At 58.1% G+C, this 55,678-nt stretch carries 55 protein-coding genes and 1 tRNA gene (2 of these 56 only partly in view); 33 read left to right on the plus strand and 23 right to left on the minus strand.

Features of this window, described 5'->3' with window-relative positions; translation table 11 throughout:
• On the minus strand, window positions 1-263 hold the 5' end (the start) of the coding sequence (locus ALP40_RS16170; protein WP_122209307.1) for a ZIP family metal transporter. 664 nt of this gene lie to the left of the window's left edge; 263 of the gene's 927 nt are visible here — the first part of the coding sequence; it begins with the start codon at window positions 261-263; the stop codon falls past the left edge of the window.
• 164 nt (window positions 264-427) lie between these two features.
• On the opposite strand from ALP40_RS16170, the gene ALP40_RS16175 reads away from it, so the two are divergent.
• From ALP40_RS16175 to ALP40_RS16210, 8 genes are all read left to right on the plus strand, one after another.
• Complete coding sequence (locus tag ALP40_RS16175) at window positions 428-619, plus strand: PLDc N-terminal domain-containing protein (protein WP_122209224.1); 192 nt, start codon at window positions 428-430, stop codon at window positions 617-619.
• Window positions 620-816: 197 nt separating this feature from the next.
• A complete protein-coding gene (gene speE / locus ALP40_RS16180; protein WP_122209225.1) occupies window positions 817-1,677 on the plus strand; it encodes a polyamine aminopropyltransferase in 861 nt (286 codons plus the stop codon).
• A 275-nt stretch (window positions 1,678-1,952) separates the two neighbouring features.
• Entirely contained in the window at window positions 1,953-4,046 is a 2,094-nt protein-coding gene (locus ALP40_RS16185; protein WP_122209226.1) for an LTA synthase family protein, read from the plus strand.
• 208 nt (window positions 4,047-4,254) lie between these two features.
• A complete protein-coding gene (locus ALP40_RS16190; protein WP_122209227.1) occupies window positions 4,255-4,491 on the plus strand; it encodes a hypothetical protein in 237 nt (78 codons plus the stop codon).
• A 238-nt stretch (window positions 4,492-4,729) separates the two neighbouring features.
• The gene (locus ALP40_RS16195; protein WP_122209228.1) at window positions 4,730-5,071 is read left to right on the plus strand and encodes a ribonuclease E inhibitor RraB; all 342 of its coding nucleotides are present in this window, start codon (window positions 4,730-4,732) and stop codon (window positions 5,069-5,071) included.
• A 506-nt stretch (window positions 5,072-5,577) separates the two neighbouring features.
• Entirely contained in the window at window positions 5,578-6,987 is a 1,410-nt protein-coding gene (locus ALP40_RS16200) for a circularly permuted type 2 ATP-grasp protein (RefSeq protein ID WP_122209229.1), read from the plus strand.
• 12 nt (window positions 6,988-6,999) lie between these two features.
• Window positions 7,000-7,959 (plus strand): alpha-E domain-containing protein, encoded by a 960-nt coding sequence (locus ALP40_RS16205; protein ID WP_122209230.1) that lies wholly within the window; start codon window positions 7,000-7,002, stop codon window positions 7,957-7,959.
• Window positions 7,956-8,786, plus strand: a complete 831-nt coding sequence (locus ALP40_RS16210; protein ID WP_122209231.1) for a transglutaminase family protein — start codon at window positions 7,956-7,958, stop codon at window positions 8,784-8,786. The genes ALP40_RS16205 and ALP40_RS16210 overlap by 4 nt, the downstream gene beginning before the upstream one ends.
• Window positions 8,787-8,870: 84 nt before the next feature.
• Here ALP40_RS16210 and ALP40_RS16215 read toward each other — a convergent pair whose 3' ends face one another.
• Window positions 8,871-9,245, minus strand: coding sequence for a rhodanese-like domain-containing protein (locus ALP40_RS16215; protein ID WP_122209232.1), 375 nt, complete (start codon window positions 9,243-9,245; stop codon window positions 8,871-8,873).
• Window positions 9,246-9,909: 664 nt separating this feature from the next.
• Between ALP40_RS16215 and ALP40_RS16220 the strand changes: the two genes are divergently transcribed.
• Complete coding sequence (locus tag ALP40_RS16220; protein ID WP_122209233.1) at window positions 9,910-10,638, plus strand: amidotransferase; 729 nt, start codon at window positions 9,910-9,912, stop codon at window positions 10,636-10,638.
• A 150-nt stretch (window positions 10,639-10,788) separates the two neighbouring features.
• Here ALP40_RS16220 and ALP40_RS16225 read toward each other — a convergent pair whose 3' ends face one another.
• The 3 genes from ALP40_RS16225 to ALP40_RS16235 all read right to left on the minus strand — a co-directional run bounded on the left by ALP40_RS16225 (window position 10,789) and on the right by ALP40_RS16235 (window position 12,969).
• Window positions 10,789-11,760, minus strand: a complete 972-nt coding sequence (locus ALP40_RS16225; RefSeq protein WP_122209234.1) for a magnesium and cobalt transport protein CorA — start codon at window positions 11,758-11,760, stop codon at window positions 10,789-10,791.
• Window positions 11,761-11,886: 126 nt separating this feature from the next.
• Window positions 11,887-12,576 carry a crotonase/enoyl-CoA hydratase family protein gene (locus ALP40_RS16230; RefSeq protein ID WP_122209235.1) on the minus strand — a complete coding sequence of 230 codons (690 nt, stop codon included), beginning with the start codon at window positions 12,574-12,576 and terminating at the stop codon, window positions 11,887-11,889.
• 99 nt (window positions 12,577-12,675) lie between these two features.
• The gene (locus tag ALP40_RS16235) at window positions 12,676-12,969 is read right to left on the minus strand and encodes a DUF6388 family protein (RefSeq protein ID WP_122209236.1); all 294 of its coding nucleotides are present in this window, start codon (window positions 12,967-12,969) and stop codon (window positions 12,676-12,678) included.
• A gap of 172 nt (window positions 12,970-13,141) precedes the next feature.
• Between ALP40_RS16235 and ALP40_RS16240 the strand changes: the two genes are divergently transcribed.
• Entirely contained in the window at window positions 13,142-13,456 is a 315-nt protein-coding gene (locus ALP40_RS16240; protein ID WP_122209237.1) for an EthD family reductase, read from the plus strand.
• Window positions 13,457-13,459: 3 nt separating this feature from the next.
• Here the strand turns inward: ALP40_RS16240 and ALP40_RS16245 are convergent, their stop codons facing one another.
• Window positions 13,460-13,867: a DUF4124 domain-containing protein gene (locus ALP40_RS16245; protein ID WP_122209238.1), complete on the minus strand. Its 408-nt coding sequence runs from the start codon at window positions 13,865-13,867 to the stop codon at window positions 13,460-13,462.
• A gap of 150 nt (window positions 13,868-14,017) precedes the next feature.
• Here ALP40_RS16245 and ALP40_RS25585 point away from each other — a divergent pair, with 150 nt between their 5' ends.
• Complete coding sequence (locus ALP40_RS25585; RefSeq protein WP_004880973.1) at window positions 14,018-14,182, plus strand: DUF6021 family protein; 165 nt, start codon at window positions 14,018-14,020, stop codon at window positions 14,180-14,182.
• Window positions 14,183-14,240: 58 nt separating this feature from the next.
• Here ALP40_RS25585 and ALP40_RS16250 read toward each other — a convergent pair whose 3' ends face one another.
• Window positions 14,241-14,609 (minus strand): c-type cytochrome, encoded by a 369-nt coding sequence (locus tag ALP40_RS16250; RefSeq protein ID WP_122209239.1) that lies wholly within the window; start codon window positions 14,607-14,609, stop codon window positions 14,241-14,243.
• 286 nt (window positions 14,610-14,895) lie between these two features.
• Here ALP40_RS16250 and ALP40_RS16255 point away from each other — a divergent pair, with 286 nt between their 5' ends.
• Window positions 14,896-15,237, plus strand: coding sequence for a helix-turn-helix domain-containing protein (locus ALP40_RS16255; RefSeq protein WP_122209240.1), 342 nt, complete (start codon window positions 14,896-14,898; stop codon window positions 15,235-15,237).
• Between the two features lie 68 nt (window positions 15,238-15,305).
• Here the strand turns inward: ALP40_RS16255 and ALP40_RS16260 are convergent, their stop codons facing one another.
• Window positions 15,306-15,749: a helix-turn-helix domain-containing protein gene (locus tag ALP40_RS16260; protein ID WP_122209241.1), complete on the minus strand. Its 444-nt coding sequence runs from the start codon at window positions 15,747-15,749 to the stop codon at window positions 15,306-15,308.
• Between the two features lie 46 nt (window positions 15,750-15,795).
• Here ALP40_RS16260 and ALP40_RS16265 point away from each other — a divergent pair, with 46 nt between their 5' ends.
• On the plus strand, window positions 15,796-16,737 hold the full coding sequence (locus ALP40_RS16265) for an aromatic alcohol reductase (RefSeq protein ID WP_122209242.1): 942 nt from the start codon (window positions 15,796-15,798) through the stop codon (window positions 16,735-16,737).
• 263 nt (window positions 16,738-17,000) lie between these two features.
• Here the strand turns inward: ALP40_RS16265 and ALP40_RS16270 are convergent.
• Window positions 17,001-17,090, minus strand: a tRNA-Ser gene (locus tag ALP40_RS16270).
• 199 nt (window positions 17,091-17,289) lie between these two features.
• A complete protein-coding gene (locus ALP40_RS16275) occupies window positions 17,290-18,039 on the minus strand; it encodes a 3-oxoacyl-ACP reductase family protein (RefSeq protein ID WP_122209243.1) in 750 nt (249 codons plus the stop codon).
• 165 nt (window positions 18,040-18,204) lie between these two features.
• On the opposite strand from ALP40_RS16275, the gene ALP40_RS16280 reads away from it, so the two are divergent.
• Window positions 18,205-18,762 carry a cysteine hydrolase family protein gene (locus ALP40_RS16280; protein WP_122209244.1) on the plus strand — a complete coding sequence of 186 codons (558 nt, stop codon included), beginning with the start codon at window positions 18,205-18,207 and terminating at the stop codon, window positions 18,760-18,762.
• Between the two features lie 54 nt (window positions 18,763-18,816).
• Here the strand turns inward: ALP40_RS16280 and ALP40_RS16285 are convergent, their stop codons facing one another.
• The 3 genes from ALP40_RS16285 to mfd all read right to left on the minus strand — a co-directional run bounded on the left by ALP40_RS16285 (window position 18,817) and on the right by mfd (window position 25,625).
• Window positions 18,817-21,561, minus strand: coding sequence for a DEAD/DEAH box helicase (locus tag ALP40_RS16285; RefSeq protein WP_122209245.1), 2,745 nt, complete (start codon window positions 21,559-21,561; stop codon window positions 18,817-18,819).
• 75 nt (window positions 21,562-21,636) lie between these two features.
• On the minus strand, window positions 21,637-22,161 hold the full coding sequence (locus ALP40_RS16290; RefSeq protein ID WP_122209246.1) for a CsiV family protein: 525 nt from the start codon (window positions 22,159-22,161) through the stop codon (window positions 21,637-21,639).
• 11 nt (window positions 22,162-22,172) lie between these two features.
• Entirely contained in the window at window positions 22,173-25,625 is a 3,453-nt protein-coding gene (gene mfd / locus ALP40_RS16295; protein ID WP_122209247.1) for a transcription-repair coupling factor, read from the minus strand.
• A 189-nt stretch (window positions 25,626-25,814) separates the two neighbouring features.
• Here mfd and ALP40_RS16300 point away from each other — a divergent pair, with 189 nt between their 5' ends.
• From ALP40_RS16300 to ALP40_RS16310, 3 genes are all read left to right on the plus strand, one after another.
• Entirely contained in the window at window positions 25,815-27,278 is a 1,464-nt protein-coding gene (locus ALP40_RS16300; RefSeq protein WP_122209248.1) for a glyceraldehyde-3-phosphate dehydrogenase, read from the plus strand.
• A 179-nt stretch (window positions 27,279-27,457) separates the two neighbouring features.
• Window positions 27,458-28,723 (plus strand): MFS transporter, encoded by a 1,266-nt coding sequence (locus tag ALP40_RS16305; RefSeq protein WP_122209249.1) that lies wholly within the window; start codon window positions 27,458-27,460, stop codon window positions 28,721-28,723.
• A gap of 129 nt (window positions 28,724-28,852) precedes the next feature.
• The gene (locus tag ALP40_RS16310; protein WP_122209250.1) at window positions 28,853-29,989 is read left to right on the plus strand and encodes a sensor histidine kinase; all 1,137 of its coding nucleotides are present in this window, start codon (window positions 28,853-28,855) and stop codon (window positions 29,987-29,989) included.
• 486 nt (window positions 29,990-30,475) lie between these two features.
• On the opposite strand, the gene ALP40_RS16315 is transcribed toward ALP40_RS16310, so the two are convergent.
• Complete coding sequence (locus tag ALP40_RS16315) at window positions 30,476-31,768, minus strand: MFS transporter (RefSeq protein ID WP_122209251.1); 1,293 nt, start codon at window positions 31,766-31,768, stop codon at window positions 30,476-30,478.
• Between the two features lie 488 nt (window positions 31,769-32,256).
• Between ALP40_RS16315 and ALP40_RS16320 the strand changes: the two genes are divergently transcribed.
• On the plus strand, window positions 32,257-33,279 hold the full coding sequence (locus ALP40_RS16320) for an FAD:protein FMN transferase (RefSeq protein ID WP_122209308.1): 1,023 nt from the start codon (window positions 32,257-32,259) through the stop codon (window positions 33,277-33,279).
• A gap of 154 nt (window positions 33,280-33,433) precedes the next feature.
• On the plus strand, window positions 33,434-34,828 hold the full coding sequence (gene sthA, locus ALP40_RS16325) for a Si-specific NAD(P)(+) transhydrogenase (protein ID WP_122209252.1): 1,395 nt from the start codon (window positions 33,434-33,436) through the stop codon (window positions 34,826-34,828).
• A gap of 42 nt (window positions 34,829-34,870) precedes the next feature.
• Here the strand turns inward: sthA and ALP40_RS16330 are convergent, their stop codons facing one another.
• Both ALP40_RS16330 and ALP40_RS16335 read right to left on the minus strand, forming a co-directional pair.
• Window positions 34,871-35,593 (minus strand): glycerophosphodiester phosphodiesterase, encoded by a 723-nt coding sequence (locus ALP40_RS16330; protein WP_122209253.1) that lies wholly within the window; start codon window positions 35,591-35,593, stop codon window positions 34,871-34,873.
• A 54-nt stretch (window positions 35,594-35,647) separates the two neighbouring features.
• The gene (locus tag ALP40_RS16335) at window positions 35,648-36,235 is read right to left on the minus strand and encodes a PilZ domain-containing protein (protein ID WP_122209254.1); all 588 of its coding nucleotides are present in this window, start codon (window positions 36,233-36,235) and stop codon (window positions 35,648-35,650) included.
• 102 nt (window positions 36,236-36,337) lie between these two features.
• On the opposite strand from ALP40_RS16335, the gene ALP40_RS16340 reads away from it, so the two are divergent.
• From ALP40_RS16340 to queF, 4 genes are all read left to right on the plus strand, one after another.
• Window positions 36,338-37,588 carry a lipoprotein-releasing ABC transporter permease subunit gene (locus tag ALP40_RS16340; protein ID WP_122209255.1) on the plus strand — a complete coding sequence of 417 codons (1,251 nt, stop codon included), beginning with the start codon at window positions 36,338-36,340 and terminating at the stop codon, window positions 37,586-37,588.
• 7 nt (window positions 37,589-37,595) lie between these two features.
• Window positions 37,596-38,279, plus strand: coding sequence for a lipoprotein-releasing ABC transporter ATP-binding protein LolD (lolD, locus tag ALP40_RS16345; protein WP_181116581.1), 684 nt, complete (start codon window positions 37,596-37,598; stop codon window positions 38,277-38,279).
• Between the two features lie 62 nt (window positions 38,280-38,341).
• Window positions 38,342-39,586 (plus strand): lipoprotein-releasing ABC transporter permease subunit, encoded by a 1,245-nt coding sequence (locus tag ALP40_RS16350; protein ID WP_122209257.1) that lies wholly within the window; start codon window positions 38,342-38,344, stop codon window positions 39,584-39,586.
• 168 nt (window positions 39,587-39,754) lie between these two features.
• Complete coding sequence (queF, locus tag ALP40_RS16355) at window positions 39,755-40,585, plus strand: NADPH-dependent 7-cyano-7-deazaguanine reductase QueF (protein ID WP_122209258.1); 831 nt, start codon at window positions 39,755-39,757, stop codon at window positions 40,583-40,585.
• Window positions 40,586-40,638: 53 nt separating this feature from the next.
• Here the strand turns inward: queF and ALP40_RS16360 are convergent, their stop codons facing one another.
• Both ALP40_RS16360 and ALP40_RS16365 read right to left on the minus strand, forming a co-directional pair.
• The gene (locus tag ALP40_RS16360; protein WP_122209259.1) at window positions 40,639-40,905 is read right to left on the minus strand and encodes a DUF4404 family protein; all 267 of its coding nucleotides are present in this window, start codon (window positions 40,903-40,905) and stop codon (window positions 40,639-40,641) included.
• A 102-nt stretch (window positions 40,906-41,007) separates the two neighbouring features.
• Window positions 41,008-41,619 carry an HAD family phosphatase gene (locus ALP40_RS16365; RefSeq protein WP_122209309.1) on the minus strand — a complete coding sequence of 204 codons (612 nt, stop codon included), beginning with the start codon at window positions 41,617-41,619 and terminating at the stop codon, window positions 41,008-41,010.
• A gap of 191 nt (window positions 41,620-41,810) precedes the next feature.
• On the opposite strand from ALP40_RS16365, the gene ALP40_RS16370 reads away from it, so the two are divergent.
• Entirely contained in the window at window positions 41,811-42,512 is a 702-nt protein-coding gene (locus ALP40_RS16370; protein WP_122209260.1) for a VacJ family lipoprotein, read from the plus strand.
• A 78-nt stretch (window positions 42,513-42,590) separates the two neighbouring features.
• On the opposite strand, the gene ALP40_RS16375 is transcribed toward ALP40_RS16370, so the two are convergent.
• Entirely contained in the window at window positions 42,591-42,890 is a 300-nt protein-coding gene (locus ALP40_RS16375) for a PilZ domain-containing protein (protein ID WP_004881036.1), read from the minus strand.
• Between the two features lie 266 nt (window positions 42,891-43,156).
• On the opposite strand from ALP40_RS16375, the gene rssB reads away from it, so the two are divergent.
• Together rssB and rssC are read left to right on the plus strand one after the other, a co-directional pair.
• Window positions 43,157-44,338, plus strand: a complete 1,182-nt coding sequence (gene rssB / locus ALP40_RS16380; protein ID WP_122209261.1) for a two-component system response regulator RssB — start codon at window positions 43,157-43,159, stop codon at window positions 44,336-44,338.
• Window positions 44,338-44,823, plus strand: a complete 486-nt coding sequence (rssC, locus tag ALP40_RS16385) for an anti-sigma factor antagonist RssC (RefSeq protein ID WP_024663048.1) — start codon at window positions 44,338-44,340, stop codon at window positions 44,821-44,823. Before rssB ends, rssC begins: the two co-directional genes overlap by 1 nt.
• A gap of 78 nt (window positions 44,824-44,901) precedes the next feature.
• Here the strand turns inward: rssC and tal are convergent, their stop codons facing one another.
• Complete coding sequence (tal, locus tag ALP40_RS16390) at window positions 44,902-45,837, minus strand: transaldolase (RefSeq protein ID WP_122209262.1); 936 nt, start codon at window positions 45,835-45,837, stop codon at window positions 44,902-44,904.
• Window positions 45,838-46,083: 246 nt separating this feature from the next.
• Between tal and ALP40_RS16395 the strand changes: the two genes are divergently transcribed.
• Window positions 46,084-46,563, plus strand: a complete 480-nt coding sequence (locus ALP40_RS16395) for an ATP-binding protein (protein ID WP_122209263.1) — start codon at window positions 46,084-46,086, stop codon at window positions 46,561-46,563.
• Window positions 46,564-46,640: 77 nt separating this feature from the next.
• Here the strand turns inward: ALP40_RS16395 and ALP40_RS16400 are convergent, their stop codons facing one another.
• On the minus strand, window positions 46,641-48,812 hold the full coding sequence (locus ALP40_RS16400; RefSeq protein ID WP_122209264.1) for a TonB-dependent siderophore receptor: 2,172 nt from the start codon (window positions 48,810-48,812) through the stop codon (window positions 46,641-46,643).
• Window positions 48,813-49,074: 262 nt separating this feature from the next.
• Between ALP40_RS16400 and ALP40_RS16405 the strand changes: the two genes are divergently transcribed.
• The 6 genes from ALP40_RS16405 to ALP40_RS16430 all read left to right on the plus strand — a co-directional run bounded on the left by ALP40_RS16405 (window position 49,075) and on the right by ALP40_RS16430 (window position 54,420).
• Window positions 49,075-50,316 carry a M20/M25/M40 family metallo-hydrolase gene (locus tag ALP40_RS16405; protein ID WP_122209265.1) on the plus strand — a complete coding sequence of 414 codons (1,242 nt, stop codon included), beginning with the start codon at window positions 49,075-49,077 and terminating at the stop codon, window positions 50,314-50,316.
• 97 nt (window positions 50,317-50,413) lie between these two features.
• Complete coding sequence (locus tag ALP40_RS16410; protein ID WP_122209266.1) at window positions 50,414-50,824, plus strand: LexA family transcriptional regulator; 411 nt, start codon at window positions 50,414-50,416, stop codon at window positions 50,822-50,824.
• A 285-nt stretch (window positions 50,825-51,109) separates the two neighbouring features.
• Entirely contained in the window at window positions 51,110-51,616 is a 507-nt protein-coding gene (locus ALP40_RS16415; protein WP_122209267.1) for a CesT family type III secretion system chaperone, read from the plus strand.
• Window positions 51,609-52,496 carry a hypothetical protein gene (locus tag ALP40_RS16420; protein ID WP_122209268.1) on the plus strand — a complete coding sequence of 296 codons (888 nt, stop codon included), beginning with the start codon at window positions 51,609-51,611 and terminating at the stop codon, window positions 52,494-52,496. Before ALP40_RS16415 ends, ALP40_RS16420 begins: the two co-directional genes overlap by 8 nt.
• Window positions 52,497-52,826: 330 nt before the next feature.
• Window positions 52,827-53,843: a tRNA dihydrouridine(20/20a) synthase DusA gene (dusA, locus tag ALP40_RS16425; protein WP_122209269.1), complete on the plus strand. Its 1,017-nt coding sequence runs from the start codon at window positions 52,827-52,829 to the stop codon at window positions 53,841-53,843.
• 145 nt (window positions 53,844-53,988) lie between these two features.
• On the plus strand, window positions 53,989-54,420 hold the full coding sequence (locus tag ALP40_RS16430) for a universal stress protein (protein WP_122209270.1): 432 nt from the start codon (window positions 53,989-53,991) through the stop codon (window positions 54,418-54,420).
• Between the two features lie 9 nt (window positions 54,421-54,429).
• On the opposite strand, the gene ALP40_RS16435 is transcribed toward ALP40_RS16430, so the two are convergent.
• The gene (locus tag ALP40_RS16435; protein ID WP_122209271.1) at window positions 54,430-54,894 is read right to left on the minus strand and encodes a response regulator; all 465 of its coding nucleotides are present in this window, start codon (window positions 54,892-54,894) and stop codon (window positions 54,430-54,432) included.
• Window positions 54,891-55,678: the 3' end of an ATP-binding protein gene (locus tag ALP40_RS16440; RefSeq protein WP_122209272.1), read on the minus strand. 1,540 nt of this gene lie beyond the right edge of the window; only the last 788 of its 2,328 coding nucleotides appear in the window; the start codon falls outside the window, past its right edge — the gene reads right to left on this strand; its stop codon occupies window positions 54,891-54,893. Before ALP40_RS16440 ends, ALP40_RS16435 begins: the two co-directional genes overlap by 4 nt.

Raw genomic sequence — 55,678 nt, forward strand, 5'->3', positions numbered from 1 at the left:
TCTTGGGTGCGCTGGGCGACATTACGGAACGCAACCGCCATCACCGCACCCAGCGCCGTGGCGGCAAAACCTGCTGTCCCGCCTAGCAAGGCGTGGTTGAAATTGACTTGGCTGGTGCCAAAAAAGGCGTTGTAAAGACTGAACGCGCCCAGAACCACGACGATCAGGGCGGCGACTATAAAGCCCAGGCTGACCAGCGGGCTGCTTTGAAGCTGGGCGAGCCATGTCGCCCGAAGGGTGCGCGGGTGTGCGGAGGGTTGCATGAAGGGCTTTACCTTTTCTGATGGGTCTTTCGCCAAAACAATGACCTGAATGCTTTCAAACAGCGTCACTCACGTTGGGAGCCCGAAAATAGGCGGTGGTTCAACGGAACCCCCGAACGGCACAACGCTCCTAGAAGTATCGGTATTCAATCAGGGGCAACAGCATGGGTTCTACATTCAACGGTCTGGTCGGCTTGATCATCCTGGCGCTCGATATCTGGGCCATCATCAACGTGCTCAAGAGCGGGACCGAGACCGGCAAGAAAATCCTCTGGGTATTGCTGATCGCACTGCTGCCTGTTCTGGGGCTGATTATCTGGGCGATTGCCGGTCCGCGCGGCAACGTGCGCATCTGACGCGACACACGCCACCTGAAAACGCTTGATTACGCAGGTAATCAGGCGTTTTTTGCTTCTGGGCCGGGCATTGGTGGTGTCTGGATACCGAGTCGCGTGGATAGAGGTTCGACCTGTCATGTTCCTCGACGTAGAATGCGCGCCTTTGTCGCGGGCGGTCGGCCGTCCTGTCATCCGTATTTTTCGGGAGCTTACCCATGAGTGACTATCAGGAAACGTTGTACGAAGGTTATGGCCAGCGCTTTCGTATCGAAAAAATGCTGCACGAAGTGCGCACAGACCATCAGCATCTGGTGATTTTCCAGAACCCGCGCATGGGGCGTGTCATGGCACTCGATGGCGTGATCCAGACCACCGAGGCGGACGAATTCATCTATCACGAGATGCTGACCCACGTGCCGATTCTGGCCCACGGTGCCGCCAGGCGCGTCCTGATCATCGGCGGTGGCGACGGCGGTATGCTGCGTGAAGTGGCCAAGCACACGACGGTCGAACACATCACGATGGTGGAGATCGACAGCCAGGTGGTCGAAATGTGCAAGGAGTTCCTGCCCACGCATTCCAACGGTGCTTTCGAGGACTCGCGCCTGAATCTGGTGATCGACGATGGCATGCGCTTCGTGGCGACGACGCAGGAAAAGTTTGACGTGATCATTTCCGATTCCACTGACCCGATCGGTCCGGGAGAAGTGCTGTTTTCGGAAAACTTTTATCAGGCCTGCCATCGCTGCCTGAACGAGGGCGGCATTCTGGTCACCCAGAACGGCACGCCCTTCATGCAGCTCAGTGGCGTGCAAACCACCGCTGGACGCATGAACGGCCTGTTCGCAGACTGGCACTTCTACCAGGCGGCCATACCGACCTACATCGGCGGCGCCATGACCTTTGCGTGGGGCGCCACTGACAAGGCCTATCGCAAGCTGCCGCTGGAAACCCTGCGCCAGCGTTTCGCAGGCAGCGGCATCGTGACCCGTTACTACAACCCTGAAGTACACATCGGTGCGTTTGCGCTGCCGCAATACGTCCTCAGCGCAATCGGCAAGCCCAGCAACGGCTGACACCTGAGGTAACAGTTCACCGGCGTTTCAGGCTCACGTTGCTGAAACGCCGAGCTGACGCCGGCCCGTGGTGGCTTACGCGACAAAATTTTCACACCTCAAGTCCCAGAATTGCGCGCGATGCGGAGCCCGTAGATGCCAACCAAGTGTTGAACGAGCACCAAACACTTGGGGATCAAGTAGTATCTGCGCCCCTTGCAGCCTGCCGCTCACTCGATAGAGCGCCGGTATCGCATGCCTGACCCCAACCCTGAATCCACCGGATCCTGACAATCATGGCCAAAACGGACGCCCAGATTCATCGGCAAGCTTTGTCCCGCCTGCAAAACCCGAACGTCAAGTCACATCTGGCTTATACATTGCTCAGCGGCCTTGCCCTGATGGTGATGTACACGCTGCTGCGTATCGGTCTACTGGTCTATAACCGCGAGATGATTGGCGACACGCCTGCGTCGACTTTTATTGAGGCGCTGTTTAACGGCATGCGTTTCGACCTGCGGCTGACGGTCTACCTGCTGATCCCGCTGATGCTGTCGCTGTTCAGCGCTCGGATGATGGCGGCGCGCGGCGTGTTCCGGTTCTGGCTGACCCTGGTCGGCAGCATCACGCTGTTCCTGGGCCTGATGGAGATGGACTTCTATCGTGAATTCCACCAGCGCCTGAACGGTCTGGTCTTCCAGTACGTCAAGGAAGATCCGAAGACCGTTCTGAGCATGCTCTGGTACGGCTTTCCGGTGGTGCGTTATCTGTTGGCATGGGCCGCAGTGACCTGGCTGTTGAGCCTGGTGTTCAAAGGCATCGACCGCATCACCCGCCCAAGCCCTGCCGTCTCGGGCAACAGTGCAGGCGCTCGTTCCATCGCGCCGTGGTACATGCGTGTCGGAGTGTTCTTTCTGGTGTTGATCGTGGCGGTCATATGCGCCCGTGGCACCCTGCGCCAAGGCCCGCCGCTGCGTTGGGGTGATGCGTATACCACCGAATCGAATTTCGCCAACCAGTTGGGCCTGAACGGTACGCTGACTCTGATCACAGCTGCCAAGAGTCGCATGTCCGAGGACCGCGACAACATCTGGAAAGCCACGCTGCCGCAAGCCGACGCTCAACAGACCGTGCGCGATATGCTGCTGACCCCCAATGACAAGCTGGTCGAGCCGGACATCGCTGCCGTTCGCCGTGATTTCACCCCGCCAGCAGAAAACACGTTGCCGATCCGCAACGTGGTCGTGATCCTGATGGAAAGCTTTGCCGGTCACTCGGTCGGCGCGCTGGGTAGCGATGCGAACATCACGCCGAACTTCGACAAATTGTCCAAGGAAGGTCTGTTGTTCGATCACTTCTTCTCCAACGGCACCCACACCCACCAGGGTATGTTCGCCACGATGGCCTGTTTCCCGAACCTGCCAGGTTTCGAATACCTGATGCAGACGCCGGAAGGCAGCCACAAACTGTCGGGCCTGCCACAGCTGTTGAGCGCAGGCCGCAACTACGACGACGTCTATGTCTACAACGGCAACTTTGCCTGGGACAACCAGTCGGGCTTTTTCAGCAACCAGGGCATGACCAACTTCGTCGGCCGCGACGACTTCGTCAACCCGGTGTTCTCCGATCCGACCTGGGGTGTTTCCGACCAGGACATGTTCGACCGTGGTGCCCAGGAGCTCAAGGCGCGTCAGAACGGCAAGCCGTTCTATGCCTTGCTGCAGACGCTTTCCAACCACACCCCTTACGCCTTGCCGGAAAACCTGCCGGTGGAGCGTGTGACCGGTCACGGTTCGCTGGACGAGCATCTGACGGCCATGCGTTATTCCGACTGGGCGCTGGGCCAGTTCTTCGAGAAGGCCAAGAAAGAGCCTTACTTCAAGAACACCCTGTTCGTCGTACTGGGTGACCACGGCTTCGGCAACAACCGTCAGTTGACGGAAATGGACCTTGGCCGCTTCAACGTGCCGCTGCTGTTGATCGGCCCTGGCATGCAGGAGAAGTTCGGTCAGCGCAGCAGCATCGTCGGTACTCAGGTCGATGTGGTGCCGACCATCATGGGCCGCCTGGGTGGCCAGACGCGTAACCAGTGCTGGGGACGTGACTTGCTGAACCTGCCGGAAGGCGACAAGGGCTTTGGCGTCATCAAGCCCTCGGGCAGCGAACAGGTGGTGGCAATCATCAGCGGCAACCGCATTCTGATCGAACCGACCGAAATGCCAGCCAAGCTGCTGACCTACACTCTGGGTGCCAAGCCACATGCGGAAGAGGTGCCTGATGCACCGGACACCGAGGAGCTCAAGCGCAAGCTTGAAAGCTTCCTGCAGACCGCGACCAAGAGCCTGCTGGACAACACCGCAGGCGTGGAGGCCAGCAAAAACAGAAACTGATATCTCTCGCCTCGCCCGATCAGCACCGGGCGAGCGGCAGGTTTGATCGTTTCAATTCACATCAAGGCCTTCGGCATCCTGTGCGAAGGCCTTTTTGTTATCCGTTTGAGTCTGTTTGCCGCTTGCAATCCATTGGAACGAATGGCTGCACCAAACGGTCCAGAGTAAGTGAGCCAGAGTGCCTGGTTTGCCTATTTTGGAGACATTGATGAAACAGTGGGCCATTTTGTATCTGGACAAGGATGGTGTGCAGCAACGCCGTGAAGTGCAATGGCAGGAGCGCCCCAGTGAAGAGGACGCTGCTCGTCTCCTGCGCAAGGATTTGTATCCCGTCACGGATGAGTTGAATCTCAATGACCTTGAGGGCCGAACCGCTGAGCCGACGGTCAAAACGCTCAAAGACCATAACAGTGTTCAGATCATTTCCATTACAGAAATGAACTGATCCGTTGCTGAAAAAAATCTTGATGCACCAACCACTTGGCAATGTCCCTACGATGGGTCTACTCTGCAAATGAGGCCGCTGCAGCGGCCTCTGATTCATGTCCATCTCCGGCCCGTTCCAGGTCCGGCCAGCTACATGCTTGATTCCCCACGCCAGAGTAACTGTCGTGCGTCGGCTTATTATTCAGTCGCTCGGGAAGTGTTGAAACTCTATCTATCGTTGCATAGGAGGACGTTTCATGAGCACAGCCTATCAAGAGGACATCAGCAGTAACGTACTGCGCCGCATGAAAGAAGGCGGTTTTGACTTCGCGCGAATTCATCCTATCGAGTTCTATGCCATTTTTCCCGATGAGGAACGGGCACGGCAGGCTGCAGAAAAATTTCGCGGCGAGTCCCTCAATACACAAATCAATGTGCGCGATGACGGTGCCTGGCACCTGCAACTGAGCAAAGTGATGTACGCCACCTATGACGGTATCGGTGACTTTGAGCAGGACTTTCAGATGGCTATTTTGCCAATGGACGGGGAGGTGGAAGGCTGGGGTGTGAAACAGGAGATCAGGAGGCTGCACGCCTGATCCGCTGCACGTGTCACCTGAGTGCCGACCGGCCGCCCTGGGGAAACCTGCCGGGGCGGCCGGTCTTGTTTTGGGGCGTGTCGGTTTGGTCACTTGAGGTAGTGCGGCCACTCAGAAGCGGTTTTTCATATTCCGTGCGCAAAAAAAAGCCACTCAAGAGAGTGGCTCAAAGGGAAGTCCGGTCAGGAGGGCGCTAAGATGCGTGGCCTTCGCTGGAGAATGAGGTCTGCGGCAAAACTGACGTTTGATGCCCTGTTTGCTCGGTTGCTGGCGATTATGGCGAACTAATATCGTGTTCGGAAATCAACTGTGACTATGCTGGTCATAGATTTCGCGGTGCAAAGACGCTTCCGAATGACGCATGGAAGAGGTAGCCGGGGCGTTTAGCGCACAGGAATGGTGCGCGGCCCGCAGGAATTATATCTAACTGATTGATATTAAAGCGTTTATGCCGGTGGCACGGGCCTTGCGAAGCCTAAGGTGTCCATGGTGACAAGGAGTACGGCATGATCCGCACCTTTTATGACGAGATGTACGATGCTGGCGGCCTGGTTCGCCCGCACTATCGGGAATTCGCCCGCTGGCTGGGCGATACGCCCCCTGAGCTATTGGCTCAACGCAGGCGTGAAGCCGATTTGCTGTTTCATCGCGCCGGGATCACGTTCACGCTCTATGGTGATGAGCAGGGGACCGAGCGGCTCATTCCGTTCGACACCATCCCGCGCAGCATACCGGCCAGTGAATGGCGGGTCGTGGAGCGCGGCTGTATACAGCGTGTCAAAGCGCTGAACATGTTTCTTGCCGACCTGTATCACGATCAGCGCATCATCAAGGCCGGGATCATTCCCGCCGAGCAAGTGCTGGCCAATGAGCAGTATCAGTTGGCAATGCAGGGCTTGAACCTGCACCGCGATCTCTATTCGCACGTCTCCGGCGTCGATCTGGTCCGCGATGGCGACGGCACGTATTACGTGCTCGAAGACAACCTGCGCACCCCAAGCGGCGTGAGCTATATGCTCGAAGATCGCAAGATGATGATGCGCCTGTTCCCTGAACTGTTCTCGGCGCAGCGCATTGCCCCTATCGATCATTATCCGAACCTGCTGCTCGACACGCTCAAAAGCTCCAGCCACCTGGATAACCCCAGCGTGGTCGTACTGACTCCGGGGCGTTTCAATAGCGCCTTCTTCGAGCATGCCTTCCTGGCACGCGAGATGGGCGTTGAGCTGGTAGAAGGTGCCGATTTGTTCGTGCGCGACGATCGCGTCTTTATGCGCACCACCGATGGCCCGAAAGCCGTCGACGTCATCTACCGGCGTCTGGACGACGCGTTTCTCGATCCGTTGGCCTTCAACCCCGATTCGATGTTGGGCGTACCCGGTCTGCTGGCGGCCTATCGCTCCGGCAACGTGGTGTTGGCCAACGCCATCGGTACAGGTGTCGCGGACGATAAATCGGTGTACCCGTATGTCACCGACATGATCCGTTTTTATCTGGATGAGGAGCCGATTCTCAAGAACGTACCGACCTGGCAATGCCGTAAGCCTGAAGAGCTGTCCCATGTGCTGGCCAACCTCAAAGACCTTGTCGTCAAGGAAACCCAGGGCTCCGGTGGCTACGGCATGCTGGTCGGACCTGCTGCCACGGCTGCCGAGATCGAAGCCTTCCGGGCGCGGCTCAAAGCCAAACCGCACGCGTACATCGCCCAACCCACCTTGTGCCTGTCAACCTGCCCGACCTTTGTCGAGAACGGCATTGCCCCACGCCACATTGACCTGCGGCCCTTTGTTCTGTCTGGACGCGAAACCCGCGTCGTACCCGGCGGCCTGACTCGTGTAGCGTTGCGTGAAGGTTCGCTGGTGGTCAATTCGTCTCAGGGTGGCGGTACCAAAGACACCTGGGTGGTCGAGGATTAAGGATGCCTGCCAATGTTAAGTAGAACTGCCTCGGATCTTTTCTGGATGTCGCGTTACCTGGAGCGAGCGGAGAATCTCGCCCGAATGCTGGATGTGAGCTATTCGCTGTCGTTGATGCCCCAGGACGGGCGTGGTGACGGGCTGGATGAGATAGCCATGCCGTTGTTGATTACCGGCACACTGGAAACCTACATCGAGCGTCACGGCGAGCTGCACGCCGAACGCATGCTGCACTTCTTCGCGCTGGATGCGAGCAACCCGGCCAGCATCTACAGCTGCCTGGGCGCCGCACGTGCCAGTGCCCATGCGGTTCGAGGTCGTATCACCGCCGACATGTGGGAGAACATCAACTCCACCTGGCTGGAAATTCGCGGCATCGCCCAACAGGGGCTGACGCGTTACGGCATGAGCCGTTTCTGCGAATGGGTCAAGGAGCGCTCACACCTGTTCCGGGGCGCCACCTACGGCACCATCATGCGCAACGATGCGTTCCGTTTCATTCGTCTCGGGACGTTCATCGAGCGCGCCGACAACACCATGCGCATGCTTGACGCTCGCTACGAAATGCTCGAGTTGCGTGGTCCACAGGCCAACGCCGCCGCCGACAACTCCGCTGCCGGTTATTACCAGTGGAGTGCCTTGTTGCGTGCGTTGTCTTCGTTCGAGGCGTATACCGAAGTGTATCGGGACGCTCCGGGCGCACGGCAGGTTGCTGAATTATTGCTGCTGCGCGCCGATATTCCACGCTCGCTACGCGCGTGCCTTGAAGAAATGGACGTCATTCTCGCCAGCCTGCCTGGCGTCAACGGCAGGCCTGCGCAGCGGATGGCGGCCGAAATGGACGCACGTCTGCGCTACACCAGCATCGATGAGATCCTGAACGAAGGCCTGCATGAATGGTTGAACGAATTCATTCCGATGCTGGCCCAACTGGGCGACGCTATCCACACTTCGTACCTGGAGGCTGCATGAGACTCTCAATTAGCCACGAAACCACCTATCACTACGATGACCAGGTGCGTTCCAGTATCCAGTACCTGCGCCTGACACCCCACGACAGCGAGCGCCAGAAGGTACTCAGCTGGCAGTTGACCTTGCCACGCGAGGTGCGTGCGCAAGTCGACCCGTTCGGCAATATCCTGCACGTTTTGAGCCTTGAAGAACCGCACGAGGCGATCATCATTGGCGCACGCGGGCAAGTCGAAATCGATGCAGCTTGTGAAGCCGAACACGAAAGCCAGTCACCGTTGCCGTTTCTGCGGGTGACACGCCTGACCGAGCCCGACGAGGCCATTCGCAGCTTCGCCGCCACGCAGTGCGGCAAGCGGATCGACCGCAGCGCGTTGATTGATCTGATGCAGGCGTTGAACCAGCACATGACCTACACCCAGGGCGCGACGGAAGTCGATACCAGCGCTGCCAAAGCATTTGCCGGTCGCTCCGGTGTCTGCCAGGACCATACCCACGCCTTCCTGGCCTGCGCCCGCACTTTGGGCGTGCCATCACGTTATGTCTCGGGGTATCTGTGCAGTGAAGACAGCGATCACTTGTCCAGCCATGCCTGGGCCGAGGCTTGGGTCGACGGCGCGTGGTACAGCTTCGATGTGACCAATCAGTTGGCGATTCCCGAGCGCCATTTGAAACTGGCGGTGGGTCTGGATTATCTCGACGCGTGCCCGGTGCGTGGCATGCGACGTGGCGGTGGGGCAGAGCAGATGCACGCCAAGGTGGTGGTATCGCCGATGGTGAGTGTGCCGAAAACCAAGGCCCGGATTCAGGGGCAGGCGCAGCACCAGTAATCGTTTAGCGCTTAATATCAGGCGGTGCATTCATAAATATACACTGCCTGATACAGAACGCGTTTTATCCATGCACTTGAATGGTTATTCTGCCGGGTCATCCGTAATGTCATACAGTGCGTTATGCAACTCTTCGTAGTTGCCGCCGTTAATCACACTGTAATAACCGGCTTTCATCAACTGGTCCTGGGCTTTACTGGCTTTTTCATTGGAACTGCTGAAGATGACGAACACCGCATTGCGGTCATTGAGCACCAGCTTCATCTGATTCACCAAGCGTACCCGGTCCACGCGCACAGCGTTAAGGACGGTGCCTGCGTCGTAATCAGTCTGGCTGCGGACATCCATCGCCAGTTTGCCTTCCTTGAGCGCCGCGACTGCCGCAGCCTGGTCCACTTCGCCGGCCTGTGCAGCGAGGCTGCCTGTCAGGGCGAGAAACAACGCGATCCATTGACGCATGAGCCGTTCTCCCTTCATTCGAATGGGAAGAGTGGCACAGTTGCGCGCATCCCGATAGCGCAAGACGACTAGCCGAACAGTCGATTCAGGTTCGGTAAGATCAATAAAAGAGTGGTGGCGAAGACGATAAGACCCGCCTGACGAAATTTCGTATGTTTGAACATGGCTGACTGCCTTTTGTTGTTATTCCTGAGCGACAAAAGCTGACCGATGCATAAGCGGCAAACGGGCAGCTGGCAAAGGTGGTACGTTGAACGGGAGGGTTCGATCACTCGATCGCAACCTGACGCAGAACTGTTTTTATCGCGCCGTCCTGTTACTGACTTAACCTTAGAGGCCGCGTGCCCTGTGCTTTAGACCCGTTATGAATTTGTACCGCCACTTTTCAGCAGCAAAAGTTATCAAAAAATAGCTGAATCGTTTCATAGGCCTTTGCTAGACACCTTGAACGAAAAACCTGACGTTCTACCGTTCGTCCGAGTCAGATGTTTCTTACATGACCTTAGCGATGCGTGATTTCAATGGCCACAGATTGAGATCCGGTTTCTTTCTTTTGCCGACCGCTTGCCAGCAAAGGCCCGGACGCGCCGCTTGATTTGCGTCAGTCATCAGGGCAGGCTGCCCGCTTGCGCTATCGCCAAACCATTGTTTCAGGTCCTTCTATATGCCGTTACGCATCTGCATTCTGGAAACCGATGTCTTGCGCCCGGAACTGGTCGAGCAGTACCAGGGTTACGGACACATGTTCGAGCGACTGTTCGCGCTTCAGCCGATTGCCGCCCGGTTCGAGGTTTATAACGTGATGCAGGGCATCTATCCGCCCGAAGATGAACGGTTCGACGCCTATCTGGTGACGGGCAGTAAAGCCGATTCGTTCGCAAGTGATCCCTGGATTCAAGTGTTGAAGGCGTACCTGCTCACGCTTTATGAACGTGGCGACAAGCTGCTGGGTATTTGCTTCGGGCATCAGTTGCTGGCGCTGTTGCTGGGCGGCAAGACCGAGCGGGCCGTGCAAGGCTGGGGCGTTGGCATTCATCATTATCAACTGGCACCCGCTACGCCGTGGATGACGCCTGCGATAGACAACCTGACGCTGCTGATCAGCCATCAGGATCAGGTCACGACCCTGCCGGACAACGCCACCGTGATTGCTTCAAGCGACTTCTGTCCGTTCGCTGCGTACCACATCAACCATCAGGTGCTGTGTTTCCAGGGGCACCCTGAGTTCATCCACGATTATTCGCGGACCCTGCTTGAGATACGTCAGGCGTCACTGGGTGAGCAGATATACCAGAAGGGCGTGGCGAGCCTTGACCATGAGCATCATGGCGTAACGGTTGCCGAATGGATGATGCGCTTCGTGGCGCACAAGCCGGATGCGGCGACGGTGTGATCCGAATCACCGGACAAGAAGACGAAATAGATAACCCGTGGGAGCGAGCTTGCTCGCGAAGGCTATAGTTCAGGCACAGCATCTCCATTGGAGGTGCTCGCCCTTTCCCGGCGCTGCCGCTCAGAGCTGGCTCGCTCCCGCACGCTGACCTTACAACCACCCCGACCGCTTGAAGCTGGCAAACAACGCCGAGCAGCCGCCGACGATCACGCCCAGCACGATGAAATAGCCGTAGTGCCAGGTCAGCTCCGGCATGTTCTCGAAGTTCATGCCGTAAATGCCTGCAATCGCGGTGGGGAAGGCGAGGATTGCCGCCCAGCCTGCAAATTTGCGCTGCACGATGCTCTGTCGCGAGGATTCCAGCAGCAAGCCGATTTCGATGGTCTGGCTGGCGATGTCGCACAGGTTGCCCAGGTCTTCCATCTGCCGCTTGACGTGAATTTCGACGTCCCGAAAGTAAGGGCGCATGTTCTTGTCGATGAATGGAAAGCTGAGCTTCTGCAGCTCTTCCCCGACTTCCACCATAGGCGCCACGTAACGCCGCATCCTCAACAGGTCGCGACGCAGCGCATGGATGTGCTGAATATCCGCTTCGCGTAGCGAGCCGCCCAACACGTTCTGTTCCAGCACTTCCAGTTCGGCATGAATCGCCTCGGTCACTGGCTGATAGTTCTCGGTCACGAAATCGAGCAGGGCATACAGCACGAAGTCTTCGCCGTGCTCCAGCAGTAGCGGCCGGGCTTCACAGCGTTGGCGCACCAGTCCGTAGGACTTCGAGTGGCCGTTGCGCGAGGTGATGATGTAGCCCTTGCCCGCGAATATATGGGTTTCGATGAACAGCAACTTGCCGTTGTCGCGAACCGGGGCGTAGGTCACGATGAACAGCGCATCGCCAAAGGTTTCAAGCTTGGGGCGGCTGTGAACTTCCATCGCGTCTTCGAGGGCCAGTTCATGCAGGTTGAACTGTTTCTTCAGGCTGGTCAGTTCCTGAGCGTTGGGTTGCTCCAGCCCTATCCAGACAAAATGATCGGGTTTAGATGCCCAGGCAGCGCCTTCATCCAGCGTGATGTCAGTGACCTTTTTGCCTTTGCTGTAAACCGCAGCTGCTACAACTCGACCCATGATGCTATCGCTTCTTCAGTATGGCTATGGCGCAAGAGGGGATGCGCGGTAGCTGATGAGATTGATCAAACGCGGATGAGTTCGCCGGTAAACAAAAGCCCGCAATCGCGGGCTTGTCGGCTGGCCTTAAACAAAACTCTTTTTGTCCAGTTCGATGGCCGCGTCCAAAGTGTCCAGAAACGCCTTTCGGGTCTTCAGTTTGGTTTTTCCGTGAGCGTTCATGTTGATTTTCTTCAGCTGCGTTGCAACCGTGCGTGCTGTCTCAGACAAGGCTTCGACGCTGACCACTTGATCCAGAAAGCCCGCCTGCATGGCACCCTCGGGGTTGAAGATTTCGGCGTTGATCACCGAGCGGTTGAACGCCGATTTGCGCAGCCGGTCACGGGCCAGTTCGATGCCAGCGTGGTGCATGGTCATGCCGATCTGCACTTCGTTCAGGCCGATATTGAACGGCCCTTCCACACCGATTCGGTAATCGGCGGAGAGCAGCAGAAAGGCGCCCTTGGCAATTGCATGGCCCGGGCAGGCAACGATGATCGGGAAGGGGTGGGACAGCATGCGCCGGGCCAGTGTCGAGCCTTGGGTCACCAGATTGCTGGCGGCTTCGGGGCTTGCGGTCATGACTTTCAGGTCATAGCCACCCGACAGAATCCCGGGCTGTCCGGTCACGATCACGACGGCGCGATCTTTCTCGGCTTGATCCAGCGCGGCATTGAATGCGGCGATGACATCCGGGGAGATGGCGTTGACCTTGCCATTGTTCAGGGTCAGCGTTGCAATGCCATCGTCCAGGTGGTACGAGACCAGATCACTCATGACGCTATTCCTTTTTATTGAAGTGCACAGACGTTACTCATCCACACTGAACAGGTAAAGCGCTGACTGGCGGGTCACAGGTTTTTGCTCAAGCCCTGGTTACAGCTGGATGTCGTTCAGCTCGCAATACTCGTCCCACTCCATGCCGAGTGCTTCAGCAACTTGAGCATGGGCTTCCAGGCGCATCTGCTTGAGCTGTTCCGGGGACTCGGCGATCAATTCCAGCGCCAGTTCCCACGGTTCGATGCCCTGGCTCTCAGCTTCGTCCTCGAATGCCCATTGCAGCTGTTGCTTCTGCTCGGCGGCGCTGAGGCTGCTGATTTCATCCTTCAGCGTGGGATGGGTCGAAAGGTATTTCGCCAGGGCGGCTTCGTTCCACTCAAGAGCATTCATACGGGTTTCCTCAATCTGACTGGGCGGCCGGGGGCCATCGAAGGCGGGGTCGGCCAAACGGCGTGATTGTGAGGGAATGGAGAAATGCCTGCCAGTGCTGTCATAACACGTTGCCGCATGTGTTGCGGTCGAAGGACAATGCAATTTCACCTGCCATCTGGAGAACATCGACATGATTAAAGTCAGCGTGCTGTACCCATACGAGGAAGGTGCCCGTTTCGATCACGACTACTACCGTGATCAGCACATGCCACTGGTGCAGTCCTTGATGGGGGAGCACTGCGTACGTTACAGCGTCGACAAGGGGCTGGGCGGTGCGACACCCGGTTCAACGCCTGTGTACCTCGCCATGTGCCACATCTATTGCGAGTCCGTCGAAGCGTTTCAGGCCGGGATGGGGCCGCACCAGGCGCGGATCAATGCCGACATCATCAATTACACGGACCTGACGCCGGTGGTGCAGGTCAGCGAGGTACGTGCCGAGTAAGACTTAACTGCCAGGCACTGCCTTTCTGGAGGAGGCGCCCCCCGAGGGGTCAAAGCACTGGCTGTCGTAATGCGGACTGTGGCATTGCGACGGCACGCTCGGCGGCGGTGGACGGTTTCTCTGGAAGGCTTTGTAGCTGTCTGTTTCGTAAACCGTCACGTGAGCGCGGCCGCTGACTTTCAGGTACTCCGTGGCTTTCAAATTGATCTTGTGTGCGTGATCGACCGGTTCGCCTTTGCTCAACAGGTGGGGTGGGCCGGAGCGCTGCACGGTACTCTGAGCGTTGCCCTCGCATGGGATGGACGCATAGCTCACCTGCCCCTGAGGCGAGGTGCATTTGAAAATGTCGCTGTAAGCCAGCCGGGAAAGCGAGAGCGCGGCGATTGCCAGCGCCATTGAAAGCCTTTTCATCGTGATCCTCCATGAATGGCGCAAGGCTACCAGTCCTGGGTCGCCCCGCAAAGCAGTCATGTGAAGGCCCGTTCGTCAGTCGCATGGCACGGCTGAGCATAACGGCCCTCTGAATAACAGGTTGTACGTTTTAACCCAATGGAGGCGCCTATGACTGGCAACAAGCCAAGCGACAACAGTACCGACAAACCGGATTTCAATACCGAATCACCGGATGCCGGCGATCCGCAAGTCGACCCGGTCAAGCCTGCCAAGACCCCCGCCAAGGAACACGGCACGAAGGACGACTACCCGCCCTACGAATCCGACAAGTAAGTCACAGACACGCAGCACTGACCCCTGAAGTGATTCAGGGGTTTTTCATGTCAGGGCTTTATTTGTTCGCGTCGAGGTATTCCAGTAAATCTTCCATGCGCTGGTCATTGCCCATCCACCACAATTTCATCCGTGTGCCTGGCACCACTTCGCTCGGGTCCTTGATGTATGTGGTGAGTTGTTCCCGGGTCCAGACGATGCCTGAGTTTTTCATCGCGTCGGTGTAGATGTAATCCGGATGCTGACCGGCCTTGCTTCCGATGACGCCATTGAGCGGAGGGCCGAACGCACTGCGTGCACCGGGACCTATTTTGTGGCAACCCGAGCAGAGCCGTGTGAATACCGCTTTTCCGGCCTCTGCATCGCCAGCACTGTATGCGGCCGTATGAGTCGCCAGCGCGAGTAGGAACAACGCCGTTTTTTTCATCGATCTCTCATCACGGGTCTGGACAGCCTGAATTTCAAGAGGTGCATGCTAACGCAGGCGCGTTCAGGCTTAAACCGGCGGGGCGATCAATCTGAGCCTCAAGCGCGGCCGCGTTGCCCCCGGATATTTCCATCCACGGTGAAGCGATGGTTTTGGGGCTACACTGCCGGTTGTATCGCTGAATCAAACAGCACCTCCAGCGTTTATTTCGACCTGCCGCCCGGCCTGACAACCGTGTATCCCTGATCCGCTCCGAAGCTCACTCATTAGCTTGATGGAGGCCAAGATGATATCCAGTCGCGAAGATAGATTCGCAATTCGCCTTAGAGCCGAAAGGAGCCGGTTAGGGTTGTCACAGAAGGATTTCGCAAGAATGGCAGGCGTTCAGGTCAACGCTCAAGGGCACTATGAGCGCGGGGAGCGTACGCCCAGGGCAGACTATCTGGCAGCCCTATCAGCGATGGGGGTTGATGTGGGGTATCTGGTCACGGGCGTTGCGAGATCAATCGAAAACGACAGTCTGTCGGTACGTGAGGGCAATGTCGTGCGTGCGTTCAGAAACCTCGCCGACACTGATCAGGATGTTTTCAGTCTGATTCTTGAAAAGCTTTCGCATACGAAGGGATGATCTGGTGATAGGTAGAGGCACTGGTGCTAGCTCACGCTGGCATTAGAATGCAGCGCATTACTCGGCTTCTACTGAGTGTCGTAACGTTTGCGCGCCTCGTTGAACCCCTCAGACTGTGCAATCACCCACGTCCATAGTGGAATCATCTGCACCAATAGCCCCATTCCCAGTTCGGTCAAAGCGTACTCGACACGCAAGGGCTTCTCGCCAAAATCGTGACGAGAGATAAGCCCGTCGCGTTCCAGCTGACGCAATGTATGAGTGAGCATGCGTTGGGTGACGCCATTCAATCGACGACGCAGCTCTGCGTGGCGCAACGGGCTGGTCACACCCAACGCATTCACAACACCGAGTGACCATCGGTTACCGGAATGACCGAGGATATCGCGCTTGAGCCCATCTTCGTCATTTGAAAGTGCGCGACACGCACTCTGCGAAAGTCGCACGATCTCCTGAGCATCAAGACCGCTCGGTATCACGGATGTACCTACTTTTTGCGCATCAACGTTCATGACAAGCTTCCGGGCCTCAAGTTAAGTACGTCAAAAGAGGCTTACCATGCAGGCTGCTATTTCAAACGTCAAACAACGTATTCTGGTCTTAGGGGCAGGCGAGCTGGGGCTTGCAGTGCTGCAAGGACTGGCCGCCCGCTCAACCGAATCGCGGAGCATTAGCGTGCTGCTGCGCAAAGCCACTGTGCAAAGTTCGTGTAGGGTAAAACAGCAGGAAATAGACACCATCAGAATGCTAGGGGTCGCTATCGAGACAGCCGATATCAGCATTGCCTCCGTGGAAGAGCTTGCTGTAGTGCTCGGACGCTTTGACACGGTGATCAGTTGCGTTGGATTTGCTGCGGGCCGGGGCACTCAGCGTAAGTTGACGGAGGCGGTGCTCACTGCGGGTGTGAAGCGCTATATTCCGTGGCAGTTCGGCGTTGACTACGACTTGATCGGACGTGGTAGCCCTCAAGATCTATTTGACGAGCAAATGGATGTTCGCGACGTGTTGCGCGCTCAATCCCGGACTGAATGGGTCATTATTTCCACCGGCATGTTTACCAGTTTCCTGTTCGATCCGGCTTTCGGAGTCGTTGATCTGGCCGCCGGAAGAGTCAATGCGCTGGGCGGTCTGGAAACCCTGGTGACGGTGACGACACCCGAAGACATAGGGACGCTTACTGCCGCCATCGTGCTGAACAGCCCGTGGCTTACCAATCAGGTCGTATACACCGCCGGTGATACCCTCACTTACGGCGCCCTGGCTGACCTGGTTGAACGAGTCATCGGGCGGATGATCGAGCGTCGAGAGCTTAGCGTGCAGCAGTTGCTGGCAGACCTTGCGGAAAAACCTGACGACAATTTACGAAAATACCGGGCAGTATTTGCTATGGGCCGAGGTGTGGCGTGGGATATGGCGGGGACCTTCAACGCAATACACGATTTACCTGTGACCAGTGCAGAACAATGGGCGCGATCAAGCATTGCATCATGGGGCAGGTAGGGAGACGCACGTTAACTGGCGTGATGGGTGCCCATCGTATGGCAACAGTCGTTCAGTTTCGCTAGCTCGTCCGTTGTGTCGGCAGGCGCGTGAGAACGCGCTTGAGCTAGACATGCGGATGGATCATTTCCGTTCTGCTGCGCAGACCGTATCAGCGGTCTGTGAATCGCTGCTCTGGTCCTGAAAGAGTCCTAACGCAGGCGACCGAAACGAAAAAGCCCCGACTTTAACCAGTAAAGTCGGGGCTTTTCGTGTATCGAATATGGCGGTGAAGGAGGGATTCGAACCCTCGATACAATTTCTTGTATACACACTTTCCAGGCGTGCTCCTTAAGCCACTCGGACACCTCACCGTATCTCGCTGACAACGTTGTGTCTGTCGAGGCGCGCTAATGTAGTCGAAAGCTTTTCGGAACGCAAAACTTTTTTTCAGAATTTTCATGTGCTTAAGCAGAAAATGCGGTCCGCGCGCTGAAAGCTCGGCGCAGACCGGCTGGCTTCGGCCTTCACGAGACGTCCGGGCCAGCCTGGGTCGTTGTTCGACCGTGAAGCTCAGGCGCCGAAGCCGCCATCGATGGTCAGGCTGGCGCCGGTGATATAGCCCGCTTCAGAACCTGCCAGGTAAGCGACGAAGCTGGCGATTTCTTCGCTCTTGCCGTAGCGCGGGATGGCCATCATGCCCTTGAGCGTTTCGGCGAATTCGCCGTGCGCCGGGTTCATGTCGGTATCGACGGGGCCTGGCTGAACGTTGTTGACGGTGATGCCTTGCGGGCCGAGGTCGCGGGCCAGGCCCTTGGTCAGGCCGACCAGCGCCGATTTGCTCATTGCGTAAATCGCCCCGCCCGCGAAGGGCATGCGGTCAGCGTTGGTGCTGCCGATGTTGATGATGCGTCCACCCTCGCTCATGTGGCGAGCGGCTTCCTGGCTTGCGATGAAGACACTGCGTACGTTGATGGCCAGGGTTCTGTCGAAGTCTTCCATGCGGAAATCATTCAGTGACGCGAGGGCGAGTACGCCTGCGTTATTGACCAGAATGTCCAGCCCGCCCAAGGCTTCGGCAGCGGTTTGAATGGCCTGACGGATAGCCTTTTCATCGGCGCTGTCGGCGCGAATGGCGAGTGCGTGACCCCCGTTGGCCGTGATGCTGCCTTGTATTTCCAAAGCCGTTTCTTGCGAACTGACGTAGGTGAAAGCGACCGCTGCGCCTTCTTTGGCCAGACGCTGGACGATGGCCGCGCCAATGCCACGGGAGCCGCCTTGAACGAAGGCGACTTTGCCGGCGAGGTTCAGATGCTGATTCATGATGTTCTCCAGTTGGTTGGGGGCGTTGAAGGGCGTCGGGCGTTCAGCAGCGAGCTGAGTAGACAGCGTAGTCGCAATGAGCTGTCTGGCGACTGATGTAGCGCTGGATCCGAGGGACGGATATGGCTACTGTTGCAGGCCGTGATTTCAAGGACATGAACCTCGATGGACATTCACTCAGGCAGCGCGCTGATCCTGATCGACCTGCAACAAGGCATCAATCACCCCAAGCTGGGTCGGCGCAACAATCCTCAGGCGGAAGATCAGATGTCCGCATTGCTGGCGGCCTGGCGAGACGCTGGGCGTCCGGTGTTCCACGTTCGGCATTTTTCTACGGCGCCTTCCTCGGTGTTCTGGCCCGAGCAGTCCGGTGTGGATTATCAACCCGCGTTCGTGCCGCAAGCGCACGAGCGGGAGTTGAGCAAGCAGGTGCCTGACGCGTTTTGTGGGTCGTTTCTCGAGATGTGGCTGCGTACCGACGGAATCCGGCAGGTGGTCATCGCAGGGGTCGTCACCAATAATTCGGTTGAATCTACAGCGCGCAGTGGCGGCAACCTGGGGTTTGAGGTCATTGTCGCCCACGATGCCTGCTTCACGTTCGATCAGGTGGACTTCTTCGGCACGCCCCGCAGCGCCGAAGAGGTGCATGCCATGTCACTGGCCAACCTGCACGGCGAATACGCGACCGTCCTTTCGACGGCGCAAATTCTGGGTCAGCGTTGAAGGCAGGGATATCCCCTGTCTAACCCGCCAACCGTTCGTGACGTGGCGACCTGTTCACTTGCCGGATTTTTTCGGCACGGCAGGCAGCGGTGCGAACAGGGCCTGCAAGTCTTCGTCACGCAGCTTCCAGTCGCCACTGGTCCTGCCATCCAGAACGCCCGCTGCCAAGGCTGATTTCTCGCGTTGCAGGCGCTGGATTTTTTCTTCCACCGTCCCGCGCGCGATCATCTTGTAAACGAAGACAGGCTTGTCCTGGCCGATCCGGTAAGCGCGGTCGGTGGCCTGGTTTTCGGCTGCCGGGTTCCACCACGGGTCGTAGTGAATCACGGTGTCGGCGGCGGTGAGGTTCAGGCCGGTGCCGCCAGCCTTGAGGCTGATCAGGAAAATCGGCAATTTGCCGCTCTGGAAGTCATGGATCGGCGTGCGCCGGTCACGGGTCGAGCCGGTCAGAAGGGCGTAGGCGATGCCGCGCTGTTTGAGTTCGCCTTCGATCAGGGTCAGCATCGAAGTGAACTGCGAGAACAACAGGATTTTGCGCCCTTCTGCCAGCAGTTCTTCGAACATCTCCATCAAACTGTTGAGTTTGCCGGAAGAGCCCTGCTTGCTGTTGATCGGCATGTCCGGATTGACCAGTCGCAGGTCACAGCACACCTGACGCAGCTTGAGCAGCGCCTCAAGAATGATGATCTGGCTGCGTGCCACGCCCTTGCGGGTAATCTCGTCGCGGACCTTCTTGTCCATCGCCAGGCGCACGGTTTCGTACACGTCGCGCTGGGCGTCGTTGAGGTCGACCCAGTGAATGATTTCAGTCTTGGGCGGCAGTTCGGTCGCGACCTGTTCCTTGGTACGACGCAGCAGGAAAGGTTTGATGCGCGCATTCAGGTGTTGCAGACGATCCTGATTGCCATGCTTCTCGATGGCCGTGCGGTAGTTGCTGTTGAATTCCTTGCTGCTGCCCAGCCAGCCGGGCATCAGAAAGTGGAACAGCGACCACAGTTCGCCCAGGTGGTTTTCCAGTGGCGTACCGCTCAGGCACAAACGCTGGCGCGCGTTGAGGTCGCGGGCCGCCTGTGCGGCCTTGCTGTTGGGGTTCTTGATGTACTGTGCTTCGTCAAGAATCAGCAGGTGGAATGACTGCGTTTTAAGCAGTTCGAGGTCGCGGGGCAGCAAGGCGTAAGTGGTCAGGATCAGGTCGTAGTCTTGAAGGTTGCTCGCGTCCTGATGACGGTTGGCGCCGTACAGCGCCAGCACCTTGAGGTCCGGCGTGAAGTGCTCGGACTCGTCAAGCCAGTTGGGGATCAGGCTGGTGGGCATCACGGCCAGTGCCGGACGATCCAGGCGTCCGGCCTGTTTCTCCATCAGCAGGTGCGCCAGGGTCTGCAGGGTCTTGCCCAGGCCCATGTCGTCCGCCAGCACGCCGCCGACTTCCAGCTCGCGCAACGACTGCATCCAGCTCAGGCCTTCGAGCTGATACGGGCGCAGTGTTGCATTCAGGCCGTCGGGCACGGCAATCGGTGCGTCCTTGATGTTGACCAGACGCTCGGCAAAATGCCGCAACCGATCGCCGCCTTGCCAGGTCAGCGGCAGGTCTTCGAGTTCGGTCAGCCGCGCCGCGTCGGCCTTGCTCATGCGCAGCGCGTTGTTGCCTTCCTGACGCCAGTAGAAGTCACCCAGGGTCGCCAGTACCGGCTTTAGCCGGCCGTAGGGCAGGGCAATCTGCACGGGGCTGCCGCCGCTTTGCGTGAAGTGGTTGAGTTGCACCAGCAGTTGCTCTTCATCACCGCGCTTGGCAACGGCCGTCGGGCTCATCAGTTCGGGATGGCTGCGGATCAGGTTGATCAGGATCGGCAGCAGGCTGAGGCGTTCGCCGTTGACGATGATGCCCAGTTCCAGGTCGAACCAGTCACGTTCGTTCTCTTCGTCGATGACCGCGTACCAGTCCTCCACGGGCGTGACGTCGAAGCCGAACTCATCCTGAATGTCGATCTCCCAGCCTTCCTCGCGCAACTTTGGCAGGTCATCGAGCACGAAATGCAGCCAGGCCTTGTCGTTGGGCAGCTCGTACATGTCACCCGCGCTGTCGGGCAATGCCTTGCTTTGCCGGGTGGCCACTTTGAAGCCCAGATCGGTCAACTGTTGGCGAAGCTGACGTTCCTGCTCGCCCTGACGACGGATGCGCAGGGTTTCGGTTTCGGTGTGCTCGATAATGTCGCTTTTCTGGTTAACCAGATCGCTGCCCAACGAGCTGACCAGAATGCTGACGTTGGTGGTGCCTGTGGCGTAATGCTTGCCATAAGCGAACGCCAGCGCGGCGCGGTGCTGAATGTGCCGCTGCATGCGCCCGTTGCGCGGTTCGTAGGCACTGAATTCGATACTGGCCAGGATCAGCCGCGGCTTGGGTTGCAAGTTGTCGACCAGTCGCTCGGGCAGTTTGGGTTTCTGTTCGATCTGGGGCTGGATCTCGCGCTCGTGGGAGCTCAGCGCGGCCTGCAGCAAGGGCTGGTTCTTCGGATCCTGAAGAAAATACATGGCCGCGACACAATGTTTGCAGTCGTTGCGGACCGGACAGGTGCATTTGCACGTCAGGTAATTGCGGTAGCGATCCGGGTCCTTGAACAGCAGGGTCTGGGTGTAGATTTCCAGCCCCGAGCCTCGGCAGGCGGTGCGAATGATCTGCGGGCTGGAGTCTTCCAGCACGATGCGTTTCTGCAGGGCATAGTCGCGCCCGCGCTCAAGCGTTCGATCAGTGAACAGGTCTGTCCAGGCCGAGGCGAGGACTTTTTCGAGAATGGACGACAAGTTAAAAAAAGCCCTACGCCGCAGCGATGCTCAAAAAGAAAGGGAGCACGCCTGTGCTCCTTGAATACATAACGATCAAAGCGCAGAGACTTTGATCAGCAGCGCCAGATTGCCGTTGTCCAGGTAATTCAGCCCGCCGTTCTTGACCCTGGCGGTCTGCTTAAGGCGCTCGCTGCTGACCACCACGCCATGTGCATCCAGCTGGTTGATCCAGAATTGTGCATCGATATCGGTAAAGCGATCCATCGCCAGGCTAACGGTGCCCTCAATCGGGAAATGGCCAAGCTGTTCTTTGCCGCCGGTAACGGCGACTTTACCGGGCTCGGTGCCAATGGTCTGCTGCCAGGCGCGCTGCATCAGCACTTCATAATTGCCACTGCCTTGCAATTTGGTCACCAGGTCCGTGAGGGCCGGGCTGCGTTCATCGCTTGCGCCTATTTTCTGTGCGCCAGCGTCCCAGTCTTCCGGAGCAAGTTGGGGTGTGGCGGCCGGCTCTCCGCTCTGGCGGAACAGAATCACCTCCACCTGATAGGTGCCCTCGGCAAACGCTGTCGGGGCAACCAGCGCCAGCAGCAGGGTCAATGAACGAAACAGACGCATGGATGAATCCTTCAAGCAGTTGTCGGGGTCAGGCGCTCAAGCAGCGCTTCGATCGTGTTGAAACGCTCATCTGGGCGTTCCATCGGCACCATGAATTTGAACAGCGTGGCGCCTTCGAACTTGTAGCGGTTGGGCTGGCTCTGGATCAGCTTGATCAGGGTCAACGGATCGACCGGGGTCTCGGCCGCAAATTCGATGCGCCCACCTTGCGGCCCTGCGTCGATTTTGCGGATACCCAACTGTTCGGCACGCAGTTTGAGTTGAGTGATCCGTACCAGCGCCTTGGTCGGCTCCGGCAGGAGGCCGAAGCGGTCGATCATCTCGACCTGCAAATCCTTCAATCCTTCTTCGTCGGCGGCATTGGCAATGCGCTTGTAGAGGATCAGGCGCGTGTGGACATCCGGCAAGTAGGCCTCGGGAATCAACGCAGGCACGCGCAGGTTGATTTCCGGCCCGCCTCCCAATGGCTGATCGAGGTTGGGCTGTTCGCCCTTGCGAATCGACTTCACCGCACGTTCGAGCATTTCCATGTACAGCGTGAAACCCACAGCCTGAATCTGGCCGCTCTGGCCGTCACCCAGCAATTCGCCCGCGCCACGGATTTCCAGGTCGTTGGTGGCAAGCACGAAGCCTGCGCCCAGGTCCTGAGTATTGGCGATGGCCTCCAGACGCTTTTCGGCATCGCGCGTGACCTGCTTGCGCGGTGGTGTCAGCAAATAGGCATACGCCTGATGGTGACTGCGCCCGACGCGGCCGCGCAACTGGTGCAGCTGTGCCAGACCGAATTTGTCGGCACGTTCGATGATGATGGTGTTGGCGCTCGGTACGTCGATGCCGGTTTCGATGATGGTCGAGGCGATCAGCACGTTGAAACGCTTGTGGTAGAAGTCGCTCATCACCTGTTCGAGTTCGCGCTCGCGCATCTGACCGTGGCCGATGCCGATACGGGCCTCGGGCACCAGTTCGGCGAGGTCGGCGGCGCATTTTTCGATGGTTTTGACGTCGTTATGCAGGTAATACACCTGCCCGCCGCGCAGCAACTCACGCAGCAGCGCTTCCTTGATCGTGGGGTTGTTCTGCTCCATGACGAAGGTGCGCACCGACAGCCTGCGCGCCGGTGGCGTGGCAATGATCGACAGGTCGCGCATGCCCGACACCGCCATGTTCAGCGTGCGGGGAATCGGGGTGGCGGTCAGGGTCAGAATGTCGACTTCGCTGCGCAGCGCTTTGAGCTGTTCTTTCTGACGCACACCGAAGCGGTGCTCTTCGTCGATGATGACCAGCCCCAGGTTCTTGATCTTCACGTCGTCCTGCAGCAGTTTGTGTGTGCCGATGACGATGTCGATCTTGCCTTCGGCCAGATCGGCGACGGCAGCGTTGACTTCCTTGGCCGACTTGAAGCGGCTCATGACTTCGACGGTCACTGGCCAGTCGGCAAAGCGATCACGGAAACTGTTGTAGTGCTGCTGGGCGAGCAGGGTGGTGGGCACCAGAATCGCGACCTGACGTCCGCCATGCACGGCAATGAACGCGGCGCGCATGGCCACTTCGGTCTTGCCGAAGCCCACATCGCCGCAGACCAGACGATCCATTGGCTTGGGCGCGAGCATGTCGGCGCGTACAGCCTCGATGGTGGTCTGCTGATCCGGCGTCTCTTCGAACGGGAAACCTGCGCTGAAGGTTGCGTAGTCGGCTTTCGGGTCGGCGAACGCATAGCCCTCGCGGGCAGCGCGTCGGGCGTAGATGTCCAGCAGTTCGGCCGCCACATCGCGCACCTGTTCGGCAGCTTTGCGCTTGGCTTTCTGCCAGGTTTCCGAACCCAGTCGATGCAGCGGCGCCATTTCGTCATCGCTGCCGGTGTAGCGGGCGATCAGGTGCAGGTTGGCGACCGGCACGTACAGCTTGGCGTCCTCGGCGTACGCCAGCATCAGAAATTCAGCGACCTGGTTTTCAACTTCCAGCGTGGCCAGGCCCAGGTAGCGTCCGACACCGTGGTCGATGTGTACCACCGGTGCGCCTTCGCGCAGCTCGGTCAGGTTCTTGATGACCGCGTCGTTGTTGCCGCCATCGGTGCGTTTCTCGCGACGACGGCGCTGCATGACACGCTGACCGAAGAGCGGACTTTCGGCCACCAGCGCCAGGGCCGGGTCTTCCAGCAGCAATCCTTCGTCCAGTGGGGCGATGGTGATCGCCAGCCGGTCCTTGCCTTCTACGAAATCAAGCCAGCTGTCGACCGTCTTCGGACGCAGCTTGAGGCGTTCGAGCAGTTCCAGCAGCACTTCCCGGCGTCCGGCCGATTCGGCGGTGAAGAGTACGCGTCCGGGGAATGTATCCAGGAACGTCGACAGCGCTGCGAGCGGCTGGGTGGCTTTGGCTTCGATGGCAAGGTCCGGCAGGCTCTGCGCTGGGAAGCGCGAACGTTCGCCGCCCGCCTCGATGTCCTGCTGGCTGGCAACTACTCGGGGCCAGTTTTTCAGGCGCGCGAAGCAGTCTTCGACCGGCAGGAACAATTCGGCTGGTGGCAGCAAGGGACGAGACGGATCAACGCGGCGTTCTTCGTAACGGTTGCGCACGTCTTTCCAGAAGTTTTCCGCTGCCTGCTCAATGCCCGGCAACGAGAACACTTGCGTGTCCTGCGGCAGGTAATCGAACAGGGTCGAGGTTTCTTCGAAGAACAGCGGGATGTAGTACTCGATACCGGCCGGTGTGATACCGCTGCTCAGGTCCTGAAAGATCGGGCTGCGACGGAAGTCCACGTCGAAGCGTTCACGAAAGCGTGCCTTGAAACGGGTGACTTCTTCTTTCTTCAGCGGGAATTCGCGTGCGGGCAACAGACGCACCGACTCCACTTTCTCGATGGAGCGCTGCGTGTCCGGGTCGAACGTGCGCAGGGTTTCGATCTCGTCGTCGAACAGGTCGATGCGGTAAGGCACCTTGCTGCCCATCGGGAACAGGTCGATCAGCGCGCCGCGCACGGTGAACTCGCCATGCTCATACACCGTGTCTACATAGCGATAGCCGCTGGCTTCCAGGCGGGTGCGCATGGCTTCTACGTCGAGCTTCTGGCCGACATCAAGCACCAGGCTGCTGCCCAGCAGGAATTTGGTCGGCGCCAACCTGTGTAGGGCTGTGGTGATCGGGACTACCAAAACGCCATGCTCCAGTTCCGGCAGGCGATACAGGCTGGCGATACGCTGGGAAATGATGTCCTGGTGCGGCGAGAACAGATCGTAGGGCAGGGTTTCCCAGTCCGGGAAGTGCAGAACCGGCAGCGTGGGCGCGAAGAACTTCAACTCCTGTTCCAGTCGCTCGGCACTTTGGCTGTCGGCGGTCAGGAGCAGGGTAAAGCGCTTGGCGGCGCTGGCAGCCTCGGCGATTGCCAGGCTCAGTGCGGCACCGGGAAGATTGCCCCAGTGGTGTTTGCCTGCAGCGGCAGAGAGAAGCGGTAGACGCAGAACTGGCACGGAAGGTCAGGCTCCAGGCGTTGCGACAGGGGCGGCGATTGTAGCGGGGGAAGGTGGTGGCTGTCAGTTTTCCAGCGTAATACCTCGTATTTACGGGCCGAAATTATGTAGTGCGCAACGATCTGACAGTCGCGCATTGCTCATAAACACTGGCTTGGTCATAATGTAGCCCCTTTTTTCAGCCCCTACATGTGGAAGGTTCCCGTGACTCAGAAGCCCGACCAGTGTCTTGGTGAATGGATCGATCGTGAAGCCCTCGCCGAGGCGATGATCCCGCTTATCGGTCAGCTCTACCGCAATAACAATGTGGTGAGTTCGATCTATGGCCGCAGCCTGATCAACCGTTCAGTGATCGCGATTCTCAAAGCTCACCGCTTTGCGCGTCATCGTCAATCCGATGCGAGTGAGTTGTCCGTACACGAGACGTTCCCGCTCATCAAGGCGATGAGCGAGCTTAAGCTGGGCGCCGCTTCGGTGGACCTGGGCAAGCTGGCAGTCAAGTTCAAGACCGAAGGCAACGGTCGCACGCCTGAGCAGTTCGTGCGTGACGAACTGGCCAGCGTCGTGGGTCAGCAGAACACCAACCCGCGCAAGGGCACCGATGTCGTGCTGTACGGTTTTGGTCGCATCGGCCGCCTGCTGGCGCGCATCCTGATCGAGAAAACCGGTGGTGGCGACGGCCTGCGTCTGCGTGCCATCGTGGTCCGCAAAGGTGCGGAAAACGATCTGGTCAAGCGTGCCAGCCTGTTGCGTCGCGATTCGGTGCACGGTCCGTTCGACGGCACCATCACCATCGATGAAGCCAACAGCACCATCACCGCCAACGGTAACCTGATCCAGGTGATCTACGCCAAGAACCCGACCGAGGTGGATTACACCCAATACGGGATCAAGGACGCTCTGCTGGTGGACAACACCGGCGTATGGCGTGACGCCGACGGTCTGGGTCAGCACCTGTCCTGCCCAGGCATCGACCGCGTCGTGCTGACGGCTCCGGGCAAAGGCAAGCTGAAAAACATCGTTCATGGCATCAATCACGGCGAAATCACCGCCGACGATAAGATCGTCTCTGCGGCTTCCTGCACCACCAACGCCATCGTGCCGGTGCTCAAGGCAGTCAACGACAAGTTCGGTATCGTTAACGGTCACGTCGAAACGGTTCACTCGTACACCAACGACCAGAACCTCATCGACAACTTCCACAAGGGCGACCGTCGTGGTCGCAGCGCTGCGCTGAACATGGTCATCACCGAAACCGGTGCTGCCACGGCGGCTGCCAAGGCACTGCCTGAGCTGGCCGGCAAGCTGACCGGCAACGCGATTCGCGTTCCAACGCCTAACGTGTCGATGGCCATTCTCAACCTGAACCTTGATAAGCAGACCACTCGTGAAGAAATGAACGAGTACCTGCGCTACATGGCGCTGCACTCGGACCTGCACAAGCAGATCGATTTTGTGAACTCGCAGGAAGTGGTGTCCACTGACTTCGTCGGTTCGCGTCATGCCGGTGTGGTGGATGCCGAGGCAACCATCGTCAACGACAACCGCGTTGTCCTGTACGTCTGGTACGACAACGAGTTCGGCTACAGCCATCAGGTTGTGCGTGTGATGGAAGACATGGCGGACGTCAATCCGCCGGCATTCCCGCAGTAAGCACGCGGTGACATACGCTGCCCGGCGAGTCCGGGTGGTGTGTGGCGAAGGGCCGGATCCTGTGCAGACAGGGTCCGGCTTTTTTGTGTATTGGTTGCCGCTGCGGATCGTGGGTCTATCGACGCCCGCGGCGTTGAGCAGGCAGCCGCGCAGACAATGACGCAGGGAAGGATGTTTTGATGAGCAATGGTACGGTCATGGATGGCCCGCAAAAGCAGCTTAAGAGCAGCTTCTTTTTTCTGTTCCTGACGATATTCATCCCGTTCGGTCTGGGGCATTTCGTTTCTTACCTGTTTCGCACGGTCAATGCGGTGATCTACGTGGACCTGCAGGCTGACCTGAGCCTGCCCGCCAGCAGTCTGGGCCTGTTGACTGGCGTGTACTTCCTGACCTTCGCTGCGGCCCAGATTCCTCTGGGTGTCATGCTGGACCGTTACGGCCCGCGTAGTGTGCAGGCGCCGATGCTGTTGCTGGCCGTCGCGGGGGCAGGGGTGTTCGGTCTTTCCAGCACTGAAGCGGGCCTGCTGATCGGGCGCGGGTTGATCGGCCTTGGGGTGGCGGGTTCGTTGATGAGTGCCATCAAGGCCTGCGCGATCTGGCTGCCGGTCGAGCGCTTGCCGCTGAGCACGGCCTGCCTGCTGTCGATTGGCGGGTTGGGCGCGATGGCGTCCACGACGCCTTTGCACCTGCTGCTCGACTGGGTCACGTGGCGCGAGGCGTTTTTGATCCTGGCGGTGCTGACGCTGTGCGTTGCCGGCATCATTCACCTCAGTGTGCCCAAGGCGTACGAGGCCAAACCCACGCGCTACACCGACCTGTTTGCCGCCGTTGGCAGGCTGTACGCCTCTTGGACATTCTGGCGTCTAGCGCTCTACTCGGTATTTGCGCATGCCGTCTACATGTCGGTGTTGTCGCTGTGGATGGGGCCGTGGCTGCATGACATGGCCGGGTTGAGCGAGTCAGGCATGGCCCGTGTGCTGTTGTTCAGCGCAGTGGCGATGACGGCGGGCTCTTTAGTATTCGGTGCCGTGACCGATTACCTGCGGCGGTTCGGCGTGCAACCGATCATGGTTTGCGGCTCCGGCATGGCGATCTTTCTCGGCTTCCAATGGCTCATGATCAGCGGTCTGCCGGTATCGCCTTATCTGATTGCAATGGGTTTCAGCTTCTTCGGCACCTCCACGACCATGAATTACGCCATTGTCGCGCAATCGGTTTCGCCCGAACTCGCGGGGCGGGTGAGTTCGTCATTCAATCTGGTGGTGTTCGCACTTGCCTTCCTCCTGCAATGGCTGATGGGCGCGGTATTGAATCTCTGGCCAGCCGCGAACGACGCCGCCCACCCGGTCCCGGCCTATCAATGGGCGCTGGGGTTGTTGATCGCGCTGCAGGTCCCGGGTTTGCTGCTCTGGATGAGTTTCAGACCCTGGAAGCTCAAGGTGTGAACAGATGAACAATTGAATCGCCGATTCGAATCTAATTCACCGGGCTGCTTGCGTTACCTGTAGCCTCGCGTCGAGTTATTTCCTTGACCGCTCAGCGCTTTGAAAAGCAGTCCCTTTGGAGTAGACAGCATGCGGTTGGCTGATTTCATTGTTCAGAACATCGAACCTATCCTGCAACAATGGGAAAATTTCGCGAAAACCATGACCCCTGCGGCGAACGGCATGGACAGTGCGGCACTTCGGGACCACGCCGAGCAAATGCTGCTCACGATTGCAACCGATCTGCGAACGACCCAGACCCACACCGCAAGAATTTCGAAATCTCATGGCGAGGCGCCCGATTCCCTTGAGCGCACCGCGGCTGAAACCCATGCCGATACCCGTCAGACGTCGGGTTTCACGATCGGTCAGATGATTGCCGAGTACAGGGCCTTGCGCACCAGCGTCCTGGTGCTCTGGATGCCGCCTGAGGATGTGACGAGAGACGAGGAAATTTCCGACATCATTCGCTTCAACGAGGCGATCGATCAGGCGCTTGCCGAATCGGTAGTGACCTATACGCAAGCGGTCGACGCCGCACGCAACGTGTTCCTCGGAATTCTTGGTCATGACCTGAGAAGTCCATTGGGGGCCATTTCGTTAAGTGCCGAGGTGCTCTTGAAGGCGGGTGACCTTCCTCCAAAAGCGGTCAAGAACGTGTCGCGTATCTTTACCAGCGTGAAACGCTCGGTCAGCATCGTTGGCGATCTGCTGGATTTCACGCGCACCCAGCTAGGTTCGGGCATCCCCGTGCGCAAGGAGATCGATGACCTGGCTCAGGCATGCGAGGCGATGGTCGAGGAGGCGCGTGCCTATGACCCTGACCGCAACATCGTCTTGCTGTCAGAGGCTCGACTGGTGGCAAGCTTTGATCGCTCCCGTATGGAACAGGTGATTTCCAACCTGATAGGCAATGCGATCAAGCATGGCAGCGCCGGCAAGACGGTGACCGTGACATTGACCGATGAGCAGGGGATTGCCTGTTTGTCTGTTCACAACCAAGGCGCTCCAATCGAGGAGTGTGCTAAAGCCAGTCTTTTCAGCCCAATGGTTCGACACTTGAGTGATGGCACCGTGGAGTACGGCGCTGGGGCAGGGCTAGGGCTTGGGTTGTACATCGCATCGGCGATCGTCAGTGCTCATGGAGGCAGTATTGAGGTTGATTCCGTCGCGGGTCACGGAACCACTTTTACCGTCAAGATGCCTTTAAATCTCGCCACTGCGTGATTGTGCTTCCCGTAGCACGCTGACTGAACGCACCGTCGGTCAGTTGGCTCGACATATTTAGAAACTTGCTACTGCGCCGTTACTCACAGCTATAAGACTGAGAGATTGGAGGGGTGGGTGATGATCGACGATCTCATCAAGTGGAACAGCCGCTGGCGGCTGACCAGGCACGTGGTGTCTTGCAGAGTGTGTCTGTCCAGGCAGGCAGAATCGGACCGTGGGTCAGCATTTTCGCATCTGACAGGCTGTTGGTGCGAGCATGAAAAGTCCGACCCTTGGGACGAGCTGGACAAGGCCTGCCGAAAGACAACTGTATGGAATGCCCACCCCATCGCAGGCTCCCCGGCGGTTCACGCACGTTAATTGACAAGCGTACCGACGATACATTTTGTGGCAATTGCCGCTGTGATAACCGCGATCACCATACACTAAAAAACCCCAGCCTGAGCGATGTCAGGCTGGGGTTTTTTGGGTTGTGGCGATCAATCAGGCCGTGGCAGCGGTACCAGGTGCCTCAAGCTTCTGGCCACCCTTGCGGAACAGTACCAGTGTTGCGATCAGGCCCAGTACGGCAGCTCCGGTCAGCCAGATGCCAGGCGCGGCCTTGTTGCCCAGCGCGTGGATCAGGTAGGTACAAGCCGCTGGCGTGAAACCGCCGAACGTTGCGGTGGCCAGGCTATAGGCCAGCGAGAACCCGGTGGTGCGAACTTCGACCGGCATGATCTCCGTCAGCGCCACGACCATCGCACCGTTGTAGGAGCCGTACAGGAACGAGAACCACAGCTCGACCATCAACAAATGGCTGAAGCTTGGGTGCTCTACCAGCCACGACAGGGCAGGGTAGGCGGTGGCAATGGCCAGGACGGTGGCGGCGATCAACAACGGTTTGCGCCCGATGCGGTCCGAAAACGAGCCCATGATCGGCAGCCAGATGAAGTTGGACACACCGACACAGACGGTGACCAGCAGGCTTTCCAGGTCCGTCAGGTTCAGCTCGTTCTTACCGAAGGTCGGCGTGTAGGCGGTGATGAGGTAGAACGACACTGTGGTCATGACCACGAGCGCCATGCCGCCCAGTACCAGGCCGAAGTTCTGGCCGATGGAGCGCACCACTTCACGTAGCGTCGGGCGATGCGTGCGGGCTTCGAACTCTGGGGACTCCTCCAGCGAGCGGCGAATGATGAAGATCGCCGGGACAATCATGCAGCCGACCAGGAACGGAACGCGCCAGCCCCAGTCCGTCATCTGCTCGGCACTGAGCCAGTGATTCAGACCTACACCCAGCAGGCCGGCAAATACCACTGCGGCTTGTTGGCTCGCAGACTGCCAGCTGACGAAAAAGCCTTTGCGCCCGGGCGTCGAAATTTCAGCCAGATAGACCGAAACGCCGCCCAGCTCCACGCCTGCGGAGAAACCTTGCAGCAGGCGGCCCAGCAATACCAGCAAGGGAGCAGCAACACCCAGGGTGGCGTAACCCGGCACGCACGCGATCAGTAATGTGCCCATCGCCATCATGGCCAGCGTCACGATCAAACCTTTGCGACGGCCATGTCGGTCGATGTAGGCACCCAGAAAGATGGCGCCCAGTGGGCGCATCAAAAAGCCTGCGCCAAATGTCGCCAGCGACAGCATCAACGAGGCGAATGCACTGTCGGAGGGAAAGAAGGCTTTGGCAATGGCCGTGGCGTAAAAGCCGTAGACCATAAAATCGAACATCTCGAGGAAGTTACCGCTGACAACGCGAAAGATCGCCTTGCCCTTACTGGTTGTGGAGGCCATTTAGTACTCGCTCAGGCTCGTCGGCTTGAAGTTCGTTGTCGTTATTCGCGTGTGCGCCGGCTCTTGGGCTCGGCATACCTACGCGCTTTTGTAACAGTATGTGTTACACCGCTCAAAAACAACCGTTTCGGCATTTTGCTGAATGCGTACAGGCTCTTGACAAACGCGAATAGAGAAAAATTGTCTACCGGATGGTTTGTATTGGCGTCGTTATTCCCGTAACGATGTCTCATGCCAGAGGCACGCGTTGCCTCATCGTGGAACCTTAAATCGATGGGGAGCCACTCATCGGTTTCTCCAATAGCCAGGATGGCAGAATGGACTGTTACCGCTTATCTGAAAGGACCCGGTTTTATAGTCTCGGGCATAACGTTGCACTGGCTGACCGACAACGCGATGGAGCGTGTGCTGGCAGGTCGGCGCGACGTCACACGTCTTGTTCGACGCGAGCGCACACGGCACTTTTGATGGTTTTGACCTTGCGGGATATGAGTTTGGGTTGGTTAGGAAGGGTTGCAGGGTATCTGGGGCTGGTGGTGTGTAGTGGGTGCGGCCAGGAGCGCAGCCTCGAAAGTTTTGGCGGGCCGACCATGGGCAGCCACTACTCGGTGGTTTATGCGCACGAGGCGGGTCAGCCCGGGAGTGAGGTTCTGCATCGGGAAGTCGATGCCGTCTTGGGCGAGCTTGATCAGCAGATGTCCCTGTGGCGGACCGATTCGGACATTGCGCAATTCAACAGCTTGCCTGCCAACAGTTGCCAGACCGTCCCCGCTCCGATTCTGGAACTGGTTCGCCTCGGCGATTATCTGGCCCGCGAGAGCAACGGCGCCTTTGATGTGACGGTCGAGCCCTTGATGGAGTTGTGGGGGTTCAGTCCGGACAGCGTGCCCAGGGAGCCGCCAACACGCAGGGAGTTGGAAGGCGTTCGCGCCCAGGTCGGTTACCAAGCCTTGCGCATTGATGGCCAGCGGTTGTGCAAGACCGCCGATGTGCGTGTGGATCTGAACAGCATTGCGGCGGGTTACGCCGTGGACCGTATTGGGGAGCGCCTGGAAGCGCTGGGCTTGCGCGATTACCTGGTGCAGGTCAACGGTGAGCTAAAGACCCGCGGCCGCAAGCCCGACGGTTCTCCCTGGCGAGTGACGCTGGAGCTGCCGCATAACGAACACCAGGCGCAGCAAAAGGTTTTTGCGTTGCGCAACAACAGTGTTTCCACTTCAGACGACCACTCACCCGTTTTCGGCGGTGCGCGTCATCAAGGCTCCCGCACACTGGACGCCGTGAGTGGCACGCCCGTCAACCACGGGCTGGTGTCGGTGACCGTCATTCATCCCTCTGCCTTGATGGCTGATGGTCTATCTTCTTTACTGTTGATTCTGGGGCCGGAGCGTGGCTGGAATTACGCGCAAGCGCATAAAATTGCTGCTTTTTTTGTGATTCGCGCCGATAACCGCTTTATCATTCGCTCCAACGCATCGTTCGATCTTCTGTCAATGGAGAGGCCGTTGTAAGTGCAGCGCACTTGCAGGGTTGTGCCATTCAGACAAAAGTGGCCTTCGACGCGACCAAGGGTTAATGTTCCCCGCCTCGACGAGGCGTTAGAATACGTCGCGTGATTTAGCCGGAGATGCCAGAGTGGCGCCTCGGACTGTTAAAGGAGTACGCATGGCTGTCTACAACTACGACGTAGTGGTACTGGGTTCCGGCCCTGCCGGAGAGGGCGCGGCAATGAACGCCGCCAAGGCAGGACGCAAGGTCGCGATGGTCGACAATCGTCGGCAGGTTGGTGGCAACTGCACTCACTTGGGCACCATTCCATCCAAGGCACTGCGTCACTCGGTCAAACAGATCATTCAATTCAACACCAACCCGATGTTCCGCGCCATTGGCGAGCCACGCTGGTTCTCCTTTCCGGATGTGTTGAAGAACGCGGAGATGGTCATCTCCAAGCAGGTCGCCTCGCGCACCGCCTACTATGCCCGCAACCGGGTCGATGTGTTCTTTGGGACGGGCAGTTTTGCCGACGAGAACAGCGTCAACGTGGTGTGCCCCAATGGCGTCGTGGAAAAGCTGGTAGCCAATCAGATCATCATCGCTACCGGTTCGCGTCCTTATCGCCCGGCGGATATCGACTTCAGCCACAAGCGCATCTACGACAGTGACACCATCCTCAGCCTGGGCCACACCCCCCGTAAGCTGATCATCTATGGCGCCGGTGTCATCGGCTGTGAGTACGCGTCGATCTTCAGCGGCCTGGGTGTGCTGGTCGAGTTGGTGGATAACCGCGATCAACTGCTGAGCTTCCTCGACACCGAGATCTCGCAGGCGCTGAGCTATCACTTCAGCAACAACAATGTGATGGTTCGCCACAACGAAGAATACGAAAAGGTCGAAGGCCTGGATAACGGTGTGATTCTGCACCTCAAATCCGGCAAGAAGATCAAGGCTGACGCCTTGCTGTGGTGCAACGGCCGTACCGGTAATACGGACAAGCTGGGCCTGGAAAACATCGGCCTCAAGGCCAACGGCCGTGGTCAGATCGAAGTCGATGAAACCTACCGCACCAGCGTTGCAAGCGTGTATGGGGCAGGCGATGTGATCGGTTGGCCGAGCCTGGCCAGTGCGGCTTATGACCAGGGTCGTTCAGCGGCAGGCAGCGTGGTGGACAACGGGAGCTGGCGTTACGTTAACGACGTGCCGACCGGGATTTACACCATTCCGGAAATCAGCTCGATCGGCAAAAACGAACACGAACTGACCCAGGCCAAAGTGCCATATGAAGTCGGCAAAGCCTTCTTCAAGGGCATGGCGCGTGCGCAGATTTCCGGTGAGCGGGTCGGGATGCTGAAGATCCTGTTCCACCGCGAAACGCTGGAAGTGCTGGGCGTTCACTGTTTCGGTGACCAGGCTTCAGAGATCGTACACATTGGTCAGGCGATCATGAATCAGCCAGGCGAAGCGAACACCATGAAGTACTTCGTGAACACCACGTTCAACTACCCGACGATGGCCGAAGCCTATCGGGTAGCCGCTTACGATGGCCTCAACCGGCTTTTTTAAGCGACTCCGGCCGGTGGCCTGAGCCGGCCGGGGCGACCGATTTCAGCGATTCCCGAGGGTGGCGGTGGCCAAACCGGGAAAGTCTGTAATCAGGCTGTCTACGCCGAAGTCCGCGAGCCTGCGCATCAGGGCAGGCTCGTTGACCGTCCATACCGACACATGCAAACCCTGGCGCTGCGCTTTTTGCAGACGCTCGGGCGTGCATAACGTCCAGTTCAACGCCAGAATCTCGCAACCGTAGTTCTGCGCGACCTTCAACGGGTCGAGCCAGGCGTACTCGGCCACCAGCCCGCGCGAAATATCCGGAGTCAGCTCGACAGCGGCGCGCAGCACTTCACGCGAGCTTGAGGTAATGGTGACCTTGTCCAGCAGACCGTGACGCTGAACCATTTCGCGAATGGCCAGCACGGTGTTCGCCGCACGGGTCCGCGAGGCGCTTTTGACTTCCAGTTGCCAGTGCTCGAAATCACATTGCTCGAACAGTGTTTCCAGACGTGGAATAGGGCAGGGGCTCACCCAGCCTGGCCCGCCTTTGCGGGCGTCGTAGGTCACAAGGTCGGCGGCAGCGTGTTCGTTGACTTTGCCTCGCCGGTCGGTAGTGCGCTTCAGGGTGGGGTCATGAATGACCATCAATTCCCCGTCGCGAGACAAATGCAGGTCCAGCTCGCAACGGCGGACGCCATGCTTGAGGCATTCCTGAAAGCTGGTCAGGGTGTTTTCCGGTGCTTCGCCCTTGGCGCCGCGGTGGCCGTAGATAAGGGTCACGTTTACTCCTGGCCTGAAAGGCGCCAACTACTGTGTGAAAGGTAAAAAGGCTTGTCAGACACCTGGCGACTGGCCTCGCTCCAGCGCCTGGCGGCGTTGCTGGGCCTGACGCTGCAAGACATGGCGGGCAATCAGTTGGCGTTGGGCATCGGGCAATTGCACGAACTCGACCCATACCTCGAATGCCCCATCGGCCAGCGGGGTGCTTTGCGTGACTCGGGCATGCAACATCAGGCCGGCGGCCTGAGGCATCAGCACCATCTTGATCGACAGTTCTTCCCCTGGTGAATAACCTTGCAACGAATTGAATTGCAGGCCGCCTTCGGAGAGTTTGACGGGCTGCGGCGCGCCCAGTTTGCCCAGCGCGGTGTGCGCGACCACCTGGCCCAGCAAGTCGATACGCTTGTTCAACGACTTGAGAAAGCTGTTGAGCACGCGGTCTCGCTCGTCGAGCTGGCGCAGCAGGTGCTGTGATTCGAACTCGCTGACATGCAGCTCGCTGAGCAGGTCGAACAGCGCTGACGTTTCCTTCATCGCCTCGTGATTGGCGGTTTCGGCGGCGGACAGCGGGTTAATTTCCAGTGCGACGCTGGCATCGATACGGTAGTATTCGCGGCGTTCTGCTTCATCTAATGTCGACATGGCGAACCCATGGTAGCGGCGGTGGTCAGAGAGTCTCGAGTGTAAAGCTGCACGTCAAGGCCCGCCACACGGACGTCCTCATTCCTGCGAACAAAGTCCCTAATGTTCAGACCTCTTTTTGTATTTATAGGCACGCGCTACACACGTGCAAAACGACGTAACCATTTTGTTTCCTTCATTTCCCTGACTTCCATGATTGGCCTGGCGCTTGGCGTTGTGGTGATGATAGTCGTCTTATCGGTGATGAACGGTTTCGATCATGAAATGCGTACCCGCGTGCTCGGCATGGTGCCGCACGCTACCATCGAGTCCGGTGATCCGATCACCGACTGGAAAGCGCTGGCCGCCAGGGTTCAAGAGAATCCCCAAGTGCTCGCGGTCGCGCCTTTCACCCAGATGCAGGGCTTGCTGACCCACGAAGGCAAAGTCCAGAAAGTGCTGCTCAACGGCATCGACCCGGCCCAGGAGCGCAAGGTGTCGATCATCGACAACTTCATCCAGCAGGGCCAGCTCGACAGCCTGTCGCCCGGCAGCTTCGGCATCATGATCGGCGACAAGGCGGCCGCCAAACTGGGCGTCAAGGTGGGTGACAAGCTGACGTTCGTGGCACCTGAAGTGTCGCTGACGCCCGCCGGTATGTTCCCGCGCATGAAGCGTTTCGAAGTGACCGGCATTTTCCATGTGGGCGCTGGCGAGATCGATGGTTACCTGGGCTTGACCAATCTTGACGATCTGGCGCGCCTGCATCGCTGGAAGCCCAATCAGGTTCAGGGTTTGCGCCTCAAGTTCGACGATCTGTTCGCCGCACCGCGCACGTCATGGGAAATCGCCCAGAAGCTGGGTGAAAACAATTTCTACTCCCGTGACTGGACCCGCACCCACGGCAACCTGTATCAGGCAATCCGCATGGAAAAAGCCATGATCGGTTTGCTGTTGCTGCTGATTGTCGCCGTTGCGGCGTTCAACATCATTTCCACGCTGGTGATGGTGGTCAATGACAAGAAGGGCGACATCGCCATCCTCCGCACACTGGGCTCCACGCCGCGTCAGATCATGGCGATCTTCATGGTGCAGGGCACGGTCATCGGCGTCGTCGGCACCCTGATCGGCGCGGCGCTGGGGATTTTGGCGGCGCTCAATGTCAGCGCGGCGATTTCGGCGCTCGAAGGGCTGATCGGCCATAAATTCCTCAACGCCGATGTCTATTTCATTGATTACCTGCCCTCGCAACTGATGGCCCAGGACGTGTTCCAGGTCTGCGGTGCGGCGTTGATCCTGAGTTTTCTCGCCACCCTGTATCCGGCCTGGCGTGCTGCGCGCACCCAACCGGCGGAGGCGTTACGTTATGAGTGAGTCGGGCATGTCTGATAAAGCAGTATTGAGTTGCCGCAACCTGGGTAAATCCTACGAGGAAGGCCCGGAGTCAGTGGTTGTATTGTCCGGCCTGCAACTGGAGCTGCACCCCGGTGAGCGGGTCGCCATCGTCGGCAGTTCCGGGTCGGGCAAAAGTACCTTGCTCAATCTGCTGGGCGGTCTGGATACGCCATCGCAAGGCAGTGTCTGGCTGGCGGGTGAAGAGTTGTCGGCGCTGGGCGAAAAAGCCCGTGGCCTGCTGCGTAACCGCGCGCTGGGTTTTGTGTACCAATTCCACCATTTGCTGCCTGAGTTCACCGCTTTGGAGAACGTCTGCATGCCGCTGCTGATCGGTCGCACGGCCATCCCCGAGGCCCGTCAGCGTGCCACGGCACTGCTGGAGCGGGTCGGCCTGGGTCATCGTCTGGCGCACAAACCATCGGAATTGTCCGGTGGCGAGCGTCAGCGCGTGGCGATTGCTCGTGCACTGGTCAATCAGCCGGGGCTGGTGATGCTCGATGAGCCTACCGGCAACCTCGATCATCACACCGCTCAGGGCATTCAGGATTTGATGCGCGAATTGAGCACTTCCTCGCGCACGGCATTTCTGGTGGTGACTCACGACATGAGTCTGGCCAGGCAGATGGACCGCGTGTTGCGCCTTGAAGACGGCCGCCTCGTCGACGCTTGATTCACCCGGCCCGGCGCAATCCATCGCGCCGGGTTCTACATTTTCTCTACGGTGCTCCGCGAATGTTCAGACCGTTACCCATCTTTATCGGCATGCGCTATACCCGCGCCAAACGCCGCAAAAGCTTCATTTCGTTCATTTCGATGACGTCGATGATCGGCCTGGCACTGGGCGTGCTGGCGATGATTGTGGTGCTATCGGTGATGAACGGCTTCCAGCGTGAAATGAGTTCCCGGATTCTCGGCATGGTGCCCCATGCGGTGATCGCCGGCACGACGCCGGTGGATGACTGGAAGCCGTTGGCGGCTGCCGCGTTGAAAAATCCCGAGGTTACGGCTGCCGTACCGTTCACTGACATGGAAGGCATGTTGTCCTACAAGGGTTCGATGCAGCCGATCCAGATCAGCGGCGTAGACCCGGCCCTTGAACATGAAGTGTCGATCGTGACCCAACACATCACGCGCGGCGCTCTGGAAGACCTGAAGCCTGGCGAATTCGGTGTGGTGCTGGGTGACCTCACTGCGCGTCGGTTCCGCTTGAGCGTTGGCGACAAGCTGACCTTGATCGTCCCTGAAGTCAGCAACGCGCCGGGCGGTATCACACCGCGTCTGCAGCGCCTGACGGTTGTCGGTGTGTTCAAGGTCGGCGCCGAGCTGGATGGCTCTATGGCGCTGATCAACATCGCCGATGCGGCGCAAATGCAGCGCTGGCAGCCCAACCAGGTGCAGGGCGTGCGGCTGGCGTTAAAAGATCTGTACATGGCGCCGCAGGTGTCGACGGCGATTGCCAGCGGCCTGGGGGACGGCTATCGCGCCGATGACTGGACCCACACCCAGGGCAGCCTGTTCAGCGCCATGAAAATGGAAAAGACCATGATCGGTCTGTTATTGCTGATGATCGTCGCGGTGGCTGCGTTCAATATCATCGCCACGCTGATCATGGTGGTGAACGACAAAGGCGCTGACATCGCCATCCTGCGTACCATTGGCGCAACGCCCAGGCAGATCATGGCGATCTTCATGGTGCAGGGCACGGTGATCGGTATTGTCGGGACCATGATCGGCGGCGTACTGGGCATCATCGCTGCGCTGAACGTCAGCAGCCTGGTGGGCTGGGTCGAGCGGGTCACTGGCCAGCACATCTTCAGCTCCGACGTGTATTTCATCAGTAACCTGCCGTCCGAGTTGCAGGCGGGCGATGTGCTGCTGATTTGCAGCGCCGGGTTCATCCTGAGCTTTCTGGCCACCGTTTACCCGGCCTGGCGTGCCGCGCAAATTCAGCCTGCGCACGCGTTACGCTACGAGTAACCCTCAAGTCTGTACATCGAACCGTTGCCGACCGTTAACAGGGTCGGCAGCGGTTTTCTTTTCAGGCGCGTGCCGTTCGTGCTGAGGGCTTTGGGTAAGAGATTGTCGCTGAAAGCCTGCCGCAAACCCTATAAACTCGCCGCGTTAATTCATGATCCAGGTATCGCCATGCATCCCGCAGCCGAACACTCGCCGCTGGGCAAGTCCAGTGAGTACATTGCCACCTATACACCTTCCTTGTTGTTCCCGATTCCGCGTGCCGCGAAATGGGCCGAGCTTGGGCTGACAGCCGAGACGCTGCCGTATCAGGGCGTCGATTACTGGAATTGCTATGAGCTGTCCTGGTTGCTGCCGTCGGGCAAGCCGGTGGTGGCGATTGCCGAGTTCAGCATTCCGGCCGAGTCGCCGAATATCATCGAGTCGAAGTCGTTCAAGCTGTACCTCAACTCGCTGAATCAGACGGTTTTCGATTCCCGCGAGCAGGTACAGGCCACCTTGGAAAAGGACCTTTCGGCCGCTGCCGGAAAACCTGTCGGTGTGCGTATTCGCAGTCTTGATGAGGTCGAGCGTGAGGGTGTCGCGGCGTTACCGGGCGTGTGCATCGATGATCTGGATATCAGCGTCAGCAGCTATGACAGGCCACAACCTGAACTGCTTCGCTGCGATGAATCGCGCATCGTTGAAGAAAGCGTGTACAGCCATTTACTCAAATCCAACTGCCCGGTCACCAGTCAGCCGGACTGGGGCAGTGTGGTGGTGAAGTATCGCGGCGCGGCTCTGGACCCTGCGAGCCTGTTGGCCTACATCGTCAGTTTTCGCCAGCATTCGGATTTTCACGAGCAATGCGTAGAACGGATTTTTCTCGACCTGCAGCGACTGCTCAAGCCGGAAAAACTGACGGTGTATGCGCGTTACGTACGCCGCGGCGGTCTGGACATCAACCCGTATCGCAGCACTGAAACGCTCAGCGTGCAAAACGGCAGGCTGGCGCGGCAGTAGCGTTTCGGCTAGTTGACTGATCGTTCCCACGTGCCTGCGTGGTAACGCCGCCATCAAATCCCGATGTTGCCTAATGTCTGCAAAACGTTGCGCAGGGTGCCTGCGATGGCCGGGTGTTCCAGTTCGAAGCGCTCGACTGCCAGGTTCACGCCATCTGCAAGACTGGGATCTTCGTGGGTGGCGTTTTCCAGTTCGATTCTGGTTTCGATCTGTTGCATCAGCTCATGCAAATTGTCGCGTTCGGCTTCGGACAGCGGGGGATTCTGCTCCAGTTGCTCGCGCAGGGTATTGAGTTGTTCTTGCAGTTCGCGGGCAGGCATGACGTGCTCCTTCATGATAAGTCTGCCCAATGGACTACGCCGCCGGGCTAAAGGTTCGTGATGCCTTAAGACTAATCCACTCCAGAGCAGACTGCATATGTGTCAGGGCTTTTCGCCTTTGCTGCGGCGCAACGCAATGTCCGCGAGGCAGGATTCGAGTTCACCGAGATGGTCGATCACCGAATGCACGCCCAGCGCATAAAGTTTGAGCGTGGCATTGGCGCGTCGCCGCTCACGTTCCGCATCGCTCAAGTCCTGCCATTGCGAGGGAGACAACCCACACAGCGGGCCGCAAGACGCCAGCCCGATCGTCCACAATCCGGCATTCAGGCCCGACTGCAGCAAGCGTGGGTCACCACTGATCAGTACGCAGCCATCCAGTTGGCGGACGCCCAGCGCCATCAGCGCTGTCCAGCACGCATCCGGTGCTGGCCATGTTGCGGCAGGGCGTGGCGCGGGCACGATCCAGTCGTGGACGGGTTTAGAAAGTTTATGACTGAGTGTTTCAGGAAGTTCATCGAGCCAGGCACAGGGCATGCCTTGTTGGCGCAGTGCTCGCAAAGCCTCCAGTGCGCCAGGCGTGACCTGCGCATAATCGCAATCCCGGTCCGCCGCAGGGTTCGCAGCCTGGGCGCCAAAGTCCACAAGGCAGCCGCTCAGACCGAAAAGCAGGGCGGGAAAGGCGGGCAGGGGATTGAGAACCGGCGCGAGCATGGTCATCTCTCTCAAATACCAACGCACGCTACAGCTCTTTTGTGACACTGCGATGAACGAGCCATGACGACGTGTCACTGCGTTGCTTCGCTGACAGAACTGCCTTATTTGCCGCAGAACGCTTTATACTGCCGGTCCTTGCGTGTGGGGGCGTAGCACCCGCGTCATTATTTCGATCAGGAGTGTCAGCTATGCCCGTGACCGGTGCAGGCTTTATAAAACGTCTGGCTCAGCTATCTGTCTGCGCCGGCATGGTGCTGGTTCCAGTCGTCGCTCAGGCGGCAGAAGACGATCCGTGGGAAGGCGTGAACCGTGCCATTTTCCGCTTCAATGATGTTGTCGACACCTACACGCTCAAGCCGTTGGCCAAGGGTTATCAGTACGTCGCGCCGCAGTTCGTTGAAGACGGCGTGCACAACTTCTTCAATAACATTGGTGAAGTGGGCAACCTCGCCAACAATATCCTGCAGGCAAAACCTGCTGCAGCGGGCGTCGACACTGCTCGCCTGATTTTCAACACCACCTTCGGCCTGTTGGGCTTTATTGATGTGGGCACCCACATGGGCCTGCAGCGCAATGATGAAGACTTCGGTCAGACGCTGGGTTACTGGGGGGTCGGCAGCGGCCCGTTCGTCGTCCTGCCGCTGTTGGGCCCTAGTACCGTGCGTGACGCGTTCGCCAAGGTTCCTGACACCTACACCACCCCGTACCGCTACATCGACCATGTGCCGACCCGTAACACCGCATTGGGTGTGAATCTGGTCGATACCCGTGCAAGCCTCTTGTCGGCCGAGCGCATGATTAGCGGCGACCGCTACACCTTCATCCGCAATGCCTACTTGCAGAACCGCGAGTTCAAGGTCAAGGACGGGCAGGTCGAAGACGATTTTTAATCGTTTCTGCGTGAGTTGACGAACAATAAAGGCGACCAAGGGTCGCCTTTATTGTTTTTCCGGAATGTGAACCGTTCCTCACTTCATGGATACGATGGACAGCCCCAGTTTTTGTCCGCCACCTTCTTCGTCCGTCACCCAGACAACTTCCGTATCGGCTTCAAGGCCCTTGAGCGCGGGATGATCCGAATCGATGCTGACGTTCAATTTGTCCCCGACGCTGAATGAACGCGGCGCCTGAACCTGCATGCCGGAGCTGGAAAGATCAATGCATACGGCGGGAATGACCTGGCCTGCATGGATCAGATTCACGTCAGCGTCGACGCGCATGCGGATGTAATCCCTTTTCTCCTCGTAGTCGCGATCAGTTCGACTCATGTCCAGTCCTTCGTTTTGGTTGCTGATGTGACCGTTCTTATAACTCCCGGCGATTTGCGATGTAAAGAGCGCAAAGTCCGGGCCGGAGTACGCTTGAAACGCCCGTCGGATGGGAGTACCGTCTGCGCCTTGAAGGGCACCTCTGAAACACGATGCGCAGCAGCATTGCGCACGGATCGTTTAAGAGAGGCTAGAAGCGAATCCAGTAAGCAGGTTCCGGTTAACCGGGCCGCCTACGCAAACCTGATCTGGCGCCGTTTGCCCACATGCCAAAAACCAGTGCCACGCTGCTGATAATCGACGACGACGAAGTCGTGCGTGCAAGCCTTGCCGCCTATCTGGAAGACAGTGGCTTTAGCGTCCTGCAGGCAAGTAACGGTCAGCAGGGAATTCAGATATTCGAGCAGAACACCCCGGACTTGGTTGTCTGCGATTTGCGCATGCCGCAAATGGGTGGGCTTGAACTGATCCGTCAGGTGACTGCCATCGCGCCGCAGACGCCGGTCATCGTCGTGTCCGGTGCAGGCGTCATGAGTGACGCCGTCGAGGCGTTACGCCTGGGCGCTGCGGATTATCTGATCAAGCCTCTGGAAGACCTCGCCGTTCTTGAGCATTCGGTGCGTCGAGCGCTTGACCGGGCTCGCCTGCTGAAGGAGAACCAGGTCTACCGCGAGAAGCTGGAAACTGCCAATCGCGAGCTGGAAGCCAGTCTTCATCTGCTTCAGGAAGATCAGGACGCTGGCCGTCAGGTGCAGATGAACATGTTGCCCATCACGCCCTGGTCAATCGATGAGTTTCAGTTTGCTCACCAGATCATTCCTTCGTTGTACCTGTCCGGCGATTTTGTGGACTATTTCAGGGTCGACGAGCGGCGTGTCGCGTTTTATCTGGCTGACGTGTCCGGGCATGGTGCCTCTTCGGCCTTCATCACGGTGCTGTTGAAGTTCATGACCACGCGGCTGCTGTTTGAATCCAAGCGCGGCGGAAACTTGCCTGAGTTCAAGCCCTCCGATGTATTGGGGCACATCAACCGCGGGCTTATCAGTTGCAAGCTTGGCAAGCACGTGACGATGGTCGGTGGCGTTATCGATGAAGAGTCAGGCAAGTTGACTTATGCCGTCGGCGGCCATCTTCCGTTGCCGGTACTGTACACAGAAGGTCAGACGCGCTATCTGGAAGGGCGCGGACTTCCTGTCGGGCTGTTCAACGAAGCGACCTATCAGGACCATGAAATGGACCTGCCGTCTTCGTTCAGTCTGACCATGTTGTCTGATGGGATACTCGATCTTCTGCCCGGTGATACACTCAAAGAGAAAGAAGCCGTTTTACCTGAGTTGGTGAAGACGGCTGGCGGCAGCCTGGATGGCTTGCGTCAGGTTTTTGAATTGGCAACGCTAGGGGAGATGCCGGATGATATCGCCTTGTTAGTGTTAAGCAGGAATCTTTAATGAGTACCGGTAGAATCCAGTTCGCCGAGCAGGAAGGCACCTTCGTTCTCAAGTTCGTGGGTGAAGTGCGGTTGACGCTGTGTTCGGCTTTGGACGCGACTATCGAGCGAATCTTCACGGCCCTGAATTTTTCGGCGGTGGTAATCGATTTGACCGAGACTCGCAGCATCGACAGTACGACGCTGGGCCTGTTGGCCAAGCTCTCGATCCTGTCCCGTCAGAAAGTGGGTCTGTTGCCAACGTTGGTGACCACCCACGAAGACATCACGCGGCTGTTGCAGTCGATGGGCTTCGACCAGGTGTTCAACATCGTCGACAGGCCCATGCCACGTCCTGAGTGTTTGACTGACCTGCCGTCGCAGGATCAGTGCGAAGAAGTGGTCAAGGCCAAGGTGCTGGAAGCGCATAAGATCCTCATGGGTCTTAACGATTCCAACCGTGAAGCCTTCCATGATCTGGTCAACGCGCTCGAAGGTCAGCGCTAAGCACATTTTTCGCCTGTCCGGCTGAAGTGCAGGCAGCAAAAAGGGCGACCCCCGCGAGGAGGTCGCCCTTTACTGTTTTCAAGCCTTGGCGGAGAGCAGTGCCTCGAGCTTTTCCTGATCACGTGCGAACTGGCGGATACCCTCGGCCAGCTTCTCGGTGGCCATCGCATCTTCGTTCGATGCCCAACGGAACTGGCTTTCAGTCAGTTTGTGGCCAGCTTTGCCATCTTCACCAGGGTTGCCTGGCGAGAGCTTGCGCTCCAGTGTGCCGGTGTCTTCAGCCAGTTGCTTGAGCAGATCCGGACTGATGGTCAAACGGTCGCAGCCCGCCAGTTGTTCGATCTGGTTCAGGTTGCGGAAGCTTGCGCCCATCACGACGGTCTTGTAGTCGTTGGCTTTGTAATAGTTGTAGATGCGCGTCACGGACTGCACGCCCGGATCTTCGGCACCGGTGTAATCCTGACCGGACGATTTCTTGTACCAGTCGTAGATGCGGCCCACGAACGGCGAAATCAGGAACACACCTGCCTCGGCGCAGGCAATGGCCTGGGCGAACGAGAACAGCAGGGTCAGGTTGGTTTGAATGCCGTCCTTTTCCAGCTTCTCGGCGGCGCGAATGCCTTCCCACGTAGACGCCAGCTTGATCAGTACGCGATCACGGCTGATACCGGCTGCATCGTACAAGCCAATGATGCGCTCGCTGCGCTCGATCAGTGCGTTGGTGTCGAAAGAGAGGCGAGCATCGACTTCAGTGGAAACGCGGCCCGGAACGACCTTGAGAATTTCCTGGCCGATGGCCACGGCGAAGCGGTCGCAGGCCAGGCCGATATCGCCTTTGCTACCACTGAATGCGTCTGCCAACAGTTGCGAGTTGCTTTCGCTAGAGGCGGCCTTGAGCAGCAGAGACGGGTTGGTAGTAGCGTCCTGCGGCTTGAGGCTTTTGATGGCGCCAAAGTCGCCGGTGTCGGCAACAACGGTAGTGAATTGCTTGAGTTGATCCAGCTTGGAAGTCATGAGCGTGCTCTGTCCTGTGCGGTTGGATGACATTACCCGAGCGTTGCCGCCCACTCAAGGCCGTGGCGCATAACGTTTGCGCATCAAAGGCATCGAGGATCGGCATTGTCGTGCAAACCTTGTCGAGAATGGTTTTGAGCCTCAGCCAGGCTGCTTGTTCCCTGAACCTTGATTTATGCGTTTTCCGTAGTCCTGCGTCACCGTTTCGCCTAACGTAGTCGTATTGGATGATTGGAAAGGATTTTCATGAGTACTCCGATATTGCATCTGCTGTGCGGCAAGATCGCCTCCGGCAAATCGACACTGGCGAAGACGTTGGGCAGTGAGCCGAAGACCATTGTCATCAGCGAGGACCGCTGGCTTGCCGCGCTCTATCCTGACGACATCCGCTGCGTTTCCGATTACGTGCGCTTTGCTGGACGTATCCGGGGGGTGCTTGAGCCATTGGTCATCGGCGTACTATCAAGCGGCGTGAGTGTCGTACTGGATTTTCCCGCCAACACGACTTCTGACCGTGCCTGGCTTCGCGGTCTGGCTGAAAGGGCTCAGGTGCAGCATCGGCTGCACTTTCTGAATGTTGATGATCAGACGTGCCGGGCCCGACTTCACGCACGCAATGCCCAAGGCGATCACGACTTTGCGGCAACGGACCAGGAGTTCGATCTGATTACCGGCTACTTCAAGGCGCCAGAAGAAAGCGAAGGGCTGGTTATTGTCAGGTATTGACGTGGTTAAGTGATCGCTTGACTCCCGCAAACGGTTCGTCGTGCTACGAACCGTTTGCGAACCCATTCATCCCGCGATCAAAGCGACCACTTCAACGAGAACATCACGTTGCGCGGATCGCCATAGACGCCGCTCCCGGTCGCGAACGGCAAGCCTTGCCAGTATTTCTCATCGAGCACGTTGTTCAGGTTCACTCGGGCATCCCAGTGCTCGTCGAAGCGATAGCCCGCCATCAGACCCACCACCGCATACGCATCCTGTTCCGAGCGACCAGTGCCGACCCGGTTGTAGGTGTTGCTTTGAGCCAGAACATCCGCGCCGATGCGCAGTTTGCTGAAGTCGCCCGACAGGTGATACGTGGTTGCCGCCTTGAACAGATGCTTGGGTTGCTCGGCTGCGAATCGATCACCCTTCTCAAAGTTACGGTCTTTCACGTACTGGCTCAGTACTAGCGTGTAGGAGGCCGAGGCTTGCCAGTTCGGCGTAAGCTCGCCGGTCACTTCTGCATCGATACCGCGGCTGCGCACTTCGCCTGCCGCCTCGTAGCAGGTGCGGTTCTGCTGTTGGCATGAAGCAGGCGGATTGACGACGGAATAAGCGCGGTTTTCCTGGGTCATGTCGAACAGTGCGAGGGATGCATTCAGATCGCCGTTGAAGTACTCGCCCTTCAGGCCGATCTCGTAGCTTTCGCCTGTCATCGGATCAAGGATGGCGCCGCTCACATCCTGCTGGCTCTGGGGTTTGAATATTTCGGTGTAGCTGGCGTAGACCGAGTAGGTGTCGTTCAGGTCATAGACGACGCCTGCATACGGGGTGACTTCACGGGTGACCTTGTAATCGCCTGAGTTGGCCGAACGGTTCTGATAGTCATACCAGCTCACCCGGCTACCGATGATGATGTGCAGGGGATCGATCGGGTTGAAACGTGCTGCCGCGTAAACGCCATCTTCGGTCGCGGTGTTCTGGCTGACATAGGCAGTACGGGTGTTGATGTCGGGTTTGGGGAGGACGTTCGGGTTGAAGTTGTAGATATCAATGGGCGTCGAGCCGTAGAAGCCGCCTTTCTGGTCAAACTTCTCTTCGCGGCGGCTGACCCCCAGCATCAAGTCATGCTCGCGGCCGAACAGTTTGAAAGGCCCGGACAGCGAACCGTCGATGTTGGTCTGGACGTCAGTGGTGTCGTACTGACCTGCGGCCTGGCCATAGCCGGTTCCGGCAGCGGTCAGGTAGTTGGAGAACATGTCCGACTCGGCCCAGATCTTCGCTGCTGCGATTTTGCCGCTCCAACCATTGTCGAACCGATGGGTCACGTCAGTGAATAAGCTGACGTTGTCCCGGTCCCAATACGCCCAGTCGTTGCTCAGAAATGTCGAGCGTGGCAGGCCGAGGTATTGACCATCAGAGCCGGAGGGAAGACTGCCCCAGTCCGAAGTGGCATCGTCGCGCTGCTTGGACGCGCCGAGGGTCCAGGTGGTCGATTCATTCAAATCCGCTTCCAGAATCCCGTAGAACGTCTGGCGCTCTTCGTCGCGTTCGTCCAGAAAGCTATTGCCCTTCTCGTACGCCGTTACCACCCGGCCGCGCAATGTGCCCGATTCGTTCAACTTGTTGGAGGCGTCCACCTCGGTGCGATAGCGGTCCCAGCTACCTGCGCTCGTGGTCACGCTGACCTGGGGAGTGGCGGTGGGGCGCTTGCGGATCAGGTTGAGTGTGGCGGACGGACTGCCCGCGCCAGTCATCAGCCCGGTGGCGCCGCGGACCACCTCGACGCGGTCGTACATGGCAAGGTCGGCACCGGAAATCGTGTCCAGCGTGAAGGTGCTGACGATGGTCGGCAGGCCGTCGTACATCAGGTTGTCGATGCTGAAACCGCGTGCCAGAAATTGCTGACGGTCTGTACCGAACTTGCGCAGGATGATGCCAGGCGCATATTTGACGACGTCGTTCAGGTCGTTCATGCCCTGATCTTCAATACGCTGGCGCGTGATCACGCTCACGGACTGGGGCGTCTCGCGGATCGACAACGGTAGCTTGGTCGCGCTGCTCATGGAGCCTGTGGTGTAGGAGCCGCTGCCTTCAGTGGTGGCCGTACCCGCGACGCCCGCTCTGGCATTAATGTCAACGTTATCCAGCGTCAGCGCACCCGGTTGAGACGCTATGGACGGATTGGTTTGAACGGGGGCAGCCAAGGCAACAGTTGATACACCGATCGCCGCTAAGGCGGTCAGTGAAGTGAGCGGACGAAACATTGTTGAGGTTCCTACGATGGGCCTGAGCGTTTGGAAGGTGGCGAACTACTGGAGCAACGGGGCGCCGGACGTTTGATCAGCCATGAAGCTGGTCGCAGGATCCTAACAATTTTTTCACAATTAGATAAATGCTAATTACTCTCAGTTACATTTTCATACATATTTGCGTTGCGCATGCTCAGCACGGGTCTTTGGCAGTGGTGTTGCAGGCCCTGTTGCGTAAAGATGGGATTTCAAACCGCAATGATCTGAGGGAACCAGCATGCTTTTTCGACCCGCAACGATGGCGAGCGTCATCGCCTTTTCGATTCTTTCCACTGGCACTTTCGCAGCGGATACCTCACCCGAGCAGTTGCTGAAAAAAGCTGAAACCGAACAGACCGCTTACCTCGCGACGGTCAAGCAACTGGTGGACGTCGATACGGGCACGGGCCAGGCTCCGGGCCTGCAAACCATCAGCGCGCTGTTGGTCGAGCGTCTGAAAGCTTTGGGCGCAGAAGTCTCCACCACGCCTGCGACGCCTTCCGCCGGTGACAACATCGTTGGCACCATCAAGGGCAGTGGCACTCGATCCTTTCTGCTGATGGTCCACTACGACACCGTGTTCGGGCCGGGCACCGCAGCGAAACGCCCGTTCAAACAGGACCGCGAACGCGCTTATGGCCCAGGGGTCGCCGATGCCAAAGGTGGCGTGGCGATGATCCTGCATTCGCTGAAATTGTTGCAGGATCAGGGCTTCAAAGACTTCGGCACACTCACCGTGCTGTTTAACCCGGATGAAGAAACCGGCTCCAGCGGCTCGAAAAAGATCATCGCCGAACTGGCTCGACAGCATGATTACGTCTTTTCCTACGAGCCACCTGACAAGGACGCCGTCACCGTCGCGACCAACGGGATCAATGGCGTGATCCTCGACGTCAAAGGCAAGTCTTCACACGCAGGCTCCGCGCCGGAAGCCGGACGCAATGCGGCGATTGAACTGGCGCACCAGATGCTGCAACTCAAGGACCTGGGCGATCCGGCCAAAGGCACCACGGTCAACTGGACGCTGATCAAAGGCGGCGAGAAGCGCAACATCATCCCGTCCAGCGCATCGGCCGAAGCCGACATGCGCTACTCCGACCTGGGAGAAAGTGATCGCGTAATCGCCGACGCCCAGCGCATCGTGCAGAAGACACTCATCGATGGCACCGAGGTGTCGGTACGCCTGGAGAAGGGGCGTCCACCTCTGGCGAAAAACCCGGGCTCCGAACAACTGGCCAAAACCGCCCAGGTGCTATACGCAAAGATCGGTCGCACTATTGAGCCCATCGCCATGCGTTTCGGCACGGACGCAGGTTACGCTTACGTTCCGGGAAGTGAAAAACCGGCCGTGCTCGAAACAATGGGCGTTGTCGGGGCGGGTTTGCACGCCGATGATGAGTACATCGAACTGTCGAGCATCGCTCCCAGGCTTTACCTGACAGTGGCGTTGATCCAGCAGCTTTCAGAGGCAAAACCCTGACGCCATCTGTCGACATATCCTACGTTCACGGTTGACCTTAGGCCTGATGCGCGATTAACTGTATATGCATACAGTTAATCATAAAAAGGCTCGCATCATGAGTGTCACCTTCCTCGGCCCCTTGTCCGCAGGGGGCATCAAGCTCCCATTCATCTCCATGTCGTCCGTCGGCTCGCAATCGCCCGTCATCGAAAAGCACGTCTCGATAGCAGAGCTTTGCGAGGTGCGTGAACCGAATTTCTTCATCGCGACGATCCAGGACGACAGCATGCAAGGGGAGCACATCAGCAAGGAAGACATGCTGATTGTCGACCGCGGACGCTACGCCGAGCATGGCGACATCGTCATTGCTTCGCTTAACAAGACACAGGTGTGCAGGCGTTTGCACATGCGCGGCAACGTCGTAATGCTGGAGTCCAGCCATAAGGACTATCCGTCGTTGCATGTGACGGACAACGACGACCTTATTATCTTGGGGGTGGTGACGCAGAGTTTGAGGCGGTTTTGATGGGGGAAGGGTAAGCAACGAACATCATGGAAGGGGGGAGTGAATGCTTGCGATGTTCCGAGGCGATGGCATGCATTGGTATTAGTGCTGATATCGTGCCGGGGTTTGTAGTACCTCGTTACGTCTTTCGTTTGGTCGAATGCTTCAAGGGCTTCCTGACTCAATCCCGATCTGATTGCGATTTGGCGACGCTCGCTCGCTATCGACACCCACGTCTTGTCTGCGCATTGGAACTGTTTTGCTGCGCCTGCCACTCAGCTTTGAATCTTCATTCAGAGCAGTGTTATGCAGCCAGATCCTTTCCAGTCGTTTGCGCGATTGATCATCAAACAGTACCCCGATACGCCCGCCATCCATGAGTCGGAAAAATATCCAGTTTATTTGCTCACGTTTGGCGCGGACCTGAATGTTCATCTCATCGGGAGCCAGGCTGGCTATCTGAACTTGGTAGCCACATTGCCCGCCCCCAAGGCTTGGCTAGAACCTGACGGGCTTCGCGCTCTACTCGCTGAAAATATTTTCAGCCTTCAGCATCCACTGATCATGTCAGGCCTTGATGCGGCCAGCGGAAAGCTGGTGCTTTCGCTGCGGCATTCATTGGCTGAGCTAACCGATGAAAGTGTTTTGTCGTTGTTCGAAACGTTTGTTCGACGAGCGATTGATCTGCACTCTGGAAAAACTCTTCCTTCTTCGGCTAACCAGACCACGCCAAACTCTATGGAGTTAGGCAAAACGCGTTTACCCGTGAGAACCAATCCGTCATCACCTGTTAAGGAGAAAAGTCGTGCCTAAAATCGGTAGCTATTTCGGAGGTGGATCGTCCGTTCAAACCTACGATGCGACTGTTCAGCACAATCGTTCCAACGCCACCGTCCATAATACGGTTGATGCGAGTCAGCTCGGGTTGCCTGCGTACCACGGATACGGGGTTACCGTGTCCTCAGGCACTCTTGAAATGCTTGCTGACGCAACATGGGCAAACCGGGTAGTAAAAAGTGCTATTCCTTTAGGCGCCGGTAATCAAAAAGCAGACATAGTAAACTCCGGCGGTGAAAGCTGGGCCAGACTGCATCTGGCGGATGCGAAGTATCCCGGTGGTGGCAGCACAGGCCAACTTAAGCGCGCACAGAAATTTCAGGGGGGAACCTGCGCGGTCCATGCCAGTGTCGCCGCCGCTGCATTGCAGAGCCGAGGCGTGCGCTATCCCGTCAACCGCGTACGCACGGGTCTGCCAGATGGTAATACGCATGAGTTTCTGTTATTGGGCGATCGTCGCCAGTCTGGAGATCGAAATACAGTTGTTGTCGATTCATGGGCGACCTACCCGAGCGCCTGCACACTGGATCAGGCAGTTCTGCATGATGCCTCTAAAGGCACTCACCACCCGGTCACTGAGATCCTTGCCAACCATCGCAATGAGATCTGGCATTCATCGATTGGTTCGGCAGATGTAAATCGGCTGACTAAGATCGAAGTGCTTGGAACCGCCCAGCTTGAAAAAATGCTCGGCAAAGCCAAACTTCCTGAGCGGGGTTCCGCACAGCTTGTGAATCGTGGTTTAACTGATGATCGCTTCGGCCAGTTCGACGTTCGTGTCGCCACCGACCCAAGCACGCTCTATAAGGATGATTCGGGCACTGGATGGCAATCATTTGACCCGGTTCTACGGTGATGAAATTTTCTTAAATCTTTTGCAGCGCGTCAGTACGCGCTGCTTCAATGTACTGTCAGCAGCTTGTCGAATAGCCGAGGGGAGGGCTGTTACGCTCGCAGCTCTTGCTGACCATGCACTGCGATCAAAGCGCTGTACTTCCTGATAAACTAACTCTCCTGTGCGCTTGAACCTGTCTTGTGGGGTGTCCATGACACCGCTCTTTTCGTTAAACCCTTGCGTGATCCTCCCATCTCTTTCCTGGCTGCAAAATGTTTCTTCACGGTGCTAGGTTTTAGCACTGAGCCTAAAAATGACCCTGAATGGTCTTGAAGTGCTAAAAATCAATCAATGAATACACAACCAAATACTGCTCCGAACCCGCGTCCTACAAGGCCTGAGCTATCCCGCCGCTTCTCCGTTGCGCCGATGATGGACTGGACAGACCACCACTGCCGCTACTTCCTGCGCCTGCTCTCAAAGCACGCGTTGCTCTACACCGAGATGGTCACCACCGGTGCGTTGCTGCATGGCGACAGTGCGCGGTTCTTGCAGCATGACGAGACCGAGCATCCGTTGGCGCTGCAGTTGGGTGGAAGCACGGCGGCGGATTTGGCGGCGTGTGCGCGGATGGCGGAAGGGGTGGGGTATGACGAGGTCAATCTGAATGTTGGCTGCCCGAGCGATCGGGTGCAGAACAACATGATTGGCGCGTGCCTGATGGGACATCCGGAGTTAGTGGCCGATTGTGTGAAGGCCATGTGCGACGCGGTCAGTATTCCGGTCACTGTCAAGCACCGTATCGGGATCAACGGGCGTGACAGTTACGAGCAGCTCTGTGATTTCGTCGGCAAGGTGCATGAGGCGGGTTGTCAGAGTTTCACGGTGCATGCGCGCATCGCGATTCTGGAAGGCTTGTCGCCGAAAGAGAATCGGGATATTCCGCCGCTGCGTTACGACGTGGTCGCGCAATTGAAGAAAGACTTTCCGCAGCTTGAAATCGTCCTCAATGGCGGGATCAAGACGCTGGAACAATGCCATGAGCATTTACAGACGCTTGACGGCGTAATGCTGGGGCGTGAGGCGTATCACAATCCTTATCTGCTGGCAGAGGTGGATCAGCAGTTGTTTGGTAGCGCCGCACCGGTTATCAGTCGTGCCGCTGCGCTTGAGGCACTGCGGCCTTATATCGAGGCGCATCTGGCCAGTGGCGGCAATATGCATCACATCACCCGGCACGTGCTCGGGCTGGCTCAGGGCTTCCCGGGGGCGCGGCGTTTTCGTCAGTTGCTGTCTGTCGACATCCACAAGCACGAGAATCCGCTGTTGCTGCTGGATCAGGCGTCAGCCTTCCTCGAAGGCCGTTAAAACAGGCGATCAGGTTTGGTTTTCGGGGGCGCCTGTCACGTGAGGCGTTGCTTGTCTGTTCTGCATCAAAAGATGCGTTTTTTCCAGTGGCAGCGCCGCGTGGCTCGGGCTATGTTGACGGCATAACCCCATAAGGAAAGCTGTCATGCATAAAGTTCTGGTTCCCTTCGATGGTTCCGAGCACGCCATGCGAGCGCTTGGCTACGTCATTGAGCTGTCTGCCGATCTCAAGAAGCCGCTTGAGGTTCATCTGCTGAACGTTCAGGCCAGCCCGATCGATTATAGCCTCTACCTGGCACCGGACATGATCGAGGGTGTGAAGGCCGGTCTGAACAACGAAGGCAAACGTGTGCTGGACGATGCGATCGAACTGCTGACCGCTGCCGGAACACCCTTTCAGGCGCACGTCGATCTGGGCAATGTCGCCGAGCAGGTCGAGGCCCAGGTGCAGGGTCTGGGTTGCGATTGCATCGTGATGGGAACCCGGGGGCTGAGCAGCGTGACGGGCTTGTTGTTGGGCTCGGTCGCCACCCGGGTAATTCATGAAGCATCGGTGCCTGTCACGCTTATCAAGTAACGCAATCAATCACTGCTGTGCCAGCGAGCGTGGCTGGCGCAGCAGTTCGATGTGTTCTGGCGGCACCAGCTTACGCAGCGTCTTGTACAGCGCGCGCGTTTCCAGCAGGTTCCAGATCCGCAGCATCGTCTCCAGAGCATCCAGCGGTTTGCTGATGAAGTCGCGGGCGCCCAGTGCCAGGGCTCGCAGACGCGTGTCGCGTGTCGCATCTGCAGTCAGAACCATGATGGGCACGTAATCATTGGTCGGAATACGTCGGTTCAGTTGTTCCAGCACGGCAAATCCGTCGAACTCGGGCATGTGCAGATCGAGTACGACAAGATCGGGCTCAAAGCTGTTGTACAGGTCCAGGGTGCGCAATGGCTCGGTGCTGCTGAGCACGTTGGTCAGTCCTTCCCGAGCGAGCAACTGCTCCATCAATTCAAGGTTGGGGCGCTGGTCGTCAATGATCAGGATGCGAAAATCTGCACTCATGTCGGCTCCTGTAAGTATTTATCCAGGTAAGCGAGGAAGGCAGGGACCTGAATGGGCTTGGTCAGGATCGCTGTTGCGCCAGCCTCTTGCAACGTTCGCTGCACCGTATCGCTGGCATCAGCGGTAATCATCAGGATCGGCGTGTCCACCGTCGCCGGCAAGCGTCGCAGCCGCTGCAGCACCTCAAGCCCTTGCAGGTCCGGCAGATTCAGGTCCAACAGAATCAGTTGCGGTGCGTGCTGTCGCGCCAGATCCAGGCCCAGTTGGCCTTGCATGCTCGACAGCAACTGAATGCCCGGCCTGCGTTGCAGCAGCGTTTCGATCAAGGCCATGCTCGAGAGATTGTCTTCGATGCACAGTACCTTGCTGTGATACGCCGCAGGGGCGGGGCGCTGGACAGCAGGCAGCAGCTCTGTCGGGCGCGATGCGGGTGCCTTGGCGGCCTGTACGTGCACACGTGGCAGCTGCAGGGTAAAGCGACTGCCTTGGCCGGGCGTACTCTGCACGCTCAGGTGGCCTTGCATCATCTCCAGCATGCTTTTGCTCAACGCCAAGCCCAGGCCGGTGCCTTCGATATTTGGATCGGCCCCCAGTCGCTCAAAGGGCTTGAACAGTTGGTCGATGCGCTCGGGTGCAATGCCGTGGCCGGTATCGACCACCGTCACGGCAAGGTGACCACCCAACTGTTCGATCTCGATGTTCACCTGGCCCTCGGGCCTGTTGTACTTGATGGCGTTTGACAGCAGGTTGAGCAGCACCTGGATCAGGCGCTGGCGGTCGGCGA

Source organism: Pseudomonas viridiflava (assembly GCF_003702045.1).
Lineage (GTDB): Bacteria > Pseudomonadota > Gammaproteobacteria > Pseudomonadales > Pseudomonadaceae > Aquipseudomonas > Aquipseudomonas viridiflava_C.

Bases quoted from the DNA above. Each gene is read 5' to 3' on its own strand.
- ALP40_RS16175 (WP_122209224.1), top strand. From the start codon at position 428: ATGGGTTCTACATTCAACGGTCTGGTCGGCTTGATCATCCTGGCGCTC.
- speE (WP_122209225.1), top strand. From the start codon at position 817: ATGAGTGACTATCAGGAAACGTTGTACGAAGGTTATGGCCAGCGCTTT.
- ALP40_RS16185 (WP_122209226.1), top strand. From the start codon at position 1,953: ATGGCCAAAACGGACGCCCAGATTCATCGGCAAGCTTTGTCCCGCCTG.
- ALP40_RS16190 (WP_122209227.1), top strand. From the start codon at position 4,255: ATGAAACAGTGGGCCATTTTGTATCTGGACAAGGATGGTGTGCAGCAA.
- ALP40_RS16195 (WP_122209228.1), top strand. From the start codon at position 4,730: ATGAGCACAGCCTATCAAGAGGACATCAGCAGTAACGTACTGCGCCGC.
- ALP40_RS16200 (WP_122209229.1), top strand. From the start codon at position 5,578: ATGATCCGCACCTTTTATGACGAGATGTACGATGCTGGCGGCCTGGTT.
- ALP40_RS16205 (WP_122209230.1), top strand. From the start codon at position 7,000: ATGTTAAGTAGAACTGCCTCGGATCTTTTCTGGATGTCGCGTTACCTG.
- ALP40_RS16210 (WP_122209231.1), top strand. From the start codon at position 7,956: ATGAGACTCTCAATTAGCCACGAAACCACCTATCACTACGATGACCAG.
- ALP40_RS16215 (WP_122209232.1), bottom strand. From the start codon at position 9,245: ATGCGTCAATGGATCGCGTTGTTTCTCGCCCTGACAGGCAGCCTCGCT.
- ALP40_RS16220 (WP_122209233.1), top strand. From the start codon at position 9,910: ATGCCGTTACGCATCTGCATTCTGGAAACCGATGTCTTGCGCCCGGAA.
- ALP40_RS16225 (WP_122209234.1), bottom strand. From the start codon at position 11,760: ATGGGTCGAGTTGTAGCAGCTGCGGTTTACAGCAAAGGCAAAAAGGTC.
- ALP40_RS16230 (WP_122209235.1), bottom strand. From the start codon at position 12,576: ATGAGTGATCTGGTCTCGTACCACCTGGACGATGGCATTGCAACGCTG.
- ALP40_RS16235 (WP_122209236.1), bottom strand. From the start codon at position 12,969: ATGAATGCTCTTGAGTGGAACGAAGCCGCCCTGGCGAAATACCTTTCG.
- ALP40_RS16240 (WP_122209237.1), top strand. From the start codon at position 13,142: ATGATTAAAGTCAGCGTGCTGTACCCATACGAGGAAGGTGCCCGTTTC.
- ALP40_RS16245 (WP_122209238.1), bottom strand. From the start codon at position 13,867: ATGAAAAGGCTTTCAATGGCGCTGGCAATCGCCGCGCTCTCGCTTTCC.
- ALP40_RS25585 (WP_004880973.1), top strand. From the start codon at position 14,018: ATGACTGGCAACAAGCCAAGCGACAACAGTACCGACAAACCGGATTTC.
- ALP40_RS16250 (WP_122209239.1), bottom strand. From the start codon at position 14,609: ATGAAAAAAACGGCGTTGTTCCTACTCGCGCTGGCGACTCATACGGCC.
- ALP40_RS16255 (WP_122209240.1), top strand. From the start codon at position 14,896: ATGATATCCAGTCGCGAAGATAGATTCGCAATTCGCCTTAGAGCCGAA.
- ALP40_RS16260 (WP_122209241.1), bottom strand. From the start codon at position 15,749: ATGAACGTTGATGCGCAAAAAGTAGGTACATCCGTGATACCGAGCGGT.
- ALP40_RS16265 (WP_122209242.1), top strand. From the start codon at position 15,796: ATGCAGGCTGCTATTTCAAACGTCAAACAACGTATTCTGGTCTTAGGG.
- ALP40_RS16275 (WP_122209243.1), bottom strand. From the start codon at position 18,039: ATGAATCAGCATCTGAACCTCGCCGGCAAAGTCGCCTTCGTTCAAGGC.
- ALP40_RS16280 (WP_122209244.1), top strand. From the start codon at position 18,205: ATGGACATTCACTCAGGCAGCGCGCTGATCCTGATCGACCTGCAACAA.
- ALP40_RS16290 (WP_122209246.1), bottom strand. From the start codon at position 22,161: ATGCGTCTGTTTCGTTCATTGACCCTGCTGCTGGCGCTGGTTGCCCCG.
- ALP40_RS16300 (WP_122209248.1), top strand. From the start codon at position 25,815: ATGTGGAAGGTTCCCGTGACTCAGAAGCCCGACCAGTGTCTTGGTGAA.
- ALP40_RS16305 (WP_122209249.1), top strand. From the start codon at position 27,458: ATGAGCAATGGTACGGTCATGGATGGCCCGCAAAAGCAGCTTAAGAGC.
- ALP40_RS16310 (WP_122209250.1), top strand. From the start codon at position 28,853: ATGCGGTTGGCTGATTTCATTGTTCAGAACATCGAACCTATCCTGCAA.
- ALP40_RS16315 (WP_122209251.1), bottom strand. From the start codon at position 31,768: ATGGCCTCCACAACCAGTAAGGGCAAGGCGATCTTTCGCGTTGTCAGC.
- ALP40_RS16320 (WP_122209308.1), top strand. From the start codon at position 32,257: ATGAGTTTGGGTTGGTTAGGAAGGGTTGCAGGGTATCTGGGGCTGGTG.
- sthA (WP_122209252.1), top strand. From the start codon at position 33,434: ATGGCTGTCTACAACTACGACGTAGTGGTACTGGGTTCCGGCCCTGCC.
- ALP40_RS16335 (WP_122209254.1), bottom strand. From the start codon at position 36,235: ATGTCGACATTAGATGAAGCAGAACGCCGCGAATACTACCGTATCGAT.
- ALP40_RS16340 (WP_122209255.1), top strand. From the start codon at position 36,338: ATGTTCAGACCTCTTTTTGTATTTATAGGCACGCGCTACACACGTGCA.
- lolD (WP_181116581.1), top strand. From the start codon at position 37,596: ATGTCTGATAAAGCAGTATTGAGTTGCCGCAACCTGGGTAAATCCTAC.
- ALP40_RS16350 (WP_122209257.1), top strand. From the start codon at position 38,342: ATGTTCAGACCGTTACCCATCTTTATCGGCATGCGCTATACCCGCGCC.
- queF (WP_122209258.1), top strand. From the start codon at position 39,755: ATGCATCCCGCAGCCGAACACTCGCCGCTGGGCAAGTCCAGTGAGTAC.
- ALP40_RS16360 (WP_122209259.1), bottom strand. From the start codon at position 40,905: ATGCCTGCCCGCGAACTGCAAGAACAACTCAATACCCTGCGCGAGCAA.
- ALP40_RS16365 (WP_122209309.1), bottom strand. From the start codon at position 41,619: ATGCTCGCGCCGGTTCTCAATCCCCTGCCCGCCTTTCCCGCCCTGCTT.
- ALP40_RS16370 (WP_122209260.1), top strand. From the start codon at position 41,811: ATGCCCGTGACCGGTGCAGGCTTTATAAAACGTCTGGCTCAGCTATCT.
- ALP40_RS16375 (WP_004881036.1), bottom strand. From the start codon at position 42,890: ATGAGTCGAACTGATCGCGACTACGAGGAGAAAAGGGATTACATCCGC.
- rssB (WP_122209261.1), top strand. From the start codon at position 43,157: ATGCCAAAAACCAGTGCCACGCTGCTGATAATCGACGACGACGAAGTC.
- rssC (WP_024663048.1), top strand. From the start codon at position 44,338: ATGAGTACCGGTAGAATCCAGTTCGCCGAGCAGGAAGGCACCTTCGTT.
- tal (WP_122209262.1), bottom strand. From the start codon at position 45,837: ATGACTTCCAAGCTGGATCAACTCAAGCAATTCACTACCGTTGTTGCC.
- ALP40_RS16395 (WP_122209263.1), top strand. From the start codon at position 46,084: ATGAGTACTCCGATATTGCATCTGCTGTGCGGCAAGATCGCCTCCGGC.
- ALP40_RS16400 (WP_122209264.1), bottom strand. From the start codon at position 48,812: ATGTTTCGTCCGCTCACTTCACTGACCGCCTTAGCGGCGATCGGTGTA.
- ALP40_RS16405 (WP_122209265.1), top strand. From the start codon at position 49,075: ATGCTTTTTCGACCCGCAACGATGGCGAGCGTCATCGCCTTTTCGATT.
- ALP40_RS16410 (WP_122209266.1), top strand. From the start codon at position 50,414: ATGAGTGTCACCTTCCTCGGCCCCTTGTCCGCAGGGGGCATCAAGCTC.
- ALP40_RS16415 (WP_122209267.1), top strand. From the start codon at position 51,110: ATGCAGCCAGATCCTTTCCAGTCGTTTGCGCGATTGATCATCAAACAG.
- dusA (WP_122209269.1), top strand. From the start codon at position 52,827: ATGAATACACAACCAAATACTGCTCCGAACCCGCGTCCTACAAGGCCT.
- ALP40_RS16430 (WP_122209270.1), top strand. From the start codon at position 53,989: ATGCATAAAGTTCTGGTTCCCTTCGATGGTTCCGAGCACGCCATGCGA.
- ALP40_RS16435 (WP_122209271.1), bottom strand. From the start codon at position 54,894: ATGAGTGCAGATTTTCGCATCCTGATCATTGACGACCAGCGCCCCAAC.